Origin of the sequence: Amycolatopsis sp. w19 (genome assembly GCF_051373225.1) — a bacterium.
GTDB lineage: Bacteria > Actinomycetota > Actinomycetes > Mycobacteriales > Pseudonocardiaceae > Amycolatopsis > Amycolatopsis japonica.
On record NZ_JBPQFM010000005.1, the window covers coordinates 169,447 to 224,660 of the forward strand.

General features: G+C 68.9%; 57 protein-coding genes (2 of these 57 only partly in view). 40 read left to right on the forward strand and 17 right to left on the reverse strand.

Annotated elements, in window-relative coordinates:
• From ACSMFO_RS13570 to ACSMFO_RS13595, 6 genes are all read left to right on the forward strand, one after another.
• Window positions 1-407: the 3' end of a glycosyltransferase family 4 protein gene (locus ACSMFO_RS13570; protein ID WP_436458877.1), read on the forward strand. Its footprint begins 790 nt before the window's first position; 407 of the gene's 1,197 nt are visible here — the last part of the coding sequence; its start codon lies beyond the left edge, outside the window; the stop codon is at window positions 405-407.
• Window positions 394-1,020, forward strand: coding sequence for an acyltransferase (locus ACSMFO_RS13575; RefSeq protein ID WP_038507474.1), 627 nt, complete (start codon window positions 394-396; stop codon window positions 1,018-1,020). The genes ACSMFO_RS13570 and ACSMFO_RS13575 overlap by 14 nt, the downstream gene beginning before the upstream one ends.
• Before the next feature lie 330 nt (window positions 1,021-1,350).
• Window positions 1,351-1,767: a Uma2 family endonuclease gene (locus ACSMFO_RS13580; RefSeq protein WP_436458878.1), complete on the forward strand. Its 417-nt coding sequence runs from the start codon at window positions 1,351-1,353 to the stop codon at window positions 1,765-1,767.
• 159 nt (window positions 1,768-1,926) lie between these two features.
• Complete coding sequence (locus tag ACSMFO_RS13585) at window positions 1,927-2,487, forward strand: copper resistance CopC family protein (RefSeq protein WP_436458879.1); 561 nt, start codon at window positions 1,927-1,929, stop codon at window positions 2,485-2,487.
• A gap of 46 nt (window positions 2,488-2,533) precedes the next feature.
• Window positions 2,534-3,043 carry a SigE family RNA polymerase sigma factor gene (locus ACSMFO_RS13590; RefSeq protein WP_037333490.1) on the forward strand — a complete coding sequence of 170 codons (510 nt, stop codon included), beginning with the start codon at window positions 2,534-2,536 and terminating at the stop codon, window positions 3,041-3,043.
• Window positions 3,040-3,777 (forward strand): hypothetical protein, encoded by a 738-nt coding sequence (locus tag ACSMFO_RS13595; RefSeq protein ID WP_436458880.1) that lies wholly within the window; start codon window positions 3,040-3,042, stop codon window positions 3,775-3,777. The genes ACSMFO_RS13590 and ACSMFO_RS13595 overlap by 4 nt, the downstream gene beginning before the upstream one ends.
• On the opposite strand, the gene ACSMFO_RS13600 is transcribed toward ACSMFO_RS13595, so the two are convergent.
• From ACSMFO_RS13600 to ACSMFO_RS13610, 3 genes are read right to left on the reverse strand one after another with little or no spacing between them, the layout of a single operon-like run.
• Entirely contained in the window at window positions 3,767-4,261 is a 495-nt protein-coding gene (locus tag ACSMFO_RS13600) for a hypothetical protein (RefSeq protein ID WP_436458881.1), read from the reverse strand. The two genes, ACSMFO_RS13595 and ACSMFO_RS13600, sit on opposite strands and share 11 nt — an antisense overlap.
• A 31-nt stretch (window positions 4,262-4,292) precedes the next feature.
• Complete coding sequence (locus ACSMFO_RS13605) at window positions 4,293-5,252, reverse strand: Gfo/Idh/MocA family protein (protein WP_038507488.1); 960 nt, start codon at window positions 5,250-5,252, stop codon at window positions 4,293-4,295.
• Entirely contained in the window at window positions 5,249-6,355 is a 1,107-nt protein-coding gene (locus tag ACSMFO_RS13610) for a DegT/DnrJ/EryC1/StrS family aminotransferase (protein WP_038507491.1), read from the reverse strand. Before ACSMFO_RS13610 ends, ACSMFO_RS13605 begins: the two co-directional genes overlap by 4 nt.
• Before the next feature lie 158 nt (window positions 6,356-6,513).
• On the opposite strand from ACSMFO_RS13610, the gene ACSMFO_RS13615 reads away from it, so the two are divergent.
• From ACSMFO_RS13615 to ACSMFO_RS13645, 7 genes are read left to right on the forward strand one after another with little or no spacing between them, the layout of a single operon-like run.
• Window positions 6,514-7,245 carry a UDP-N-acetylglucosamine acyltransferase gene (locus ACSMFO_RS13615; protein ID WP_436458882.1) on the forward strand — a complete coding sequence of 244 codons (732 nt, stop codon included), beginning with the start codon at window positions 6,514-6,516 and terminating at the stop codon, window positions 7,243-7,245.
• 10 nt (window positions 7,246-7,255) lie between these two features.
• Entirely contained in the window at window positions 7,256-7,495 is a 240-nt protein-coding gene (locus tag ACSMFO_RS13620) for an acyl carrier protein (RefSeq protein ID WP_037333479.1), read from the forward strand.
• Window positions 7,495-8,220: an SDR family NAD(P)-dependent oxidoreductase gene (locus tag ACSMFO_RS13625; protein ID WP_436458883.1), complete on the forward strand. Its 726-nt coding sequence runs from the start codon at window positions 7,495-7,497 to the stop codon at window positions 8,218-8,220. The genes ACSMFO_RS13620 and ACSMFO_RS13625 overlap by 1 nt, the downstream gene beginning before the upstream one ends.
• Entirely contained in the window at window positions 8,220-9,629 is a 1,410-nt protein-coding gene (locus tag ACSMFO_RS13630; protein ID WP_436458884.1) for an AMP-binding protein, read from the forward strand. Before ACSMFO_RS13625 ends, ACSMFO_RS13630 begins: the two co-directional genes overlap by 1 nt.
• A complete protein-coding gene (locus ACSMFO_RS13635) occupies window positions 9,626-10,678 on the forward strand; it encodes an acyl-protein synthetase (protein WP_436458885.1) in 1,053 nt (350 codons plus the stop codon). Before ACSMFO_RS13630 ends, ACSMFO_RS13635 begins: the two co-directional genes overlap by 4 nt.
• Window positions 10,675-11,919 carry an acyl-CoA reductase gene (locus ACSMFO_RS13640; protein WP_436458886.1) on the forward strand — a complete coding sequence of 415 codons (1,245 nt, stop codon included), beginning with the start codon at window positions 10,675-10,677 and terminating at the stop codon, window positions 11,917-11,919. The genes ACSMFO_RS13635 and ACSMFO_RS13640 overlap by 4 nt, the downstream gene beginning before the upstream one ends.
• A gap of 34 nt (window positions 11,920-11,953) precedes the next feature.
• Window positions 11,954-12,925 carry a lysylphosphatidylglycerol synthase transmembrane domain-containing protein gene (locus ACSMFO_RS13645; protein ID WP_436458887.1) on the forward strand — a complete coding sequence of 324 codons (972 nt, stop codon included), beginning with the start codon at window positions 11,954-11,956 and terminating at the stop codon, window positions 12,923-12,925.
• Between the two features lie 277 nt (window positions 12,926-13,202).
• On the opposite strand, the gene ACSMFO_RS13650 is transcribed toward ACSMFO_RS13645, so the two are convergent.
• Window positions 13,203-15,140 (reverse strand): DUF6541 family protein, encoded by a 1,938-nt coding sequence (locus tag ACSMFO_RS13650; protein WP_436458888.1) that lies wholly within the window; start codon window positions 15,138-15,140, stop codon window positions 13,203-13,205.
• 260 nt (window positions 15,141-15,400) lie between these two features.
• Here ACSMFO_RS13650 and ACSMFO_RS13655 point away from each other — a divergent pair, with 260 nt between their 5' ends.
• Genes ACSMFO_RS13655 through ACSMFO_RS13665 form a run of 3 tightly spaced genes read left to right on the forward strand, consistent with a single transcriptional unit; the run spans window position 15,401 to window position 19,232 of the window.
• Window positions 15,401-17,011 carry a hypothetical protein gene (locus ACSMFO_RS13655; RefSeq protein WP_436458889.1) on the forward strand — a complete coding sequence of 537 codons (1,611 nt, stop codon included), beginning with the start codon at window positions 15,401-15,403 and terminating at the stop codon, window positions 17,009-17,011.
• Entirely contained in the window at window positions 17,008-18,444 is a 1,437-nt protein-coding gene (gene wsfD, locus ACSMFO_RS13660) for a glycan biosynthesis hexose transferase WsfD (protein WP_436458890.1), read from the forward strand. The genes ACSMFO_RS13655 and wsfD overlap by 4 nt, the downstream gene beginning before the upstream one ends.
• A 53-nt stretch (window positions 18,445-18,497) precedes the next feature.
• Window positions 18,498-19,232: a lysophospholipid acyltransferase family protein gene (locus ACSMFO_RS13665; protein WP_038507515.1), complete on the forward strand. Its 735-nt coding sequence runs from the start codon at window positions 18,498-18,500 to the stop codon at window positions 19,230-19,232.
• 192 nt (window positions 19,233-19,424) lie between these two features.
• Here ACSMFO_RS13665 and ACSMFO_RS13670 read toward each other — a convergent pair whose 3' ends face one another.
• A complete protein-coding gene (locus ACSMFO_RS13670; RefSeq protein WP_228694834.1) occupies window positions 19,425-20,240 on the reverse strand; it encodes an HAD family hydrolase in 816 nt (271 codons plus the stop codon).
• 66 nt (window positions 20,241-20,306) lie between these two features.
• On the opposite strand from ACSMFO_RS13670, the gene ACSMFO_RS13675 reads away from it, so the two are divergent.
• Window positions 20,307-21,200 carry an LLM class flavin-dependent oxidoreductase gene (locus tag ACSMFO_RS13675; protein WP_436458891.1) on the forward strand — a complete coding sequence of 298 codons (894 nt, stop codon included), beginning with the start codon at window positions 20,307-20,309 and terminating at the stop codon, window positions 21,198-21,200.
• 280 nt (window positions 21,201-21,480) lie between these two features.
• Here ACSMFO_RS13675 and ACSMFO_RS13680 read toward each other — a convergent pair whose 3' ends face one another.
• Window positions 21,481-23,490, reverse strand: coding sequence for a DUF6541 family protein (locus tag ACSMFO_RS13680; RefSeq protein ID WP_436458892.1), 2,010 nt, complete (start codon window positions 23,488-23,490; stop codon window positions 21,481-21,483).
• 82 nt (window positions 23,491-23,572) lie between these two features.
• Here ACSMFO_RS13680 and glf point away from each other — a divergent pair, with 82 nt between their 5' ends.
• The 5 genes from glf (at window position 23,573) to ACSMFO_RS13705 (ending at window position 28,274) form a co-directional block, all read left to right on the forward strand.
• Window positions 23,573-24,799 (forward strand): UDP-galactopyranose mutase, encoded by a 1,227-nt coding sequence (gene glf, locus ACSMFO_RS13685; protein ID WP_436458893.1) that lies wholly within the window; start codon window positions 23,573-23,575, stop codon window positions 24,797-24,799.
• A complete protein-coding gene (locus ACSMFO_RS13690) occupies window positions 24,792-25,307 on the forward strand; it encodes a phosphatase PAP2 family protein (RefSeq protein ID WP_037333445.1) in 516 nt (171 codons plus the stop codon). Before glf ends, ACSMFO_RS13690 begins: the two co-directional genes overlap by 8 nt.
• Window positions 25,304-26,263, forward strand: coding sequence for a decaprenyl-phosphate phosphoribosyltransferase (locus ACSMFO_RS13695; protein ID WP_360134627.1), 960 nt, complete (start codon window positions 25,304-25,306; stop codon window positions 26,261-26,263). Before ACSMFO_RS13690 ends, ACSMFO_RS13695 begins: the two co-directional genes overlap by 4 nt.
• Window positions 26,264-26,361: 98 nt before the next feature.
• Window positions 26,362-26,730, forward strand: a complete 369-nt coding sequence (locus ACSMFO_RS13700) for a hypothetical protein (protein ID WP_073846051.1) — start codon at window positions 26,362-26,364, stop codon at window positions 26,728-26,730.
• A gap of 38 nt (window positions 26,731-26,768) precedes the next feature.
• Entirely contained in the window at window positions 26,769-28,274 is a 1,506-nt protein-coding gene (locus tag ACSMFO_RS13705) for a hypothetical protein (protein ID WP_436458894.1), read from the forward strand.
• Window positions 28,275-28,369: 95 nt separating this feature from the next.
• Here ACSMFO_RS13705 and ACSMFO_RS13710 read toward each other — a convergent pair whose 3' ends face one another.
• Window positions 28,370-29,125, reverse strand: a complete 756-nt coding sequence (locus ACSMFO_RS13710) for a decaprenylphospho-beta-D-erythro-pentofuranosid-2-ulose 2-reductase (RefSeq protein ID WP_436458895.1) — start codon at window positions 29,123-29,125, stop codon at window positions 28,370-28,372.
• Window positions 29,122-30,492 carry an FAD-binding protein gene (locus ACSMFO_RS13715; RefSeq protein WP_436458896.1) on the reverse strand — a complete coding sequence of 457 codons (1,371 nt, stop codon included), beginning with the start codon at window positions 30,490-30,492 and terminating at the stop codon, window positions 29,122-29,124. Before ACSMFO_RS13715 ends, ACSMFO_RS13710 begins: the two co-directional genes overlap by 4 nt.
• A gap of 101 nt (window positions 30,493-30,593) precedes the next feature.
• Here ACSMFO_RS13715 and ACSMFO_RS13720 point away from each other — a divergent pair, with 101 nt between their 5' ends.
• The 3 genes from ACSMFO_RS13720 (at window position 30,594) to ACSMFO_RS13730 (ending at window position 34,143) form a co-directional block, all read left to right on the forward strand.
• Window positions 30,594-31,076 carry a GtrA family protein gene (locus ACSMFO_RS13720; protein WP_038507536.1) on the forward strand — a complete coding sequence of 161 codons (483 nt, stop codon included), beginning with the start codon at window positions 30,594-30,596 and terminating at the stop codon, window positions 31,074-31,076.
• Between the two features lie 6 nt (window positions 31,077-31,082).
• Window positions 31,083-33,008: a glycosyltransferase gene (locus ACSMFO_RS13725; RefSeq protein WP_436458897.1), complete on the forward strand. Its 1,926-nt coding sequence runs from the start codon at window positions 31,083-31,085 to the stop codon at window positions 33,006-33,008.
• A 121-nt stretch (window positions 33,009-33,129) separates the two neighbouring features.
• Window positions 33,130-34,143: an acyl-CoA dehydrogenase family protein gene (locus tag ACSMFO_RS13730; RefSeq protein ID WP_436458898.1), complete on the forward strand. Its 1,014-nt coding sequence runs from the start codon at window positions 33,130-33,132 to the stop codon at window positions 34,141-34,143.
• Here ACSMFO_RS13730 and ACSMFO_RS13735 read toward each other — a convergent pair.
• Complete coding sequence (locus tag ACSMFO_RS13735; RefSeq protein WP_016330689.1) at window positions 34,140-34,382, reverse strand: hypothetical protein; 243 nt, start codon at window positions 34,380-34,382, stop codon at window positions 34,140-34,142. The two genes, ACSMFO_RS13730 and ACSMFO_RS13735, sit on opposite strands and share 4 nt — an antisense overlap.
• Before the next feature lie 114 nt (window positions 34,383-34,496).
• On the opposite strand from ACSMFO_RS13735, the gene ACSMFO_RS13740 reads away from it, so the two are divergent.
• From ACSMFO_RS13740 to ACSMFO_RS13755, 4 genes are all read left to right on the forward strand, one after another.
• A complete protein-coding gene (locus tag ACSMFO_RS13740) occupies window positions 34,497-35,261 on the forward strand; it encodes an ESX secretion-associated protein EspG (RefSeq protein ID WP_038522168.1) in 765 nt (254 codons plus the stop codon).
• 143 nt (window positions 35,262-35,404) lie between these two features.
• Window positions 35,405-35,881 (forward strand): hypothetical protein, encoded by a 477-nt coding sequence (locus ACSMFO_RS13745; RefSeq protein ID WP_436458899.1) that lies wholly within the window; start codon window positions 35,405-35,407, stop codon window positions 35,879-35,881.
• A 6-nt stretch (window positions 35,882-35,887) separates the two neighbouring features.
• A complete protein-coding gene (locus ACSMFO_RS13750) occupies window positions 35,888-36,439 on the forward strand; it encodes a DUF3558 domain-containing protein (RefSeq protein ID WP_360125813.1) in 552 nt (183 codons plus the stop codon).
• Window positions 36,440-36,449: 10 nt separating this feature from the next.
• Window positions 36,450-37,907, forward strand: coding sequence for a hypothetical protein (locus ACSMFO_RS13755; RefSeq protein ID WP_073846056.1), 1,458 nt, complete (start codon window positions 36,450-36,452; stop codon window positions 37,905-37,907).
• Between the two features lie 52 nt (window positions 37,908-37,959).
• Here ACSMFO_RS13755 and glfT1 read toward each other — a convergent pair whose 3' ends face one another.
• From glfT1 to wzm, 3 genes are read right to left on the reverse strand one after another with little or no spacing between them, the layout of a single operon-like run.
• On the reverse strand, window positions 37,960-38,868 hold the full coding sequence (glfT1, locus tag ACSMFO_RS13760; protein WP_038507551.1) for a galactofuranosyltransferase GlfT1: 909 nt from the start codon (window positions 38,866-38,868) through the stop codon (window positions 37,960-37,962).
• Window positions 38,865-39,689: a galactan export ABC transporter ATP-binding subunit Wzt/RfbE gene (gene wzt, locus ACSMFO_RS13765; RefSeq protein ID WP_073846057.1), complete on the reverse strand. Its 825-nt coding sequence runs from the start codon at window positions 39,687-39,689 to the stop codon at window positions 38,865-38,867. The genes glfT1 and wzt overlap by 4 nt, the downstream gene beginning before the upstream one ends.
• A 3-nt stretch (window positions 39,690-39,692) precedes the next feature.
• Window positions 39,693-40,637 (reverse strand): galactan export ABC transporter permease subunit Wzm/RfbD, encoded by a 945-nt coding sequence (gene wzm / locus ACSMFO_RS13770; protein WP_360125817.1) that lies wholly within the window; start codon window positions 40,635-40,637, stop codon window positions 39,693-39,695.
• A gap of 145 nt (window positions 40,638-40,782) precedes the next feature.
• On the opposite strand from wzm, the gene ACSMFO_RS13775 reads away from it, so the two are divergent.
• Genes ACSMFO_RS13775 through pseI form a run of 4 tightly spaced genes read left to right on the forward strand, consistent with a single transcriptional unit; the run spans window position 40,783 to window position 43,430 of the window.
• On the forward strand, window positions 40,783-41,412 hold the full coding sequence (locus tag ACSMFO_RS13775; protein WP_436459020.1) for a hypothetical protein: 630 nt from the start codon (window positions 40,783-40,785) through the stop codon (window positions 41,410-41,412).
• Window positions 41,413-41,447: 35 nt separating this feature from the next.
• Complete coding sequence (locus tag ACSMFO_RS13780; protein WP_038507561.1) at window positions 41,448-41,888, forward strand: hypothetical protein; 441 nt, start codon at window positions 41,448-41,450, stop codon at window positions 41,886-41,888.
• A gap of 3 nt (window positions 41,889-41,891) precedes the next feature.
• On the forward strand, window positions 41,892-42,344 hold the full coding sequence (locus tag ACSMFO_RS13785) for an N-acetyltransferase family protein (RefSeq protein WP_436458900.1): 453 nt from the start codon (window positions 41,892-41,894) through the stop codon (window positions 42,342-42,344).
• Between the two features lie 30 nt (window positions 42,345-42,374).
• Window positions 42,375-43,430, forward strand: a complete 1,056-nt coding sequence (gene pseI, locus ACSMFO_RS13790) for a pseudaminic acid synthase (protein WP_436458901.1) — start codon at window positions 42,375-42,377, stop codon at window positions 43,428-43,430.
• 117 nt (window positions 43,431-43,547) lie between these two features.
• Here the strand turns inward: pseI and ACSMFO_RS13795 are convergent, their stop codons facing one another.
• Window positions 43,548-44,681 carry a DegT/DnrJ/EryC1/StrS family aminotransferase gene (locus tag ACSMFO_RS13795; protein WP_436458902.1) on the reverse strand — a complete coding sequence of 378 codons (1,134 nt, stop codon included), beginning with the start codon at window positions 44,679-44,681 and terminating at the stop codon, window positions 43,548-43,550.
• Window positions 44,674-45,657 carry a UDP-N-acetylglucosamine 4,6-dehydratase (inverting) gene (pseB, locus tag ACSMFO_RS13800; RefSeq protein ID WP_038507572.1) on the reverse strand — a complete coding sequence of 328 codons (984 nt, stop codon included), beginning with the start codon at window positions 45,655-45,657 and terminating at the stop codon, window positions 44,674-44,676. Before pseB ends, ACSMFO_RS13795 begins: the two co-directional genes overlap by 8 nt.
• 49 nt (window positions 45,658-45,706) lie before the next feature.
• Here pseB and ACSMFO_RS13805 point away from each other — a divergent pair, with 49 nt between their 5' ends.
• The 5 genes from ACSMFO_RS13805 to ACSMFO_RS13825 all read left to right on the forward strand — a co-directional run bounded on the left by ACSMFO_RS13805 (window position 45,707) and on the right by ACSMFO_RS13825 (window position 50,511).
• Window positions 45,707-46,453 carry a cytidylyltransferase domain-containing protein gene (locus ACSMFO_RS13805; protein WP_436458903.1) on the forward strand — a complete coding sequence of 249 codons (747 nt, stop codon included), beginning with the start codon at window positions 45,707-45,709 and terminating at the stop codon, window positions 46,451-46,453.
• On the forward strand, window positions 46,450-47,418 hold the full coding sequence (locus ACSMFO_RS13810) for a spore coat protein (RefSeq protein WP_436458904.1): 969 nt from the start codon (window positions 46,450-46,452) through the stop codon (window positions 47,416-47,418). Before ACSMFO_RS13805 ends, ACSMFO_RS13810 begins: the two co-directional genes overlap by 4 nt.
• The gene (locus ACSMFO_RS13815; protein ID WP_436458905.1) at window positions 47,415-48,992 is read left to right on the forward strand and encodes a hypothetical protein; all 1,578 of its coding nucleotides are present in this window, start codon (window positions 47,415-47,417) and stop codon (window positions 48,990-48,992) included. The genes ACSMFO_RS13810 and ACSMFO_RS13815 overlap by 4 nt, the downstream gene beginning before the upstream one ends.
• Window positions 48,993-48,996: 4 nt before the next feature.
• A complete protein-coding gene (locus ACSMFO_RS13820) occupies window positions 48,997-49,242 on the forward strand; it encodes a hypothetical protein (protein ID WP_016330706.1) in 246 nt (81 codons plus the stop codon).
• A 114-nt stretch (window positions 49,243-49,356) separates the two neighbouring features.
• Window positions 49,357-50,511, forward strand: coding sequence for an epoxide hydrolase family protein (locus ACSMFO_RS13825; protein WP_436458906.1), 1,155 nt, complete (start codon window positions 49,357-49,359; stop codon window positions 50,509-50,511).
• Window positions 50,512-50,578: 67 nt separating this feature from the next.
• On the opposite strand, the gene ACSMFO_RS13830 is transcribed toward ACSMFO_RS13825, so the two are convergent.
• On the reverse strand, window positions 50,579-51,187 hold the full coding sequence (locus ACSMFO_RS13830) for a bacterial proteasome activator family protein (RefSeq protein WP_038507584.1): 609 nt from the start codon (window positions 51,185-51,187) through the stop codon (window positions 50,579-50,581).
• Window positions 51,188-51,321: 134 nt separating this feature from the next.
• On the opposite strand from ACSMFO_RS13830, the gene ACSMFO_RS13835 reads away from it, so the two are divergent.
• Window positions 51,322-52,521, forward strand: coding sequence for a cysteine desulfurase-like protein (locus tag ACSMFO_RS13835; RefSeq protein ID WP_016330709.1), 1,200 nt, complete (start codon window positions 51,322-51,324; stop codon window positions 52,519-52,521).
• On the opposite strand, the gene ACSMFO_RS13840 is transcribed toward ACSMFO_RS13835, so the two are convergent.
• Entirely contained in the window at window positions 52,518-53,495 is a 978-nt protein-coding gene (locus tag ACSMFO_RS13840; protein ID WP_436458907.1) for an NAD(P)H-quinone oxidoreductase, read from the reverse strand. The genes ACSMFO_RS13835 and ACSMFO_RS13840 overlap by 4 nt on opposite strands.
• Before the next feature lie 80 nt (window positions 53,496-53,575).
• Between ACSMFO_RS13840 and ACSMFO_RS13845 the strand changes: the two genes are divergently transcribed.
• A complete protein-coding gene (locus ACSMFO_RS13845) occupies window positions 53,576-55,117 on the forward strand; it encodes a M28 family metallopeptidase (protein ID WP_193786322.1) in 1,542 nt (513 codons plus the stop codon).
• A gap of 92 nt (window positions 55,118-55,209) precedes the next feature.
• Here the strand turns inward: ACSMFO_RS13845 and ypfJ are convergent, their stop codons facing one another.
• Window positions 55,210-55,214, reverse strand: the 3' portion of a protein-coding gene (ypfJ, locus tag ACSMFO_RS13850) for a KPN_02809 family neutral zinc metallopeptidase (protein WP_360096743.1). Its footprint extends 913 nt past the window's final position; 5 of the gene's 918 nt are visible here — the last part of the coding sequence; its start codon lies beyond the right edge, outside the window; the stop codon is at window positions 55,210-55,212.

Sequence of the window (55,214 nt, forward strand, 5' to 3'; positions counted from 1 at the left end):
AACTCGGGGTCGCGGACGCCATCATCGTCACCGGCGCCGTGCCGAAGGCCGACGTGCCCGCGTACTTCGCCGCCGCCGACATCGTCACGCACGACCTCAACGGCGGCTGCGGCACCGCGTCGCTGGAGGCGATGCTCTCGGGCACCGCGACCATCGCTTCGGTCACCGAGGACAACTACCCGGGCATCGAACTGCGCAACGGCGAGAACATCCTGCTGGTGCGCCCGGACGACAGCGAGGCGGTGGCGGACACCGTCATCGAACTGCTCGACGATCCGGAGAAGCGGGCTTTGGTGGCACAGCGGGAAAGCGCGATGGTGCGGGCCAACTTCGGCCTCGACGTCGTCGCCGAAGAACACCTGCGTACTTTCGAGAAACTGGTGACCGAGGCCGATGTTCTTCGATGACGAGCGCAGCAACCGGCTGCGCCCGCAGATCCTGACCGAACTCGTTTCGCAGTACATGAACGACGCCGAGCGCGCTCGTTTCTACGGGCTGCCGGAGTCGACCCGGGTCCGCGAACGCGTGAAGATCATCAGCCCGGAGAACCTGAAGATCGGCGAACACTGCTGGATCGGCGAAGGCGCGGCGCTCGACGCGAGCGGCGGGCTGGAGATCGGCGAGCACACCAGCATCGGCCTCAACACGCTGATCTTCACGCATTCCAGCTGGCTCGCGAACATGACGCTGCAGAACCACTCGGGCAGCGACCTCATCGAACGCAAACCCGTGAAAATCGGCAAAGGCTGCTTCATCGGCGGCCTCGTGGTGATCATGGCCGGGGTCACGATCGGCGATTTCGCCACCGTGCAGCCGAATTCCGTGGTCGCCAAGGACGTCCCGCCGCGCAGCCTGGTGGCGGGCAACCCGGCGCGCGTCTTCCAGAAGTACGACGACGAGTACATCCAGTCCGAAGTGGAGCGTGTGCGCGCCGAAAACGCGCGGCGGCGGGCGCTGGCCGAGGAACGCGGGGACGCCGCCGGTTCCTGGGGCGCCCCGGCAGGCGATTTCACGGAATAGCTCCGGGGCCGCCGTCACGTGATCAGGCACGTAACTCGCGTGATTGGATGCCGCACTCGGTGTTCCGCCTCTGGTCACGCGAGTTCCGGCTTCGATCACGCGAGTGCGGTCTTACGACCCACTGCACAGGCTGCCCGCTGGCGCTTCGACGATTGTGCGCGTTCGACCGGACGGTGCGTGTGGCGTGGGGCGAAGGCTCCCTTCGCCGCATGAGACACGACGAAGGGAGCCTTCAGCCCAGGCTGCGTGTGCGGCTCCGCAAGAGCGCGATCGTCCACCACTGTGTCGAGTGATGAATTCCGGCTCGATTCCGCAGTACGTTCGATGCCGATGCCTCAAGTGACTCTCGACGACTGGGCGGCCATGCCGCGGAACCGGGCCGAAGTACGGCGCGGCGTCCTGGTCGCTGCTCCGTTCCTGGACACCCGGCACCAACTCGCGGTCACGCGACTGGCGTACTTCCTGGACGTGCGCGTTCCGGATCTGGTCGCCCTCGCCGGAGTGCTCTCCGAGGGAACCGTCCGCACCGACCGGGTCACCAAGTTCTCCGAATACGCCGAAGTCGGCATCGAGCACTACTGGATCGTCGACCTCGAAGAACCGGCGAGCATGACCACGTACCGCCTGATCGACGGCGAGTACGAGAACTTCGGCGAGCACACCGGAAAGGTGAGCCTCGACTTCGACGGCATTCCGCTGACGCTCGATCTCGACGCGCTGACCACCCGCCACGCGCAGCGCCCCTAGATGTCATGAACGACCCTTTCCTGACGAAAAACGTCAGGAAAGGGTCGTTCATGACATTCGACAAAGCTGCAGCGCCCCTGATCACGAGCCGGAACCAACGCCCTTCCCGGCCCGACTACTAGGCTCGGCGGGGGAGTTCCCCGGTGAGAAGGGTGTCTGATGAGGTTCAAGCGGTTCGGTGCGTCGTTGCTGGTCACCGGGTTGGCCCTGCTGGGCACCGCGTCCCCGGCGCTGGCCCATTCGGAACTGAAGAGCAGTGACCCGGCGAGGGGCGCTTCGCTGGCGACGCCCCCGACGCAGATCAAGCTGACCTTCTCGGGCCCGGTCACCCTCGCCGACCAGAATCCGATCCAGATCACCGGCCCCGAGAACGCGTCGTGGACGGTCGGCCGCGCGGAGGTCGCCGGAACGGTCGTCACGGCGCCGGTCCAGGCCGTCGGCCCCGCGGGCGAGTACACGCTCCGCTACAAGGTCACCTTCGAGGACACGCACGCCACGAGCGGCTCGGTGAAGTTCAACCTCAGCGCGCCGGCACCGGGCCCGACGAGCCAGGCCCCGACGAGCAGCCCGGCTCCGGCCAGTAGCGCGGCCCCGGCACCGCAGGCCGGCGAGACCACTCCCGAAGACCTGGTGCCCACCTGGGTGTGGATCGTCCTCGCGGTGGCCGTGGTCGTGGCGGGGATCGTCGTCGCGCTCCGGTTCACTCGCCGGAAGGACTAAAGCAACCTTTCAGGTGGTCAACCGTCGAACGGAGATGAGGACCAGGGTGGCTCGCGGCGATGACGAGTTCGTCGAGTTCGTGCGGAACTCGGCGACCCGTCTTCAGCATGCGGCCTTCCTGCTCACCAGCGACCGTCATCAAGCGGAGGACGCCACCCAGACGGCGCTCGCCAAGACGTACGCGGCCTGGTCGCGGGTACGCCGCAAGGACGCCTACGCGTACGCGCGGCAGGTGCTCGTCAACCACGTCATCGACGGCTGGCGGCGCCCGATCCGCGAGAACGCCACGGAGGACATCCCCGAGCAGCCGAGCGGCATGGATGTCGCCGGTGCCGTTGTCCAGCGGAAATGGCTGCTTGACGCGTTGCGTACGCTCACAGACCGGGAGAGAGCCGTCGTGGTGCTCAGGCACTTCTTCGACTTGAAGGAATCCGACGTGGCGGGCGAATTGGGTGTCTCGGTCGGCACCGTGAAGAGCACCAATTCCCGCGCCCTGACCAAACTGCGGATCACCGCGGAGGACGGAACGGAACTGATCGGGGGGCTGGGACGATGACCGACCTCGAGACGCTGCGTTCGGCTTTGCGGGAACCGCCCGCCGAAGGGTTCGCCGAACCCGACCTCGGCGCGATCATGACCAAGGGCAGGCGTATCCGCCGTCGCCGCCGTCTCGCGACCGGCGCGGGCGGGGTCGCCGCCGCCGTGGTGACGGTGCTGGTCATCGTCGGCGCGGTCGCGCTGCGGGAGCCCGCTCAGCAGCCGCTTCCGCCCGCCGCGAGCGCGCCCGTCGCGTCCGCCCCGGCTCCGGCACCGGCGAGCCCGTCGATCACGGCGGCACCCTCGGACGCTCCGTTCGGGGAGGTGATTCCGCTCGGGTACAAGGGCGAAGGTGGCCGTGAGCTGGTGATCTACGCGTCCGAGATCGACGAGCCGTCGATGCCGGACGTCCGGTTCGGTCTTCAGGTCGCGTACCGGACCGGCGCGGGCGAGTACGAGGCGCTCCTGGCCGCCAACGAATTCAAGGGATCCGACCGATCGTTCGGCTTCCACGCCGTGGACGGCGGCGACGTGATCCGGGGGACGTTCGTACCGGTGTTCGGCTACTTCTCCGGTCCGGCGGTGCGGGTCACCAGCACCGTCCGCGGGAAACCGGTCGAGGCCAAGGTGATCCCGTGGAGTGAGGACCCGTCGGTCGTCATCTTCTGGTTCAGCCCCGGCCAGGTGGAGTCGCCGTACGTGCTGACCCCGCTCGTCGCGTACGACGCGAAGGGCCAGCGGCTCACGAAGTGAGCGACTCAGGGCGCTGTCGCCGGATTTCGGCGAAATAGGCGTTGACCGAGGGCCGGTACAACCCGACGAGTCCGAGCACCGTTCCCGTGAGGGCGAACGCGTCGATCACGACGAGCACGATCCCCGGGACCGGCAGTTGCCGGCCCTCGCCCGCCGCAGTCGCGTCCAGGATGGTCACCGCCGCGTGGACCACGGTGATCAGCAACATGAGGCTCACGAGGGCCGCCGAGCAGGTGAGGAGCACTCGTGCCCAGCTCCGGCCCGAGCGCGTCAGCAGGCACAGCGCCATCTGGACGACGCCGATCACGAGGATCCAGACGATGACCGGCGGGTCCGTGTCCTCCGAGCGGAGGCGGATGCCCTCCGCGGCTTCGGCGTCCGCGGTCAACGCGGCGTCGATGAGCGAAAGCAGCCCTGACGTGATCATCCACGTCAGGGCCGCCAGCGCGAGTACGGTCGTCGCGCGCTTCAGGGTCTTGGGCACCAGCGCAAGATAGCGCCCCCGCCGCGAAAGGTCAGGCCGCGGCCTGCGTCAGCACCTGGTCGACGACGGCGTGCGACGGCAGGATCAGGTCCCGCTCGACGTCCACGTCGACCTTGCCTTCGAGCAGGTCGACGAACCGGTCCAGCTGCGTCGCGAGCGGCTCGCGCGCGGTGACCAGTTCCGGGATCTCGATGACGGTCTGCTGCCGGTAGCCGAGGCCGTCCTCGGTGACCGAGTCGTGCGAGACGTGCCGGTAGATGGTGACGTCGCGGCGGAGCAGGTCGATCTCGATCATGCGGTCCAGCTCGGATACCCACAGCGAGCGGACCTTGCGCTGGCCGAGCCGGGACGCCGAGACCGTGGCGAGGCCGGACTCGAACGACAGCACCGTCTCGATGGTGTCCTCGGCGCCTTCGACGGAGCTCGGGTGGAAGTAGCCGGCACCGGAGGCGACCCGCTGCGGGGTCGCGCCGCCGAAGAACTGGATCGCCAGGTCGACGTCGTGCACCAGGAGGTCCCACGCGACACCGGTCTTGATCCGCGGCGCGTACGGGCCGTGGCGGCGGGCCATCAGGTGGATCGGCTCGTTGACCAGCGCCCTCGCGGTCATCACGGCCGGGTTGTAGCGCTCCAGGAGCCCGCACATCAGCGGGATGCCCTTCTTCGCCGAGAGCCCGACGATCTCCTGGGAGAACTCGAGGCTGTTGCACACCGGCTTCTCGACCAGCATCGGCTTGCCCTGGCCCAGGATCTCCTGCGCCAGCTCGTAATGCGCCTCGGTGGCCGAAGCGAGCACGACGGCGTCCACATCGGACAGCGAGCCGATCTCGGGCGTCCACTGGGTTTCGTAGCGATCGGCGACCTTGCGGCCGGCCTCTTCGCGCGGGTCGATCACGCGGACGAGGTCCACGCGCTCGTTCGCGGCGAGGACACGGGCGTGCAGCGAGCCCATGTTCCCGGTGCCGATGAGGGCGATCTTGTGGGTGGTCATGCGCCGAGTACCTCGCGAACCGTTTCGATGATGGTGTCCAGGTCGGACTCGGAAAGGTGCGGGTGCACCGGCAGGGAAAGCGCCTGCGCGGCGACGGAAGCGGCCACCGGGAAGTCCTCGACCTTCGCGTCGGGGATCAGCGGGTTGTTCCGGTAGCAGTCGTAGTCGAAGACGATCTTCGGGTAGTAGATCCCGTTGCCGATGCCCCGCTCGGTGAGCGCGGCGGCGAGCTCGTCACGCGAGAGGAAGGCGTGCGGGCCGACCAGCACGGTGTACTGGTGCCACACGTGTTCGCGGCCGGGCAGGACCTGCGGGATGTCGAGACCCGGGGTGCCGGCGAGACCTTCGGAAAGGCGCTTCGCGTTGGCCTGGCGGGCGGCGGTGAGCTGGTCCAGCTTCTCCAGCTGCGGGATTCCGACGGCGGCGTGCAGGTCGGTCATCCGGTAGTTGTGCCCGGCGACCTCGTACTGGTACCGGGCGCGCATGCCCTGGTTGCGCAGCACCCGCAGGCTGTCGGCCAGCTTGTCGTCGTCCGTGGTGATCACGCCGCCCTCGGCGGTGGTCACGTTCTTGGTGGCGTACAAGGAGAAGCAGCCGATCCCGAAGGAACCCGACGGCTTGCCCTGGAACGACGCGCCGACGGCCTGCGCGGAGTCCTCGATGATCTTGAGACCGTGCTCGGCGGCCAGCGGCGCGAGCTTGCCCATGTCGGCCGTCTGTCCGTAGAGGTGCACGGGCATGAGGACCTTGGTGCGGTCGGTGATCGCGGCGGCGACGGCGTCCGGGTCGATCGCGAAGTCGTCGCGCCGGATGTCGGCGAAGCGGACGGTCGCGCCGGCTTCCAGGATCGCGTTCAGCGTCGCCACGAAGGTGAACGGCGAGGTGACGACCTCGTCGCCCGGCTTCAGGTCGAGCGCCTGGATGGCGGCGACCAGCGCGGTGGTGCCGTTGTTGACGGCGATCGCGTGCTTCGTGCCGGAAACGCTCGCGAACGCGTCCTCGAAGCGCTTGACCATCGGTCCCTGTGCGATGGCGCCGGATCGCAGCACCTCGACGACGAGGTCCTCCGCGTCACGGACGTCGACCACGGTAATGGGGATCATCTGCAAGTCTCTCTCGACTGGGCGTTCTGGTGCGTCCGGTACAGTGAGCCGCCGGTTCTGCGCCCGGCCGCCCCCTCTGGCGCGGGCCACACGTTACCGGGACCGCCGAAGCGCCCATTACCCCAGGCTGCCTCCAGCCACAACGAACGGATCTTCACGTGGTGAACCGCATCCACCCGACAGCAGTCATCGGCGAGGGTGTCGAGCTCGGCGACGACAACGTCATCGGACCGTTCACGGTCATCGTGGGCCCCACCCGGATCGGGGACGGTAACTGGATCGGCCCGCACGTGACCATCGGGACCCCCGGCGAGGACCGCGGCCGCGAACACCCCGCGGCCTGGGAAGGCGCGCCGAACGGTGATCCCGATCACGACGGCCACGGTGTCGTCATCGGCAGCCGGAACCGGATCCGCGAGTACGTCAGCGTCCACCAGGGCACCTGGCGCACCACCACCGTCGGCGACGGCGGCTATTTCCTCCGCGGCTCGCATATCGCCCACGACTGCCTGGTCGAGGACGCCGTCACGGTCGCGTCGAACGTCATCACCGGCGGCCACTGCCACATCTGGTCCGGGGCGAACCTGGGCATGGGCGCGATCCTGCACCAGCGGGTCGTCATCGGCCCCGGCGCGATGGTCGGGATGAGCTCCGCGGTCCGCAAGGAGGTGGGCGCGTTCACCATCGCCGTGGGCAACCCCGCGCGGGTGACCGGCGTCAACACGGTGGGCCTGTCCCGCCGCGGCCTGGACGAGGCCGCCATCGAGGCGCTGGGACCGTGGCTGAAGGGTAAGGCCGGTCTCCCTGAGGACGGGCTGGCCGACCGGCTGCCCGGCGACCTCTCTACCTTGGTGAAGGCGTGGGACGCCCGTCCACGCGACGAGCATTAGGAGTACGGACATGGCGGAAGTCGCCGGCAAGCTGCGTGAGGTCTTCGTCGAGGCGCTGGACCTCGACGGCGAGGTCGATGTCGAGAACCTGAAGTACCGCGACATCGAGGCCTGGGACTCGGTCGGTCACATGGCGCTGGTCGCGGCCATCGAGGACGAGTTCGATGTGGAATTCGACACCGACCAGGTGATCGACATGTCCAGCTTCAAGGTCGCCGTCGACATGGTGACCGACCTCCAGAACAAGTGATGCTGGACGGCAGGGTCGCCCTGGTCACCGGGGGCACCCGGGGCATCGGGCTGGCCACCGCGCGGGCGCTCGCCGACGCGGGCGCCACCGTCGTGCTGACCGGCCGTGACGAGGCGAAGGCCAAGGAAGCGGCGGCCGCGGCGGGGGCCGCGAGCGGACTCGCCCTGGACGTCACCGACGCCAAGGCCGTGTCGACGCTGGTGCGCGGTGTGGCCAAGGAGCACGGCAAGCTCGACATCGTGGTCGCCAACGCCGGGATCATGGAGGACGCGCTCCTCGGCATGATCCGCGAGGAACTGGTCGACACCACGCTGAGCACGAACGTCGCCGGCACGCTGCACACCGTCCAGGCCGCGGCCAGGGCGATGATGCGCAAGAAGACCGGCGCCATCGTGGTGCTGGCTTCGATCGTCGGCGAGCACGGAAGCGCCGGTCAGACGGTGTACGCGGCCTCGAAGGCGGCGGTGGCGAACATCGCGCGTTCGGCCGCGAAGGAACTCGGCCGGTCCGGGATCCGGGTCAACGCGGTGGCGCCCGGCGTCATCGACACCGACCTGACCTCCGGCCTGACCGAGGACGCCAAGGCCGAGAACATCGGCAAGACGCCGCTCGGACGGCTCGGGACGCCCGAAGACGTGGCGAACGCGATCCGGTTCCTCGTCAGTGATGACGCTTCGTTCATCACCGGGCAGGTGCTGGGCATCGACGGAGGATTAGTTCTCTGATGACCCTTTTGGGTGTGGGCGCACGACTGATCGACGTCACGAGCAGCAAGACGCTCGCGGGCGAGGAACTCGACACCGAGGTCACCCGCGTAGGGGCCGCGTTGTCGCTGCTGCCGCCCGGTGCGCTGTTCGCGCGGATGTCGGTGGACCTGCCCAGCGTGCTGAACTACCTCGGCGCGTTCGAGGCCGGTCGCGCGATCGCGCTGATCGACCCGGCGCTGGACGCCGACGTCCTGGCGGGGCTCATCGAGCGTTTCCGCCCGGCCGCCGTGTTGTCCGCACCGGACGCGCCCGCCCCCGAGGGGTACGGCGTCTCCGACGGCCACTGGGTCAGGGAGTCCGCCGAAGGGGTCGAGCCGCATCCGCATCTCGCGGTCCTGTTGCCGACCAGCGGTTCCACCGGGAATCCGAAGCTGGTCCGGCTCTCCCGCGGCGCGGTGTACGCCAACGCCGACGCGATCGCCGAGGTGCTCGGTATCGACCGCCACGAGATCGCGCCGACCAGCCTCCCGCTGCACTACAGCTACGGCCTGTCCGTGCTGAACTCGCATCTCGTCCGCGGCGCGACCGTGGTCATCGAGCCCTCCGGCGTGCTGGGGCGCGGGTTCTGGGACGCGGTCAACGAACACAAGGTCACCTCGCTCGCCGGGGTTCCGTACCACTACGAGATGTTGCGGCGCCTCAAGTTCGACCCGGCGAAGTACCCGACGTTGCGCACGCTCACCCAGGCGGGCGGCAAGCTGCGCGACGATCTCGTCGCCCAGTTCAACGACAAGATCCGCGAGGTCGGCGGCCGGATGTTCGTGATGTACGGGCAGACCGAGGCCGCGCCGCGGATGACCACCGTCCCCGCGGAACGGCTCGCGGAGAAGCTCGGTTCGGCCGGGCCCGCGCTGCCCGGCGGTTCGTTCGCCATCCGGCGTGAGGACGGTTCCGAGACCACGCATCCGAAGATCGTCGGCGAGGTCGTCTACCGCGGGCCCAACGTGATGATGGGGTACGCCGAGGACGAGGCCGGGCTGGCCGCGGGCGACGAATACGGCGGCGTGCTGGCCACCGGCGACCTCGGCTACCTCGACGAGGACGGGTTCCTCTACATCACCGGACGCCTCAAGCGGATCGGCAAGGTCTTCGGCAACCGCGTCAGCCTGGATGATCTCGAGCACGCCGTGCGTTCGGCTTCGGTGGGGATCGACGTCGTGGCCGCCGTCCCGGCCGGGGACAAGGTCGTCCTGTTCGCCGAGTTGCCTGAGGGCGACGGAGCCAAGGCCATCTGCAAGGACGCCGCGAAGGCGCTGTCCGAGCGGCTGCACCTGCACACGAGCGGTTTCGACGTCCGCCCCATCGACACCGTGCCGCTGCTCGCCAGCGGCAAGATCGACTACCGGTCGCTGGAGGCCCAGGTATGAGCGTCTTTACGTTGTCCCAGGCCGAGCGCGAGAAGCATCTGCTTCCGCAGCTCGCCGAACTGACCGCGCACCACCGTGAAAACTCCGAAGGCTACGAGCGCATCCTGTCGTCGCTCGGTATCGCGCGGGACGCGTCGTTCGCGTCCATCGCGGATCTGCCGTGGCTGCCGGTGCGGATGTTCAAGACGCACGACCTGCGCAGCATCCCCGAGTCCGAGATCTTCAAGACGCTGACCTCCTCGGGCACCACCGGCGCGGGCGCGTCCCGGATCTACCTGGACAAGGACGCCGCCGGCGCGCAGACCAAGCAGCTCGGCGCCACTCTTCAGGAGGTCCTCGGCGGCGAGCGCCTGCCGATGCTGATGGTCGACACCATCGGCATCATCAAGAACCGCCGCTCGTTCTCCGCGCGCGGCGCGGGCGTGCTGGGCATGGCGAACTTCGGCCGCAAGCACACCTACGTGCTCGACGAGAACGATCAGCCGGACGTCGAGGCGGTCAAGACGTTCCTGGCGACCTACGGCGACAAGCCGTTCCTGATCTTCGGCTTCACCTTCATGGTGTGGCAGTACCTCTACGAGGTCGCCCGCGAGCACAAGCTGGATCTCTCCAATGGGATCCTGATCCACTCCGGCGGCTGGAAGAAGCTGATCGACCGCGCGGTGGACAACACCGAGTTCCGCCGTCGCTTCAAGGAGGACACCGGACTCACCCGGATCCACAACTACTACGGGATGATCGAGCAGATCGGCACCGTGTTCCTCGAAGGACCGTCCGGGAACTCGTTGTACTGCCCCGATTTCGCCGATGTGGTGATCCGGAACCCGGAGACCTGGGAAGAGCAGCCGGTCGGCGAGCCCGGGGTGATCGAGGTCGTCAGCACGCTGCCGCGTTCGTATCCCGGCCACGTCCTGCTCACCGAAGACCTCGGTGTCTACAACGGGATCGACGACGGCGACTGGCCGGGCAAGCACTTCTCGGTCATGGGCAGGCTGCCCAAGGCCGAGGCCCGCGGTTGCTCGGACACCTTCCAGGGAGCGGCGGCATGAGCACGGTCAACCAGCGTTTCCCGCTCGGCGACGCGATCGAGGTCGACAAGCTGGTCGAAGAGCTGCGGGCCGAACCCGTCGGCGGACGGCTTCGCGTCGGCGACCCGCGTGTCGTCGAGTTCCTGACGAAGTTCGCGCGCAAGCTGCTCGCGCCCGCGACGGCCCGCCGCTTCCCGGAGCTGGCGTCTCTCGGTTTCTTCCTGCGCAAGGGAGAGATCGCCAAAGCACTGTCCACTTTGGAGACTTCCGGCGACGCGCTGCGCTTCCCGCGCGGGCTGGTCTTCCACGTGCCGCCCGCCAACGTCGACACGATCTTCGTGTACTCGTGGGCGCTTTCGGCTTTGGCGGGCAACCACAACGTCGTCCGCGTCTCCTCGCGTTCGGCCGGTGCCGCCGAGACCGTGCTGGAGGCGCTGAACGCCGCACTGTCCGAAGTGGACGCCGGCACCGCCGCCGCGATCACCGCGACGCAGCGCATGGTCACCTACGACCGCAGCGACACGATCAGCGGCGCGCTGTCGGTGGCCGCGGATCTGCGGGTGATCTGGGGCGGCGACGCCTCGGTCGCCGCGCTGCGCAAGTACCCGCTCGCGCCGCACGCCCGCGACCTGACCTTCCCGGACCGGTCGTCGTTCGCGGTCGCGTCGGTACGCGGCTGGCAGAACGCCTCCGAGGCCGAGCGCCGCGGTGCCGCCGAGGGCTTCTACAACGACTCGTACTGGTTCGACCAGGCCGCCTGCTCGTCGCCGCGCGCGGTGTTCTGGGTCGGTGAGGAAGACGGCGCCCGCGAAGCAGGGCAGGAGTTCCGGAAGCTGCTCGCCGAGGTGCTGGCGACGAAACAGCACGTCACCGAGCCCGCCATGGCCGTGCAGAAGCGGGTTTCGGCGTACGGCGCGGCCGTCGACGGGCTCGTCAACGGCATCGAGTTCCAGGGCAACGGCATCGCGACACTGGAGCTGGCCGACCCCGCCGTCCTGCCGCGCGAATGGCTCGGCGCGGGCACTTTCGCCAACGCGCGGGTCGACACGCTTTCCGACCTCGTTCCGATCGTGCTCCGCAAAGATCAAACCGTCGGTCAATTCGGCTTCACCAAAGAAGAATTGACGGAATTCGTGACGGAATTGGCAGGCCGCGGCGTGGACCGGGTCGTTCCCTTCGGTTCGGCCCTGACGTTCTCCGCGATTTGGGACGGCTACGATCTGCTGACCGAGTTCAGCCGCTTGGTGACCGTACAGGCCTGACCTGCGGTGACGAGGTAGCAGCAGAGGAGGTTCAGTGACGACGGTCGAAACGCCCGAAGAGGACACTTCGGTTGCGGTAAAACAACCGAAATCCACGAAGGCGAAGATCCTCGACGTCGTCCGCTGGGTCGCCATCCTGCTGGTCGTCGGTTTCGCGGCGAAGACACTCGTCACCAATTGGGGTGAATTCTGGCGGACCTTGTCCGAGGTCGCCTGGGAATCCTCCACGTTGAGCCTGCTCGCGCTCATCGCCGCGATCATGGTGTCGACCTACGGCTGGCAGGTCATGGTCGACGACCTCGGCAAGCCGATCGGCTACGCCCGCGGCGCGCAGATCTGCCTCGTCGGCTCGCTCGGCAAGTACGTGCCGGGTTCGGTGTGGGCGTACCTGCTGCAGATGGAGCTGGGCCGCAAGGCCGGGCTCGCCAGGGCCCGGATCTTCACCGGCTCGCTGATCCAGCTCGGCGTCGGCGTGGTGTCCGCGCTGGTCGTCTCGCTGCTCGCGGCCCCCGCGGTGTTCAGCAACAGCCCGCGGGCGATGTGGCTGTTCGTGCTCATCCCCGTCGGGCTCGCGATGCTGCACCCGCGCGTGCTCACCTGGGGCACGTCGCTGGTGCTGCGGATCCTGCGCCGCCCGCCGCTGGACCACCGGCTGAGCTGGTCGGTCGTCGGGAAGGTCTTCGGCTCGTCGACGGCCGCCTGGGCGCTGCAGGGTGTGCACCTGTGGCTGCTGGCGAACTCCGTCGGCACGCCGGGATTCAGCGGTTTCGTGCTGTGCGTCGGCGCGATGGCGGTCGCGATGACCGTCGGGACGTTCGCGTTCATCCTGCCCAGCGGGGTCGGCGTCCGCGAGGTCGCGCAGGTCGCCGTGCTGACCGCCTCGGGCCTCACCGTCGTCCAGGCGACGGCCTTCGCCATCGCGTCGCGGGTGATGTTCACCGTCGCCGACCTGATCACCGCCGGCGGTGCCGCCCTCTCGGCCCGCCTCGTCACCTCCCGCAATTAGTCCTCTGAATGCGGTCGGTGTAGCTGGTCGTCACTCACGTGACGTGCCCCATCGCTTCGGCGGTTGTTCGTGTCTTAGGGGACGGCGCGTGTGACCAGGTGGACGACACGTGTGACTGGATGGACGACACGCCTGTCGCCGGGGCCTGACCCCGAGTCGTCCGCTTATCCGGCCGGGGCTGAAGGCTCCCTTCGTCGCATCAGACGCGGTGAAGGGAGCCTTCAGCCCATGCACGCCGACTGCCCACGCGACTAACGCATTCAGAGTACGAAATGGGTCAGGGGTTCAGGCGGTAGATCACCGCGTCCGCGTTCCGGTACACCTCGGTCACGAAGTTCAGCCCGTCCAGGTCGCGCAGGCCCGCCTGGCGCGGGGCACCGGTCGGGTAGCCGTACTGCCCGAGGATCACCCACCGCACGTTCAGCCGCGCCACCGCCGCCCGCACCTGGGCGTTCGACGGGTACTCGCGGAAGTGCCACTCCAGCAGCCGCGCGTCCGACGGCGACAGCGTCTCGTCGAAATGCCCGGAAGTCGTGCGGACGCCGGAGAGCGCGTAGGTCCACACCGTCCCGTCCAGCCGGTCGTTCATCGCGCGCTCGCCGGGCTTCGCGAACTCGGCGAGCTTCTCCATCGCGACGACCTCGTCCGGGCTCACCGGCAGTTTGTGCGGGTCGATGCCGGGGGTGTTCGCGTAACCGGGCGCGACCTTCGCCGCGTTGGACGGCGCGTAGAAACCGTTGCTGAGGAAGGCGAACGCGCCGAACACCACCACCGCGACGGCGAACGCGGGCACCTTGCGGTGCGCGACGTTGTCCCGCAGCCACGCCTGCGTCTCGGCGAGGCCGTGCGCCGCGATGATCGACAGCGGGATCGCCGCCATCGACATGAACCGGTACGGGTCGTTCCACCACGGCCGGGACAGCGCCAGCACGAGCGGCTGCTCGGACGACGTCACCGCGATGTAGGCGAGCCCGGTGATCAGCGCCGTGACCCCGATCCAGCGCAGCGCGCCCGCGCGCGAGAAGAAGATGAAGCCCAGCAACAACGCCACGGAAAGCCAGATCTGCGGATACGGCTCGTGGTGCTGGAAGCCGAGCAGCGCGCCGAGCGCCGTCGTCGCCCGCCATTCGACCGGCCAGCTGCGGTAGGGCACCTCGCCGCTCGCGAGCCCGATCGCGCCGAACAGCTGCAGCCACGCCACGAGGATCGCGACGACACCGACGATCGCCAGCGCGCGCAGGTCACGCCCGATCCGCCGCCACCGTTCCCCGGGTGCGAGCCAGCGCTGCAGCAGGAGCGGGCCGGCGAACAGGATCGCGCCGAACAACGCCGACGAGTGCACGCACAGCAGTCCGACGGCGCCCGCCAGCAGCACGAATCCGGTGCCGGGTGCGGGACGGTCGAGGTATCGCTTCACCGCGACGGCGGCCAGCGGCGTCAGCGCGAGGCCGAGCAGGAACGGGAGCAAAGGTCCCCTGCTCATCGATTCGTACAGGCCCATCACCGGCGCGATCGAGACCAGGGCGACGGCGCCCGCGAACACCGCGCGCCCCCGGAACACGCGCACCATCGTGACCAGCGACAACGCCAGCAACGCGGGCAGCAGCGCGGTGTTCACGTCCAGGGCCAGCGGGATGGTCGCCGGGCTCAGCAGATACACCACGGACGCGAGCAGGTGGTACGCGTTGGGGTAGAACACCGGCGCCGCGTCGCCGTACCAGTTCACCTCGCCGGTGCCGAACAGGCTGCCGTCCCCGGTTTCGGCGATCTGCCGGACGCCGTTCGCGTGATACACCGCGTCGAACCCCTGCGGGATGGCGTCCAGCCTGCCCATCCCGCGCACCACCGCGTACATCCCGACGGCGGCCGCGAGCAGCAGGCACGCCCCGACGGCGAGGTGCCCGGAGCGTCCCCACAGCGGTTCTTCCGGCGCTGGGGGCCACCGGCGCAGCGTGAGCCGCCGCAGTCCGAACGCGACACCGGCGAACAGCGCCGTCGCGACCGCGTACGTCACGGGAGTGAACGGCAGCCCGAGCGTGGCCGCCCACGGTCCCGCGAGCCCGCCGATGGCGTAACTCAGCAACGGCGTCATCCCCGCGAGCACCCAGCCGCGCAGGCCGGCGGCGAGACCGGTGAGCAGACCGGGAAGGCCGATGACGAGCAGCGCGACGACCACGGTGAGGACATCGGCCGACAGGGAGGTGTGGGTGGGCACGGGCTACCTCGGATGGGGAATCCGCACAGAACCCCCGAGGTGCGGAACGGAATGGGAAGCCAGATTAACCACCGGGGACCGATACCCGAAGGAGTCACATCCCGACGGGGAAAACCTCGCGACTCCGTTTACTCGGCGCACACATCGCTCGCCCATTCGTGTCAATTGACTGCGCCGAAAGAAACACCTTGGCGCGGTGATCGATACTTGACCGTAGTCTTTCGTCAGGGGAGTGGCACGGCCCGGGAGGGTGGGATCAGGTGGTGGTCGCGCTTGTCGTCGCCTGGTCCGCGGTCGCGATCTTCGTGCTGGTGGCCTGGCCCAAGATCGGCGTGGACAAGGGCTGGCGCGCCGCCGCGCTGGTGCTGACCCTCGGTTTCTCGCTGGTGCACCAGCTGGTGTTTTCGACCATCGCGGAAGACGCCTACATCACCTTCCGATACGCCCAGAACATCGCCGACGGCAATGGGCCGGTGTTCAACACGGGTGAGCGGATCGAGGGGTACACGAATTTCCTCTGGATGATCGTGATCGCGTTGCCGAAAGCCGCTTTCGGGGCCGATATCGAGACCTCCGCGGTCGTACTCGGCATTCTCGCCACGCTCGGTGCAGTCCTGCTCGCGTACGTGACGGTGAACCGGGTGGTCGCGCGGGCAGCGGGTGAGCCGCGGCCCGCCTACGGAGTGGCCGCCGCGGTGCTCGTCGCCGGAGCCGGGGGCCTCGCCGCGTACGGCGGCTCCGGTACCGAGACGCCCTTGTTCGTGCTGCTCCTGTTCGGCGTCTTCGCCGCGCTCGCCGCCCGGCGGCCGGTGGTCGCGGGGGTGCTCGTGGCCTTCGCGATGATGACGCGTCCGGCGGGGATCCTGCTCGCGGTGCTGGTGGGCTGCTGGCTCGTCGTCGCCGCCCTGCGCCGCCGGTACACCTGGTGGTCGCCGGTGGGCTGGCTGCTCGGCGGGCTCGTGTTCGCCGCGCCCTGGACGGCCTGGCGGGTGACCTACTACGACCATGTCCTGCCGACCTCGGTCGTCATCCCCTTCGACCTCGGCATCCAGTCCCGGATCGACCGCGGGTGGCAGTACCTGTCGGGGTTCTCCGTGGTCCACCAAGGATTCCTGTTGCTCGGCCTGATCTCGGTGGTGGCGCTGTCGCTGCGCCGCACCGGCCGGGCCCCGCACGAGGCCGAAGCCCGGTCGCTGACCTGGCTGATGCTCGCCACCGCCGTCGCGCTCACCGGATTCGTGGTCTTCTTCGGCGGCGACGCCGCGCCGGCCTGGCGTTTGCTGGCGCCGATCCCGCCGCTGCTGTCGGTGGCGGCGGTGTCGGTCTACGGCGTGCTGATGGTGACAGCGAAGCCGAGCCCCCGGCCTCGGCCGCCGAGCATGCGGCTGATGCCCGCCGCCGCGGTGACGTTGTCCGGGCTCGCCGTGCTGGTGTCGGTGTTCAGTCCGGAGATGCTGGGCCGGGTGCGCGCCTGGCACGACCACGGCGCGCAGATGGAGGAGATCGGCCGCTGGCTCGACGCCTACCTGCCGCCCGGTTCGGTCGTGAGCACGTCGGCGCCCGGGGTGCTGTCGTATCACGCCGGGACGCAGCTGCAGATCGTCGGCGTCCGCGGTCAGACGGAGGAAGTGGGTGAGGCCGTCGTCTCCCGGCGCCATCCGACGATCGCCGTCATCACCGACAGCGGCTATGCGGCGAAGCAGTCCTGCGTGATCGACCCGGCGTACGCGGCGAGGTACCGCGTCGCGACCTTCGCGCGTGAAGGAAGCTCGTCGTGGATCACCGTGTTCCTGCGGGCGGACGTGGAGCGGGTGGTCAGGTCGGCCCTCGACCGCTCACCCGATTTCCGCCACGTACCGTGCCCTGCGTGAGTGTCGTTTCCCCCAGCAGACCGGCAGCGCTCGAAGCATCGTCGCGCCTGTTCGGCGTCGGCGTGTTCGCCGCCGCGCTCACCGTGCTGCTGGTGCGTTTCCTCGTGCCGAGGCCGGTCGCGATGGCCGACAACGGTGACGGTTTCCGCGTGCTGTGCGGCGCGGGCATCCCGTGGAAGGGCAAACCGGAGGGCTTCGTCCACCTCGCCTACACCGTCCCGGCAGGCGAATGCGACGCCACCTATCTCCTGACCCAGAGCTGGTTCGCGCGGATCGCGCGGTCGATCGGCGGAGTGCTCGGCCTCGAATCGACGCTCAGCCTGGTGGTTCTCGGCGTGCTCACCAGCGTCCTCGCCGCCGCGGCGGTCGCGCTGATCGTCGTCGGGCTGCCGTACTCGCGCCGCGTCCGCGGCTTCGCGGCTGTCGGGCTGCTGCTCGTCGTCGCGGACTCCGCGTTCTTCGGCTACTTCGCGTCCGTGCTCGGCGAAGGCGCCGCGTTCCTCGGTCTCCTGCTCGCCGTCGGCGGTCTCCTGGTGTCCGCGAGGCCGGGCTGGTGGCGCTACGCGGGCTTGGCCGTGCTGCTTTTCGGTGGCGTGATCGCGGTCAACGCCAAGGTCCAGACGCTGATGATCCTGCCGTTGCTCGCGCTCGCCGCGCTGCTCGTCCGCCCGGCGGGCGTCCACGGCCTGAAGCGCTGGCTCCCCGTGGTGTTCGTCATCGGCGCGCTCGCCGGGGGAACGGCCTACGCGCAGCAGACCGTCGAGCCCGCGAAACTGCCCGACGGCTCTCTCGCTGCGCGTCCGGGCGACGATTCGCGGGAGATCAACATGTTCAACACGATCTTCTTGACCATTGTGGACGGTCGGCACGACACCGAAGCCGACCTCGCCGCCTTGGGACTGCCCGCCTCGTTCGGCCAGTACGCGGGCAACGGCTGGTGGCACCCGAAACCCGCGACACTCGACCCCGAGTACCCGAAGTACCGCGAGCAGATCAGCAGGCGCAACGTCGTCGAGTACTTCGCGACGCATCCCTTCCGCACCGTCGAGATCCTGGACCGCGCGGCGGGCGATCTGCTCACCGCGCGGCCGCCCTACCTCGGCAGCTTCGACCAGTCGGCCGGCTTCGCCCCGGAAGCGCAGGAGTATCGCGTCCCGATCGTCTCGACCGCGACGAAACTGCTGGCGCCACTGGGTTTCTTCGCCCTGCTGCCGATATGGGCCCTGATCGCCTGGCGTGGCTGGAAGACCCGGCGCACCGCGCTGGGTGTCGTGCTGGGCTTCCTGCTCGCCGTGGCCGCCGGGCAGTTCGTGCTGGCGGCCCTGGGCGACGGGCTGGAGAACGTCAAACACCAGGTGATCGCGCTGTACTGCACGCTGCTCGGCGTCGTCCTGGCGGTGGTGACCTTCGCGCGTCAGGAGCGCTCGGAGTGATGTGACCTACGCGACCGTAGGTTGGTTACCCTACGGTAGCGTAACCTGAACGAATGGCTGAGCTCGTTTACCCGCCCGTCATCATGGCGGCGAAGTTGATGTTCCGGGTGCTGGACAACCGCATCCGGGTGGAGGGGACCGAGCACATCCCGTCGACGGGCGGGGCGGTCATCGCCTGCAACCACGTGAGCTATCTCGACTTCATCTTCTGCGGGCTCGGCGCGCAGCCGGCGAAACGCCTGGTCCGGTTCATGGCGAAGAAGGAGATCTTCGGCAACCGCGTCGCCGGACCGCTCATGCGCGGCATGCACCACATCTCCGTCGACCGCGGCGCGGGTCTCGCCTCGTACCGGGAAGCCGTCGAGCGCCTGAAGGCAGGCGAGGTCGTCGGCGTGTTCCCCGAAGCCACGATCAGCCGGTCGTTCACCGTGAAGGACATCAAATCCGGCGCCGTCCGGATGGCCGCCGAGGCGGGCGTCCCGGTCGTGCCGATGGCGCTGTGGGGCACGCAGCGGTTGTGGACCAAGGGCCGCCCGAAGGACCTCACCAAACGCCACGTCCCGATCTCGATCCTCGTCGGCGAGCCGATGCACCCGAAGGCCGACGAAGACGCCGAAGTCCTTTCGAAGGACCTTCGCGTGCGGATGTCGGCGCTCGTGGACCGCGTCCAGGCCGGCTACCCGGAGAAGCCCGCCTCCGACGACGAGCGCTGGTGGCTGCCCGCGCACCTCGGCGGCACCGCGCCGACGCCGGAAGAGGCCGCGAAACTCGACCGCGAAGGCCGCTAGCCCGCCTGTGCCGTCCGTCTGATCACGCGCGTCGTCCGTCCAGTCACGCGAACCGTCCATCCCGTCACGCGTGTCCGCCTCGACCTATGTCGCGTCATCTTTGCCGCACCCCTCATCGGTGGGTTCGCGTGATCAGCCGGACGACACGCGTGTCCGGATGGACGACACGCGTGATCTGATGGACGTCGCGCCTCAGAACCAGCGCTCCAGCACCTGCGCGACGCCGTCTTCGGAGTTCGGCCCCGTCACCTCGTCGGCGACGTCGAACACGTAGCGGTGCCCGTTGGCCATCGCGACGCCGTGGCCGGCCCAGCCGAGCATCTCGACGTCGTTGGGCATGTCCCCGAACGCGATCACCCGCTCGGCGGGCACGTCCAGCCGCTCGCAGACCTCGGCCAGCCCGGTCGCCTTCGTGATGCCGTGCGCGGCGACCTCGATCAGGCCGGTGTCGGTCGAGTAGGTGATGTCGACGGAGCCGTCGAGCACCTCACGCGCCGCCCGCGCCATCTCGTCGGAGCTCATCCCGCGCCTGCTGATCAGCAGCTTGATCGCCGGATGCCCGAGCACCTCGGCCCGCGGCGCCTCCGCGCCCTCGTGGTTGCCCCACGGATTGTGGTAGTCGGGCTCGATCACGAAGCTGCGGACGCGCGGGTCCTGCGCGGACTCGCCGACCCGTTCCGCGGCGAACCGGCAGCCGGGCAGGGCGTGATCAAGAGCACTCACGGTGTCGTGCAGCAGCGCCGGTTCGAGCAGGCCGTGGACCGCCACGATCCGGTCCGTCCCGATCTCGTAGAGCACCGCGCCGTTCGCGCAGACCGCGTAGCCGGTGAGGCCCAGCGGGTTCGCGATCGGGGCGATCCAGCGCGGCGGACGGCCGCTGGCCAGCACGAAGGGGACTCCGTCCTCGGTGACCCGCCGGACGATGTCGATCGTGCGTTCGGACAGGACCTCCAAAGGGGCGAGCAGGGTGCCGTCGACGTCGGAGGCGATCAAGAGGGGCTTTTCCACCGGCACATTGTCCCCGAAGATCCGCCCATCGGGCGAAGTGTCGGCGGGCACCGCTACCTTGCCGGTGTGCGCGTAGGCATCGTGATCCTTCCGGAAGATCGTTGGTGGGCGGCCGAGCCGAAATGGCGGGCCGCCGAGGAATACGGCTTCGACCACGCTTGGACGTACGACCACCTCGGCTGGCGGACTCTCGTCGACGGCCCGTGGTTCAGTGCGATGCCAACGTTGACGGCGGCCGCGATGGTGACGTCGCGGATCAGACTGGGCACCTTCGTGGCATCGCCGGTCGCCCGGCATCCCGTGCCGTTCACCCGTGAGCTGACCACCCTCGACGACATCTCCGACGGCCGCTTCATCCTCGGCGTCGGCGCGGGCGTCCCGAACACCAACTACGACGCCACCGTGCTCGACGGTCCCGAACTGTCGGTCAAGCAGCGCACGGACCGTTTCGCCGAGTTCGTCGAAGCACTCGACGGGCTCTTGATGACCGACGGCTTCGACTTCGAGGGCGAGTACTACCGGGCCAAGGGTGCGCGGAACCTGCCGGGCTGTGTGCAACGGCCGCGGCTGCCGTTCCTCGTGGCCGCGAACGGCCCCCGCACGATGACGCTCGCCGCGCGGTTCGGCGCGGGCTGGGCCACCACCGGCGTCAAGGCGGAAACCCAGGACGAGTGGTGGAAGGGGGTCGCGGAGCTCGTGAAGACCTTCGACGAGCGGCTCGACGCCGTGGGCCGGGACAAGGCGAGCGTGCAGCGGTTCCTGAGCCTCGACGCGGCGCCGGTCTTCTCGCTCGAGAGCGTGGGCGCGTTCACCGACGCCGCCGGGCGGGCCGGTGAACTCGGGTTCACCGACATCGTCACGCATTGGCCGAGGTCCGGCGACTACTACGTCGGCCGCGAGTCGACGCTCGAAGAGGTCGTGAACGACGTACTCCCGGTACTCCAGGGAAGAAGCTCTTAGGCCGATCGGGTGACGTTGGCCAGCCGGGTAAACCGGTTCCGCCCAGTAGTCGTCTGAAGAACAAGTACAGCGAGTGGGTGTGGCCGACGACGGCTACCCCTCATGGGTCACCCCGGGGGTGAATGGGGGACGAAAGGCTCGCGTGGTCGCGGCAGGGGCAGTCCGCGACCACGCGAGCCTTTTATCTGTGGACCCGGCCGATGCTAGGAACGGTCCTTTCCTCGCAAAATTTGCAAGGAAAGGACCTTTCATTGCACGCGCCGGCCGCGCGAAGCAGCCGTCAGCGCGTCAACGTGTAGATCGAAGCGCCCGCGTTGGAGAAGTCCTTCCGCAGGAAGTTCAGCCCGTCCAGATCCCGCAGCCCGGGCGCCGGCGGCTCGCCGATCTTGATCGGGGTGCTCCCGATCAGCACGTGCTTGATGTTCAGCCGCTTCACCGCGGCCTGCACCTCGGGGTCGGTGTCGTAGTCACGGAAGTGCAGCGCCAGGTACTTCGCGTCCGGCGGCGGCACACCCGGGTCGTAGTGCCCGGCGACCGGGTGGATACCGGTGATCGCGTACAGCCACGCCGTCCCGTCGAAGCGCTCGTTGAGCACCTTCTCGTCCGGTCCGATGTTCATCTTGGTCAGCTCGTTCATCGCGGCCAGCTCGTCGGCGCTGACCGGCGGCGTGACCTCGCCCTCGGGACCGTTGTAGTACAGGAACGACACCGCGTGCGCGTTCGACTCGGTGTAGAAACCCTTGGTCAGCACGGCCGACGCGGCCACGACGAACACTGCGGTCGCCAGCCCCAGCCTCGCGGGCAACGCGGGACGGCTCTTCACCCAGGACCGGCCGCTCGCCCACTTGGCGAACCAGCGCTGCAGCTCCGCCATCCCGTGCCCGGCGAGCAGGCACAGCGGGATCGCGGCGAGCGCCATCAGCCGGTACCGGTCGTTCCACCACGGCCGCGACAGCGAGATCACCCACGGTTCGGCGCCGTACGAGGCGACCAGCACGAACAGCGCCGAGAAGCCGATCGCCGAAAGCCCCACCCAGCGCATCCGCCCGAGCCGGAACAGGCTCAGCGCGCCGATCGCCAGCAGCACCGTCAGCCACACCTGCGGGGCGCTCAGCACCTGCCGGAAGGTCACCAGCAGCCCCAGCGACTTCAGCACCGGCAGGTCGGAGCCCCACGCGTAATAAGGGTATGAACCCGAAGTGAATTTCAGGGCGCCGAGGATGTGCGGCGCCGCGAGCAGCGCGCTCCCCACCATCACCGGCACCATCTTGACGACGTCGCCGCCGATGACCCGCCAGCCGCCGCGGCCCTCGGGCACGCCGTCGAGCGGCTTGTGCCGCAGCGCGCGGTACCAGCGCTGCACCACCAGCGGGAAGGCGAACAGCAGCGCGCCGAACAGGGCCGACGAATGCGCCGCCAGCAGGCCGACCGCGGTCAGCGCGAGCACGTAGCCGGTGTCGAGGCCGGGCCGCGCGAGGAAGCGGGCCAGCGCGACCACGGCCAGCGGCGTCAGCACGATCCCCAGCGCGAACGGCAGCAGCCCGCTCGACACCGACTCGTACGCGCCGGTGGTGGCCGCCGCGGCCACCAGCGCCGTGCAGCCCGCGAACACCGCCCGCCCGCCGAGCTGGCGGATCAGGGCGACCATCGACAGCGCGAAGATCCCGGCGACCGGCATGGTGATGGCGTTCAGCGTGACCGGGATGGTCGTGCCCGAGATCGAGTACACGAGCGAGCCGACCAGGTGATACGCGTTCGGGTAGAACGAGCCGTCCGGGTACCAGTTGATGGTGCCCATCCCGGTCAGCGAGCCGTCGCCGGTCTCGGCGATGTAGCGGATGCCGTTCGCGTGGAACACGGTGTCCCAGCGCTGGAACACCGCCGTCGTGCCGCCGCGGGCCGAGAGCACCACGAGGATCGAGATGCCGACGGCCAGGGCGACGCAGGCCGCGACGGCGTAGTGGGCACGCGGGTGCCACCTCGTCGGCGGCTCCTCGGCGCCCGGCTTGATCCAGCCGCGTGCCTGGCCCAGCTTCCGAAGGCCGAAGCCCAGTCCGGCGAGCACGGCCGTGACGGCCGCCACGGTCAGGGGGTTGTACGACACGCCCGCGAGTGCCAGCCACGGACCGGCCAGTCCGGTTACCGTGTAGGACAGCAGCGGGGCCAGCCCCGCCAGGGCCCAGCCGCGCAGGCCCGCGGCGCGGCCGACGAGCCCGCCGGGGACCGCGAGGACGGCCAGGTAGGTGAGGGTCGCACCGAAGTACGACCAGAAGGTGTCCGGAGTAGGCACTGCTTCCTAAAATGTGTCTGTCGAAGGTGAAAACCGGTGCTCGCTGCAGGGCACGGAGTCGACGTGCGTACCCTCGACGCCCGTGAGCGCGCACACGAACCCCGACAAGATTACTGAAGCCGATTTCACCGGCTACGACCTCATCGTGGTCGGCTCCGGATTCTTCGGGCTGACCGTCGCCGAACGGGCCGCGGCCGAGCTCGGCAAGAAGGTCCTCGTGCTGGAGCGGCGTCACCACATCGGTGGCAACGCCTACTCCGAGGCCGAGCCCGAGACCGGGATCGAGGTGCACCGCTACGGTGCGCACCTGTTCCACACCTCCAACAAGCGTGTGTGGGAGTACGTCAACCGCTTCACCGACTTCACGAACTACCAGCACCGGGTGTTCGGCAAGTACCAGGGTCAGGTGTACCCGCTGCCGATGAACCTGGCGCTGATCAACCAGTTCTTCGGCAAGTCGCACACGCCGGACGAGGCCCGCGAGCTGATCGCCAAGCAGGCGTCGGAGTTCGAGACCGCGAACGCGCAGAACCTCGAGGAAAAGGCCATCTCGCTGATCGGCCGCCCGCTCTACGAGGCGTTCATCCGCGGCTACACGGCCAAGCAGTGGGAGAACGACCCGAAGAACCTCGGCGCCGACATCATCACCCGGCTCCCGGTCCGCTACACCTTCGACAACCGCTACTTCAACGACACCTACGAGGGTCTGCCGGTCGACGGCTACACCGCGTGGCTCGAGAAGATGGCGGAGCACGAGAACATCGAGGTGCGGCTGAACGTCGACTACTTCGACGTCCGAAAGCACATCCCCGCCGGCACCCCGACCGTCTACACCGGGCCGCTGGACCGCTACTTCGACTACTCCGCGGGCCGCTTCACCTGGCGCACGGTGGACTTCGAATCCGAGGTCGTCGAGACGGGTGACTTCCAGGGAGCTTCGGTCGTCAACTACAACGACGAAGAGGTGCCCTACACCCGGATCATCGAGTTCCGGCACTTCCACCCGGAGCGCAAGCACTACCCGAACGACAAGACGGTCGTGTTCCGCGAGTACTCCCGCTTCGCCGGCGAGGCCGACGAGCCGTACTACCCGATCAACACCCCGGAGAACCGCGAGAAGCTCGAGGCCTACCGCGAGCTGGCGAAGGCCGAGGCCAAGGCCAAGAACGTGCTGTTCGGCGGCCGTCTCGGTACCTATAAGTACCTCGACATGCACATGGCCATCGGTTCGGCGCTGTCCGCGTTCGACAACAAGATCGCGCCGCACCTCACCGATGGCGCGCCTCTCGATGGGTCCCTCGATGCTTGAGAAGGGCGCCCCCACCGGCGAGGTGGCTGTACTCGCGAAGGCTCAGGGCGTCCTGAAGAGCGACGTCACCGTTAAGGCGGCACGCGGTCTTTCGCACTTCGGCGAGCACAGCGCGGGCTGGTTCGCGCTGGGGCTCGTCGGGGCCGCGGTCGACAAGAAGCGCCGCAAGGACTGGCTGGTCGCGGCGGCGGGCGTCGTCGGCGCGCACGCCGCGTCCATCGCGGTGAAACGCGTGGTCAGGCGGCCGCGACCGGACCACCCGAGCGTCGAGGTCCTGGTCTCCACGCCGAGCAAGCTGAGCTTCCCGTCCTCGCACGCGACCTCGACTACGGCGGCGGCGGTGCTCTACTCCGGATTGACCGGGCGTAACCTGGTCCCGGCCCTGGTACCGCCGATGCTGGCCTCCCGGCTCGTGCTCGGCGTCCACTACCCGACCGACGTTCTGGCCGGAGCGGCCCTTGGGGGCGTAGTCGGCGGCCTGATACGTAGGAAGCTGAAGCGACGATGAGTGAAACGACCGAGAAGGCCGATTCCAAGCCTGACGACGTAGAACCCGTGGCCGAGGCCGCCGAGCCGAAGAAGGTCGCCGGCGGTCTCGTCGGCGGCATCATCAAAACGGCACGCCCGCGCCAGTGGGTGAAGAACGTGCTGGTGTTCGCCGCACCGTTCTTCGCCTTTTCGAAGTCGACGGACCGGACCGGCCTGCTGATCGCCGCGCTGATCGCCTTCGCGGCGTTCTCGCTGGTGGCCTCCTCGGTCTATCTCATCAACGACGCGATCGACGTCGAGGCTGACCGCGCGCACCCGACCAAGCGGAACCGGCCGATCGCGGCCGGGATCGTGCCGGTGCCGGTGGCGTTCGTCGCGGCGGCCGTGTTCTTCGCCGCCGGTCTCGGCATCTCGTTCTTCGCCAGCTGGCAGCTCGCGGTCGTGCTGGCGGTCTACGAGGCCGTCCAGCTCGGCTACTGCTTCGGGCTCAAGCACCAGCCGGTGGTCGACTTGGCCATCGTCGGCTCGGGCTTCCTGATGCGGTCGATCGCCGGTGGTGTGGCCGCGGGTATCGCGCTTTCGCAGTGGTTCCTGCTGGTCACCGCGTTCGGCTCGCTGTTCATGGTGGCGGGCAAGCGCTACGCCGAGATCATGCTCTTCGAGCGCACCGGGGCGAAGATCCGGTCTTCGCTCAAGAAGTACTCGGCGAGCTACCTGCGGTTCGTCTGGGCGACGTCCGCGGCGATCCTGATCATGTCCTACTGCCTGTGGGCGTTCGAGATCCGCCAGGTCGAGCACGACTCGGTCTGGGCGGTCGTCTCGATGGTCCCCTTCGTGGTGGCCGTCCTGCGCTACGCCGTCGACGTCGACGGCGGCAACGCGGGCGAGCCGGAGGAGATCGCGCTCAAGGACCGCGTGCTCCAGGTGCTCGGCGCGAGCTGGGTGGTCACGCTGTTCCTGTCGTTCTATCTCTGATTCGACAGCTCACACACAGCGCATCCATAGGAAGCGCACGCATCCTCGGTGATGGGGGCGGGCACACAGCCCGCCCCCATCAGCCTGAGGAGCGAAAGATGACTGACCAGCAGCGGCCGTCCGAAGACGAGGACAAGACGGTCGAGCAGCCCGCCGCCGAGAAACCCGCCGAGACCCCGGCCGCCGCGCCCGCGGGCCCGCCGCCGGGCTGGGTTCCGGCGCAGCAGGCTCCGCCCGCGAAGGGCGGTTTCCGCCGCTTCGCCGGGCACCGCGCGACGCAGTTGGTCGCGGTCGGCGTACTCGGCTTCGTCCTCGGTGGCGGCATCATCGGCACCGCCGTCGGACTGGCCTCCCGCGACGGCGACCGGCCCGGTTTCTCCCGTGAACACCGTGGCCCCGGCGGCCACGGCATGGATCGCGACTTCCGTGACGGCCCCGGCTGGCGTGACCAGCGCCACGGCGGGTAGATAACGGAATCATCACGGCACCGTGTACGGTGTTCGTGATGCGAAGCGCCTCCGCTGATCTGCCCCAGGCTTCCGGTGCGCTGCCGGGAGCCGCCGTCCTTACCCGACCCTGGGTGCTCCCGGCCGGGGCGGCGGTGGCGTCGGCCCTGGTGTTCGTGCTGGTCAGCGGGCATTTGATCGACGACACGTACATCACGCTCTCGTACGCGAAGAACCTCGCCTTCCACGGCCACTGGGGCCTGATCGAAGAAGGCACCGCCAACACCGCGACGTCGCCGCTGAACGTCCTCGTGCTGGCGCTCGTCACCTTCATCGTGCGAGACGCCGTGTTCGCCGCCGGGATCGTCTACGTCGCGAGCCAGGTGGCGCTCGTCCTCGGCCTCCGCCGGATCGGCGCCGCGACCGGCCTCTCGGGCTGGTTCGCCCCGCTCGCGCTGGGGCTGCTGCTGGTGAACCCGCTGCTGCTGTCGTCGATCGGCCTCGAAGTCGCCATGGGCGCGACGGCTGTCGTCTGGACGATGGTGTTCCTGCACGAACGACGGCCCGCCGCCGCGGGCGCGATGATCGGCCTGATCGCGCTGATCCGGATCGATCTGCTGCTGATCGCGTTCGTGCTGTTCCTCGGGCGCCGCGAATTCTGGGTGGGCATCTGGCGGATGACGTTCGCCGCGCTCGCGGTGATGCTGCCGTGGTTCGGGTTCAGCTGGCTGGTGCTGGGTTCGGCGGTGCCGGACACCCTGGTCATCAAGATCATGCAGCGGTCGTGGGGACCGTTCAGCTTCACCAACGGCCCGCTGCTGTATTGGCGCAATTTCCCGGTGGCGGCGACACTTTCCTTCCTGCCGCTCGTGATCGGCGCGCTCGCCGGTCTACTGTGGACGTTCCACTTCCGGCGCGGCTCGGAGCGGGCGAAGCGTCTGCTGCCGTTCGCGACCCTCGCCATCGCCGGCGCGGCGCATTATCTGGCCTATTGCTGGCTGAACGTCCCGCCGTACCACTGGTACTACGCGCCCAGCATCGTCGGCGCGACGGTCTTCCTCGCCGCCGCGGCCTGCGCGGTACCCCGCCGGGCCCGGCTTGGGACGGGGATCCTCGCGGGTGCGTTCCTGCTGACGAGCGCCGTCGCCTACGCCGCTCCCGAACTGCCGCGCCGGTTCGCGCCGATCACCAGCAATCACGCCGCGTCGGACGAATACCGCGCGATCGGCTCGCAACTGGGCGAACTGACGAAGGGGCGCAAGGTGGAGAGCGCGGGGGAGGTCGGCGCGCTCGCGTACTCGTGCGATTGCGACATCGTCGACCAGTTCTCCGACCGCGGCTCCGTCGATCCGGCGATCATCGAGACGAAGAACCGCAGCAGTGAACTGGGGAAGGCGCTGCTGGCGGCGAACTTCCGGTTCTTCGACCACAGCGTCCCGCCCGCGACGCCGGATCTGGTGCTGGCCACCACCAGCAAGGCCCCGCCCGCGAACGCCCTGGCGACCTGGACCATCCACTCGCCGTGGATGGGCACGCAAAGCCTGTACCTCCTCCCGGCCCGCTGACCCCGCATTTCGTCCTCTGAATGCGGTAGTTCGCGATGCCAACTACCGCATCCAGAGGACGAAACGCGAGGGTGGGAGCGGGTCCGGGGTCGGCCTTAGATCGGCAGCTTCCGGAAGATCGGCCGGGGGATGTGCCGCAGCGCCGACATGACCAGCCGGAACGGCGCGGGCGACCACACCAGTTCCTTACCGGCGCGCGAGGCGGCGACGGCGGTCTCGGCGACCTGCTCGACGTCCACCGTCAGCGGGGCGTCCTTGAGGCCTTCGGTCATCTTGGTCCGGACCTGGCCGGACCGGACGACGGTGATCTGCACGCCGAACTCCGCCAGCGCCTCGCCGAGGCCCAGGTAGAAGCCGTCGAAACCGGCCTTGGAGGAGCCGTAGACGAAGTTCGACCGGCGGACCCGCTCACCGGCGACCGAGGACAGCGCGATGACCTTGCCGTGTCCCTGCGTCTTGAGCTTGTTCGACAGCGCGACCCCGACGGACACCGCGGACGTGTAGTTCACGGTCGCCGCCTCGACGGCCTTCGCGTGGTCCTGCCACAGCTCTTCCTGGTCGCCGAGCAGGCCGAACGCCACGACGGTGACGTCGATGTCGCCACCCTCGAAGGCCTTGTCCAGCACGGCGGGGTGGGTGTCCAGTGCCTTCGCGTCGAAGTCCACGGTGGACACTTCGGCGCCCTTGTCCTTCAGGCGCTGCGCGGCCGCGTCGAGCCGCGGCGACTGGCGTCCGGCCAGCACGACCCGGAGGGGCTTCTCGGCCAGGTACTTCTCCGCGATCGCGAGCGCGATGTCGGAGGTGCCGCCGAGCAGCAGCAGGGACTGGGGGTTGCCCACAGCGTCGATCACAGTTCCAACCTTCGGGACATGTCAGAGGCGAAAACGCCTTCGGGGTCAACGGAAGCGCGGACCTTGCGCCATTCCTCGAGCCGCGGGTACATCTTCGCGAAGTTCTCCGCGGAGGTGCGCGAGTCCTTCGCCGTGTACAAGCGGCCGCCGAGCGCGAGCACGTCGTCGTCGAGTGCCTGGCAGAACCGGCTCAGCCCGTCCTTGATCGGGAAGTCGAGGCAGACCATCCAGCCGGGGTGCGGGAACGACAGCGGCGCCGCGTTGCCCTCGCCCATCTGCTTGAACACGTTGAGGAACGACACGTGCCCGGAATCCGCGACCTTCTGGATGATCCGGCGCAGCGGCTCGTGCGCGTTCAGCGGCGTGCTGAACTGGTACTGCAGGAAACCCTTGGAGCCGTACGCCCGGTTCCACTCGCCGAACAGGTCGAGCGGGTGGTAGAAGGCGGTCAGGCTCTGAATCTGGTCGCGCGCGTTCTTCGCGGTCTTGCGGTAGTACAGCTCGCCGATCGCGGAGAACGACAGCTTGTTCGCCAGCCCGTTCGGGAACACGTCCGGCAGGGTCGCCAGGGTGCCCGGGTTGAACTTGAGCGGGTCGGCCCGCAGCTTGGGCGGCAGCTCGTCCAGCTTCGCGAGCGAGCCGCGCTGGAAGGCGGCGCGGCCGAGCTTCGCGCCCCTGGAGATCGAGTCGAACCAGCCCGAGGAGTACGTGTAGTTGTCCTCGGAACCGTCGGTGACCAGCGCCAGCGTCTCGTCGAGGTTCGCGGTGCGCTGGATGTCGGCCTTGAAGTAGGCCGTCTCCGTCTTCGTCATCCGGATCTTGGCGCGGACGACGATGCCGGTCAGGCCGATGCCGGCCACGGTCGCCCAGAACAGCTCCGCGTCGGGGCCGTCCGGCGTGATCGTGCGCACCTGCCCGTCGGCGGTGACCAGGTCCATCGACACCACGTGGTTGCCGAAGCTGCCCGCCGAGTGGTGGTTCTTGCCGTGGATGTCGTTGGCGATCGCCCCGCCGATGGTCACCTGGCGCGTGCCCGGCAGCACCGGGACCCACAGGCCGTACGGGAGGCCCTCGCGCATCAGCTTGTCGAGGCTGACCCCGGCGTCGAGGTCGACGATGCCCGAATCCGGGTCGATCGAGTGGATGCGGTCCAGCGCGGTCATGTCCACGACCAGGCCGCCCGCGTTCTGCGCCGGGTCGCCGTAGGAGCGGCCGAGACCACGCGCGATGACCCCGCGTTCCCCGGCCCGCGTCACCGCGCGGGCGATGGCTTCCACGTCGGGGGTGCTCAGGACGTTCGCGATACTCGGCGACGTCCTTGCCCAGCCCATGAGCGACTGCCGCTGTGTCTTGGGTGCTTGGGTCACGCCGACCAGGGTAACCACGCCGAACACTGCCCGGAACGTGACCCTGAAGTGCTCGCTTCTACACTTTGCGCATCAGCCCCAGCAGTTTATGAGGTAGAGCAGTGGTGGCGACCGACCCGAAAGCCGGCGTGACGGCAGCAGCGCCGTCCTCCCCTGGGCTGCTCGGGCAGCTCATCCGCTTCGGCCTCATCGGCGGTTTCTGCGCCCTGGTCGATTTCGGCGTCTACCAGGGGCTTCGTGCCCTCGGAATGGACGTGACGCCGTGGGTGGACATCGCCCGCGCGCTCAGCTTCATCGTGGGCACCACCACCGCCTTCTTCCTGAACCGCAAGTTCACCTTCGCCGGTGGACGTCAGGAGGGCGCGCGTCAGATCGGTGGCTTCGTGCTCTTGTACGCCGTGACGTTCCTCGTGGCCGTCGGCGTCAACCGCACGATGCTGCACGTCCTGCCGGAGTCGGCCTGGAAGGCCACCTTCGGCTGGGTCGTCTCGCAGGCAACCGCGACCGTGATCAACTTCGTCATGCTCAAGTGGGTCGTCTTCCGTGAGCCCCGCGCCACCGCCACCAGCACAGAGGAGAACTGAGGATTCATGCCCGGTAAAGCCGCCGTCACCGGAGAGGCCCCGAGCGCCATGGTGAGCACTGTCGACGACACCCGCTTCGCGGAACGCACCCCGCAGGGCCGTCTCACCGCGCAGCGCGGGCTCTACGCCGGCCCGGCCCCCATCGTCAGCAAGGACCTCTACGCCGAACTCGAATGGGGTACCGCCGTGCGCGAGCGCGGGGGCATCTCCATCGAGCCCGCGTCGAAGGTGTCCGGCAACACGTACTTCGGCCGGTTCCCCGCCAGCTACTGGCAGCGCTGGACCGACGTGACCGAGGTCCAGGTCGAGGCCGTCGTCACCGGTGACGGCCAGCTGTCCGTCGGCGCCTCCGACATCGAGGGCGACTCGCGAGTCGTCGCCGCCGAGGTCGTCGCGGGTGCGAAGCAGCAGAAGATGACACTCACCGCGAAGCTCGACAAGTTCTACGACGGCGGCGCGCTCTGGCTCGACATCGAGACCGAGGGCGGCCAGTCGCTGCGTGTCGAGAAGGTCCGCTGGACGGTCGAAGCGCCGGAGAAGATCCGCCCGACCGCGGTGACCATCTGCACGATGAACCGCGCCGACGACTGCCTGTCGAACCTGCAGGCGCTCGCCGCCGACGTCTCCTCGCTGGAGACGCTCGACGCGATCTACGTCGCCGACCAGGGCACCGACCTCGTCGAATCGCGCGACGGCTTCGAGCAGGTCGCCAAGGACCTCGGCGACAAGCTGCACTACATCAAGCAGCCGAACCTCGGCGGTGCCGGCGGGTTCACCCGCGGCCTCTACGAGGTCGCCGGGCACACCGAGACCGAGCACGCGAACGTCCTGTTCATGGACGACGACGTGCTGCTGGAGCCGGATCTGGTGATCCGGATGACCGCGTTCTCCAACCGCACGGTCAACCCGGTCATCGTCGGCGGGCAGATGCTGAACCTGCTGCACCCGAACCAGCTGCACGTCGGCGCCGAGTACGCCCGGCTGAACACGCTGGAGCCCGGCCAGCCTGTGCCGCACTCGCTCTCGACCGCCGACCTGCTCGGCGTCGACGAGGAGACCCTCAAGCCGAACCGCCAGGAACGCCGCCTCGACGCCGGGTACAACGGCTGGTGGTCGTGCCTGATCCCGTACGAGGTCGTCAAGGCCACGGGCTACCCGCTGCCGTTCTTCTTCCAGTGGGACGACGCGGAGTACAGCTACCGCGCCCGCGCGCACGGCTTCCCCACGGTCACCCTTCCGGGCGCCGGCGTCTGGCACGCCGACTTCCACTGGAAGGACTGGGACGAGTGGCACCGCTACTTCAACCTGCGGAACTCGATCATCACCGCCGCGCTGCACTCGCCGTTCAACCTGAACCTGCTCTCGCGCGTGCTCATCGCGCAGCTGGTCCGGTACCTGCTCGGCATGCAGTACGGCCTGTCCGCCACGCTGATCAAGGCCGTCGAGGACTTCCTCGAGGGACCGGAGGTCCTGCGTGACGGCGGCGTCGCCGCGATGAAGGAGATCCGCCGGATCCGCGACGAGTACCCCGAGACCAAACGGCACAAGGCCACCGACGTCCCGGGTATCGCGTCGAACGACATCGGCATCATCAACAGCGCGCCGCGGCCCAGCATGCAGCGCCTGGTGCTGATCAAGCGGATCCTCGACCGGGTGCTCGGCCGCAGCCGCCACTCGCTCGGCGCGATCCCGATCGACGAGGCCCACTGGTGGCACGTCGCGACCTTCGACACCGCCGTCGTCACCGACGCTTCGCAGGAAGGCGTGCGAGTCCGCTCGTACGACCGCGCGAAGATGTTCGACCTGGCGCGCCGGGGCGCGAAGGTGATCCAGCGGCTCCGCAAGGAAGGCGCGGCGGTGCAGGAGCAGTACAAGCGCTCCATGCCCGAGCTGACCTCGCGGGACAACTGGAAGCGGCTTTACGAGCTGTAAGCGCGCTTCGCGTCACTCGCGTGCTAGGAAAGGCTCTTTCCTTGCAAATTTTGCAAGGAAAGAGCCTTTCCTTGCGTTCGGGGACGGGCGACAAGAGGTCAAGTAAGGGTAGCCTTACCGTATGACGGATCTGGTCACCCGCGCCCAAGCCCTCGCCGATGATCTCCTCTTCCCCGCGGCCACCGAAGTCGACCTCAAGGGCGAAGTGCCCTCAAGCCACTTCGACGCTCTCGCCGCCGAAGGCTTCTACGGTCTCGCGGCGCCCAAGGAAGCCGGCGGTCCGGGCGCCGACCTCCCGACGATCGTCCAGGTCCTGGAGACACTGGCGGGCGGCTGCCTCAGCACGATGTTCACCTGGATCCAGCACCACGGCCTGGTCGCGGCGCTCACGACGGCCGGCAACGCGGAACTGCGCGACCGCTATCTCCCGCGGCTGGTCAGCGGGGAACTCAAGGCGGGCGCCGCGTTCGCCGCGGTGATCCCGACCCCGCCCAGGTTGCGCGCGGAACGCGTCGAGGGCGGCTACCTGCTCGACGGCGAGGCCCCGTTCGTCAGCGGCTGGGGCGTCATCGACCTGCTCCAGCTCTGCGCCCGCGACGGCGACACCGTCGTGAGCGCGATCATCGACCCGGTGGCGGGGGAGCGGCTGGAGGCCCGGCCGCTCGACCTCGTCGCGGCGCAGGGCACGGCCACCGTGCACCTCGTCTTCACCCGCTACTTCCTGCCCGAGGACCGCGTCTACGGGAAGATCCCGCACGCCGATTTCGTCGCGGGCAACACTTTCGCCTCCCGGCTCAACGGCTGCGCGCCCCTCGGCCTCGCCGCCCGCGCCGCGCGGCTCATCGAGGAACTCGGGAAGGCCGACGTCGCCGCCGGGATCCGGGCCGAGATCGACGCCGCCCGGCTGCGGCTCGACGCGGCACTCGCCGATCCGCCGTCGCTGCCCGCGGCCAGGGCGGCGGGCGCGGAGCTCGCCTTCCGGGCCGCGGGCGTGCTGGTCGCGGCCAACGGCAGCACGTCGGTACTCGCCGGACGACACCCCCAGCGGCTCGTCCGGGAAGCCACCTTCCTGCTGGTCGCCGCCAGCCGTCCGGAGATCAAATCGGGACTGCTGGAGCTTTTCTCCCGGAACTAGTGGAGCCCGAACACTCTCGTCTTGCGGTTCAGATCGTCGATGTAGGCGGCGGCGACGTGGGAGAAGTTGATCGCCACCTCGGAGTCGTCCCTCGTCTGGATCGTCTGCACCGAACCGGTGCGGACGAAATGCGAGAGATCCTTGGTCAGCCGTTCGGTTTCTTCCGTCGTGAGCGCGAAGAGCAGCGGCTCCCCGCCGGTGGCGAGATGGAGGACGAGCGCGGGTTTCTGGTCTGCCATGGATCCATGGCACCAGCCGTGATCACGGCCGGGCAAGCGGGTTCGCTGCGGGCGTATCGGGCGCGTGGACTACGTTCATCCCGACGGACAAGACACCCGCGGGGGGAAATGGCGATGCCGCATTCGTTCTCGTTGTCGCTGGCGGCGGTGGACATCCTGCTCGAACACGGCCGGTTCGGGCCGGCGCCCGTCCCGTTCGAGATCCCGCACATCGGCACGACGACCGATCAGCGCGCGATGGTGCGCGAGGCCGTCTTCCGCGACCTCGAAGGCCGCGGCCTGATGCGCGGCGGCAGGCTCGACGCCGACGTCGAACTCGCGATCGCGACCTTCGCCGACCCGCAGCTCGCCGTCTGGGCGGTCGCGCAGATGGACAAGGACAAGCAGCTGCTCGCGAGGGCGGCGACGAACGGGCAGTTCGCGGTCGTCGTGCGCCAGGACGAGAACCTGCTCGTGTTCGAGGAGACCAGGCCGACCGCGATCGTCGCGTCGATCGTCGACCTGCTGCCGCTCACCCCGGCCGGCCCCGGTCAGTCGGTCACCATCGCGAAGCCGGCGAGCGCGCCGAAGCGCCCTCGAAACGACGACACGTACGACCCCTTCGCCAAGGTCAGCGGGCCGCGGTCGCACGGGTCGAACCCGCAGCTGCGGCACGTGGAGCGGATCTTCGAGAAGCCGAAGACGCGAGTGGGCCAGTTCAGCGTGTTCATCCGCGGTGGCCAGGTCTTCCCGCCGCTGGCGTGGTTCGACACCGAAGCGGGCCGCTTCATGATGACTTCGCGCCAGGCGGCCGACGGGCAAAGCTGGCTGACCTACGCTCCCGCCGACAACGCGAGGATCGCTCAGCAGCTGTATGCCCAGCTCGAAGGGCAGTTCTGAACCACGGGGAACCGGGGTGACGCCCGATTCGTCACAGTCACGGAGATCTTCGGCGATCGGTGAATCACCGTCGCGCTGAGTGCCCGGCTAGTAGACTGCCGGGCGATACGCACGGGCGAGCAGACGAGGCAGTGGGGCGGGCGATGGCTTTCGAAGCGGACGGCGGACAGGCGGCACCGGACTTCTCGATCGGCGCGGCCATGGGCGCGGCAGCCGGTTACGTGGCGGCGGGCGGCCTGAACGCGGCCGCGATCGCCAAGGTGAGCGCGGAGACCCAGAAGCTGGTCTCGGCCGCCAAGAGCGGCGGCTTCAAGATCACCTCCGAAGGCGTCAAGCCGCTGCTCAAAGCGGTGCGCGACATGACGCGAGAGCTCAACAGGCTGGAAAGCAAGACGGTCTACCTTTCTGAAGCACCGCAGCTCGGAGACCACCCGTACGGCAGGGCCGTCGCGGCACACGACCAGAAGGGCGCCGCCCAGTCGGCCAATTCGGCGAGTGCGGTGATCGGTCAGTTCCGACAGGTGGTCCTGGATACCGAAGAAGCGCTGTTGCGCGCCTCGGGCCAGTACGAGAAGAAGGAACACGAAACGGTCGAGGCGCTCGACCGGCTCAAGAACTGAGGCGGAATGAAGAAGCTGCTCCTCGTACCGCTGACCGCGGCCGCGTTCGTGCTCGCGGCCTGTTCCACCGAAAAGCCGGGCACCCCCTCCGCGGCGCCGTCGTCACCCGCGCAAGGCGGTGAGTCCACCGCCCCGACGACGGCCACCGGTGGTGCCGACTCCGCGTCGATCGATCCGTGTTCGCTCCTCGGCGCCGCCGATCTCGCGTCGTTCGGCACTTTCGAGCCACCCGTCCCCGGGAACGTGGGCGGTGCCCGCGTCTGCGAGTTCACCAAGGACTCCCAGACGGCGGCCGACAGCGTCACCCTCAGCGTCGGGGTTCGAGACAAGCAGGGTGTCGACAGTGTCGTCGACGGCGGGAACGGCAAGACCACCGGCAACGTCAACGGACGCAAGGCCGTGCTCGCCCCGAAACCACCCGGCAGCTGTCTGATGGCGCTCGAAATCAGCGCTTCGGCGCGGGCCGACGTCGTGGTCGTCAGCACGGATCCGGAGAAGTCGTGCGGGATGGCGGAAAAGATCGCCGACATCGTCGAACCGAAACTTCCGAAGGGCTAGGGGGACCAGGATGACCACCAACAAGGCTCAGATGACCGAGCAGGAGTACGTCGCCGGTCTCTCGCCCCAAGCCCGGGACCAGTACTACCGGGACAAGGCGAGCGGCGAGGGCGACGACGGGCCGTTCGGCATCTTCCAGCGGTTGATCGCCCAGGGCAGGGCTCAGCAGCAGTCCGAAGACGTCGGCGACAAGACCGTCGACGAGCTGACCAAGAACAAGGACGTCAAGTACGTCGAGGGGCTCGAGCCGCCGAACGGCGACTACCTCGGCTACGACCACGAGAAGCTCGAACAGTTCGTCAACAGCAACCTGAACGTCGAGCAGGTCTCCGAGGTCTCGACCGCGTACCACGAGATCCACAAGGCCTTCGACACCTTCTCGAGGACGATGGACCAGGCCGTCACCGCTTCGCAGGGCACCTGGGAAGGTGACGCGGCGGGCAACGCGCAGGGCTACTTCAAGAGCCTCAGCAAATGGTCCGAGGCGAACTCCCAGAACGCCAAGCTCGCCTCCGAGACGATCTACGACCAGGGCACCGCGGCCTCCACCGTGAAGAACACGATGCCCAAGCCGATCCCCTTCAGCTGGAAGGAAGAGGTCGGGGGGTGGATGACGTCGAACCCGTTCAACATGGGCGAGAACATCGACAAGTCCATCCAGAAGCAGAAGGACAGCCAGGAGGCCCACACCCAGGCGGCCTCCGCCATGAACAGCTACGACAAGTCCTTGTACGAGGCCGCGTCGAAGCAGCCGGTGTTCGCCGAGCCGCCGAAGTTCGGCGAAGGCGGCGGAGGCGGTATCGACGATCCGGGCAAGCCGCAGCCGTACCAGGTGCCGCCCGGTTCGAACACGCCCGGCTCCAACAACCCCGGCAACACCTACATCCCGCCCGGCAGCGGTGGCGGGGGTAGCGGCGGTGGTGGAGGCGGTGGCGGCGGCTACGGCTCCAACCTGCCCGGTCCGGGCAGCACCACGGGATCCGGCAGCCTTCCGTCGGGTACGACGCCGTCCGGCTTCCAGAACGGGCCGGCGCCGATCACCACGCCCGGCCCCAACAACAACACCGCGATGCCGATCAGCCCCATGCCGATGGCGCCGCCCATGATGGGTGGCGGCATGGGCGACTCGGACTACAACAGCCGAACCGGCCGCGGTGGCGGCGGAAGCGGGTTCGGCCCCGGCAGCGGCGGCGGTTCCACGCCCGGTTCGGGTTCCGCGTCCGGCGCGGCCCGCCCGGGTGGTATCGGTGCCGCCGAAGCGGCCGCCGGCCGCGGTATGGGCGGTCTCGGCGGTGGCGCGGCCGGTCGCGGCGGACCGGGGATGGGCGGCGGCATGGGTGGCCGCGGCCAGCAGTCGGACGGGGACGAGGACACCGAGCACCAGCGTCCGACGTACCTCGTCGAGGGCGACCCCGACGAGGTCTTCGGGACCGACATGCGCACCGCGCCGCCGGTCATCGGCGAGTAGACGCACGGAAAGGGCCCCTCGCGCGAGCGAGGGGCCCTTTTTCTCGTGGATCTCAGTAGCGGTAGAACTTCTCCTTGCGACCCTGGCGGACCAGCTTGAGCCACTGCAGGAAGGCCTTCGGGTCCCGCTTCACACCGACGAAGTACAGGCCGAACCGCACCACTTCGAGCGCGCCGATCTTGCGCATACCCGGCTGGGACAGCAGGTATCCACGGTTTCGGTAGGTGTAGTAGCGCTTGACCTCGTTCTCCGGATCCTGCGCGTGGAACCGGCCGCCCAGCATCGGCTTGAACTCGTCCGAGCCGTCCGGGTGCAGGTACGCGGTCTTGAGCGAGGTGCCGAACGGCAGCCCGGAACGCACCAGGCGCCGGTGCAGTTCGACCTCGTCACCGCGGAAGAACAGCCGCAGATCCGGCACGCCGACGACGTCCAAAGTGGACGCGCGGAACAACGCGCCGTTCATCAGCGAGGCGATCCCCGGCAGGAAGTCGACGCCCAGTTCCGACGACGAGCGCTTCCAGGTCAGCCCGCGCCGCAACGGGAACGCGAGTTTGTCCGGAGCGTCGATGTTGGACACCACCGGGGAGATCTCGGCCAGGTCCCGCTTCTCGGCCTCCTCCAGCAGGATCGCGAGGACGTTCTCGTCGGCGGGGCGGCCGTCGTCGTCGGCCAGCCAGATCCAGTCCGCGCCAAGGGAAAGCGCGTGCAGCATGCCGAGCGCGAACCCGCCCGCACCGCCGAGGTTGCGGTGCGAAGGCAGGTACGTGAAGGGAAGCGGGTAGTCCTCGACGATGTCCCGCGCCGACTTGTCCGGCCCGTTGTCGACCACGACGAGGTGGTCGACCGGCCGGGTCTGCGCGGCGATCACCTTGAGCGAGTCCGCGAGCAGTTCCCGTCGATGGCGCGTGACGACCACGCCGACGACGGCGCCTTCGGGTAACTGCCGGGTCTCGCTGGTCATCCTTGGCCGCCGTTCGTCGTCGCCACCGGCTCGGGTTCGATACCGAACCGCTCCAGCGTCTCCTGGCTCATGTTCTCGAACGGGTCGCGCCCCTTGTAGCCGGTGAGCACGTCGCGCAGCGAACCGCGCTGCTTGACGTGCCCCTCGTCCATCCAGATGGCGGAGTCGCAGAGCTCGAAGAGGAACTCGTCCGAGTGGCTGGCGAACACCAGGATCCCCGAGCGCTTCACGAGGTCCTTGAGCCGGTCCTTCGCCTTGTTGAGGAACGCCGCGTCGACCGCGCCGATACCCTCGTCGAGGATCAGGATCTCCGGGTCGATCGAGGTGACCACGCCCAGCGCCAGGCGCACCCGCATACCGGTCGAGTACGTCCGCAGCGGCATCTGCAGGTAGTCGCCGAGTTCGGTGAACTCCGCGATGTCGTCGACCCGGGCTTCCATCTGCTTCGCGGTCATCCCGAGGAACAGGCCGCGGATGATGATGTTCTCCATCCCGGAGATCTCCGGGTCCATGCCGATGCCGAGGTCGAAGACCGGGGCGATCTTGCCGGTGATCCGCGCCGAACCACGGGTGGGTTCGTAGATGCCGGACAGCAGCCGCAGCAGCGTCGACTTCCCGGCGCCGTTGTGGCCGACGAGGCCGACCCGGTCGCCTTCGCGGAGCTGAAGGCTCACGTCGTGCAGGGCTTCGATGATCGGCACCTTGCTCTCGGTGCCGATCTTGCCGCCGACCTTGCCCAGCACCTTCTTCTTCATGGAGCGGGTCTTCGCGTCGAAAATGGGGAAGTCGACGTAGGCGTTGTGCACATCAATGCTGACCATCTGTCACACCCAATAAGAGACGCGGGAACGGTAATTGCGCATCGCGACCAGGGCGAGGCCCCAGCCGACGACGGTGATGCCGAGCACCACGAACCAGCTGTTGATGCTGACCGCCTGGCCGATGAGCGGCGCGCGGACGATCTGGATGAAGTGGAAGAGCGGGTTGGCGTAGACGAACGGCAGGGCACCCGAAATGCCGTCGCGGGCCCCACCCGCCATCAGCTGGTCGATCGGCCAGACGATCGGCGTCATGTAGAAGAGCAGCTGGATGAGCGAGTTGATCACCTGCGGGATGTCGCGGTACCGGGTCGAGATGATGCCCAGCAGCAGGGTGACCCAGCCGGCGTTCAGCGCGAGCACCAGAATGCCGGGAATCGCGCTCAGCGAGTACCAGCCGAGCCCGGGGTGGCACAGGACCTGGCCGACGCACTCGCCGCTCATCGCATACGGCTGGTCCAGGCTGGTGAAGAAGATCGCGACCACGATCACGTAGACGATCAGGTTGTGCGCCAGCATCAGCGTCTGGCGCCAGACCGTCCGCAGCACGTACACCGAAAGCGGCGCCGGGAGCTGTTTGATCAGCCCCTCGTTGGAGATGAAGGTCTCCATGCCCTCGGACAGGCAGCCACTGATGAAGCCCCAGATGATGAAGCCGGTGCTGATGTAGGGAAGGAACGTCGCCGTCGGCAGGTTGAACAACTGTGAGTACAGAAGCCCCAGGCCGAGTGCGATGACGCCCTGGCTGATGGTGATCCAGAACGGGCCGATCACCGAGCGGCGGTAGCGCTGCTTGATGTCCTGCCAGCCGAGGTGTCCCCACAGCTCTTTGGCGGCGAAACCGGTCTTGATGTCGGCGAACGCGCGCGAAAAGGTCTTGCTGTCCGAAATCGGCGGAACCGAGGTCGGAGCAGCACCGTCGGCGGCGTGAACCGTGCTGGTGGCATGCACGGGAACGAGGGTACCGATGGGGCCGATGATGCCTGGGGCGCCCCGTCCCGACCACGGAACGCTACCGTCGGATTCGCACCCGAACGCGGTGCGTGTGCTGGTACTTTCTGCCCTCATGACTGCTGCACTCGGCGACGCGAGCCTGATGGTCAATCTGCTCGCCGCATACGCCGACCGGCCGGAGCCCCGTTCGGTGGCCGTGGTCGGGAATCAGCCGCTTCCGCCGGACCCCCGGCGCGCGAAGGCCATCGACGCGTGTGACCTCGTGATCCGCGTCAACGGCTTCGTCGTCGACGAGCCGGGTGGCCCCGAAACGGTCGGCAGCCGGGTGCACGTCGTCGTGTTCAACCGCGCCGTCCGCGCCACCAAGCACGTCTTCCGTGACTACCGCAAACGGCTCTACCTGCTGGTCGAGCCGGGCCGGATGCACTGGGAGCCCGAAGACATCCCCGGCTGGTGGCCGGGTGACCTCGGTTACGTGCCGGTGCCGAACCGCGAGGTCGTCCTGCCGCTGTCCGACGCGCTCGGGCTGCCGAGCCGCGAAGAGGGCCTGTGGTCGACCACCGGGACGCTGGCCGCGTGGATCGCGCGCACGTCGTTCCCGCACGCCACGCTGGTCCTGTCCGGGTTCTCGTTCATCGACGACCCGGCCCAGACCCGCTGGGAGCACGCCGCGGGCGACTCCTGCATCGTCGGACCCGAGCACCGCATCGCCGCCGAAGGCAGGCTGCTGGACTCGTGGACGAAGACCGGCGAAACCGAACTCCTGCGCTGAACTCCCAGCCAGCCCATCCCGAGAAGGAACACCCCATGGCAGTGCAGAAACTCCGCAGCGGCGTGATCGGCCGGATCGCCCGGCTCATCGACTTCCGGATCGACGAGCGGCTTCGCGACCTCAACGGGCGCGTCAACGACCTCGAACACGCCACCGCGGACCACCGCCGACGGCTCGACGGCGCCGAGAGCGGCCTCGAGCACGCCCGCGGTGACTTGCGCTGGACCCGCGCCGAGCTGGACCGCCTGATCCCGAGCGTCGCGGCCCAGGAGGCCCAGCTGGAGGATCTGCGCGAGTCGCTGTCGCTGCCGGTGCACGCGGACAAGCCCGAGCTGGCCGAGGCGCGCAGCCTGATCCAGGAGATCCAGCGCCAGCACGCCCAGATCCGCGTCCGGCTCGCCGGGATCGCCCGGTACGAGGACCGGCTGCGCCGGATCGAAGACCGCCAGCGCGAAACCATCGAGCAGACGCAGTAATCCGTGCTGGCTCGCGAGGCCACGGAGGCCGACGCCGGATTGCTGCTCGCCTGGCGGAACGATCCTCGTACCCGGCAGGCGTCCCGTTCGACCGCGGTGATCACGCTCGACGAGCATTCCGCGTGGCTGCGTGGGGTGCTGGCGTCGCCGGACAGGGTGCTGTACGTCGTCGAACTCGACGGGATCCCGGTCGGCACCGTCCGGTTCGACCGCGAGGATGAAGGGGTCTGGGAGGTCAGCATCACCCTCGCGCCGGAAAGCCGGGGCCGCGGCTTGTCGGCTTCGGTTCTGGCGGAGGGCGAGCGGGCCTTCACCGCCGGTCATCGCGTGCGGGTGGTGACCGCGGCCGTGCACCGGGACAACGCGGCGTCGGCCGCGCTCTTCGACCGGGCCGGGTACGCCGAGACCGCGCCTGCCGTCGACGGTTTCCGGAAGCTGCGTAAGACTGTGTCCTGACCAGACCGTCGTCAGGGAGGCGTTTCGTCCATGTCAGCACAGGAAGTCCGGATCGGCGCGCACCGCATCGGGGCCGGGCATCCGCCGTTCGTCATCGCCGAAATGTCCGGTAACCACAACGGCGAGCTCGCCAGGGCGCTGGAGATCGTCGACGCGATCGCCGAAACCGGCGCGCAGGCGGTCAAACTGCAGACCTACCGGCCGGACACGATCACGATCGACGTCGACGCCCCCGCTTTCCGGGTGAGCGACTCGCATTCGCTGTGGGGCGGCGAGAACCTCTACAAGCTCTACGAGCGCGCCCACACGCCGTGGGAATGGCACGAGCCGCTGTTCGAACGCGCCCGCGCCCGCGGCCTGGAGATCTTCTCGAGCCCGTTCGACCCGACCGCCGTCGAACTGCTGGAGTCGCTGGACGCGCCCGCGTACAAGATCGCGTCGTCGGAGATCGTCGACCTGCCGCTGATCGAACTGTGCGCGAAAACCGGCAAGCCGCTGATCATCTCGACCGGGATGGCCAGCGTCGCCGAGATCGACGCGGCGGTCCGGACCGCGCGTGAGGTGGGCAACGACCGGCTGATCGTGCTCGGCTGCACCGCGAGCTACCCGGCGTCGCCGACCGAGAGCAACCTGCGCGGCCTGCCCGTCCTGGCGGGCGTGACCGGGACGCTCGTCGGCCTGTCCGACCACACACCCGGCATCGGCGCCCCGCTCGCGGCCGTCGCGCTCGGCGCCGTCGCCATCGAGAAGCACGTGACGCTGGCCAGGAGCGACGGCGGTGTCGACTCGGAGTTCTCCCTGGAGCCCGCCGAACTGGCCGCGCTGGTCACCGAATCGCACCGTGCGTGGGAGGCGCTGGGCGCCGCCGTGATCGGGCCGCGCGAGAGCGAGAAGGAAGGCCTGCGGCTGCGGCGTTCCCTGTACGTCGTCGAAGACGTGCGTGCCGGGGACACCGTGACGCGGGAGAACGTCCGCTCGATCCGGCCCGCCGGCGGGCTGGCCCCCGCCGAGATCGTGAACGTGCTCGGCCGCACCTTCTCGTCCGATGTCCCGAAGGGCACCGCGCTCACCTGGGGCCTGATCTAGCCTCGCGTGACCTGGTGGACGACACGTGTGATCCGACGGACGACACGCGTGTCGTCCGTCCAGTCACGCGAAACCGCTACCCGTGCACCGGTGGGACGTCCTAAGACGCGGTCGGCCTTAGCCGAAGAAGCCGTGGACCTCGTCGATGACGCGGTCCACGTCGGCGTCGGTCAACGCCGGGAACAGCGGCAGCGAAAGCTCCTGGCCGTAGTACAGCTCCGCGTTCGGGCACATCCCGCGCCGGTACCCGAGGTCCTCGAACACCGGGTGCCAGTAGGCGGGGATGTAGTTGACCTGCACGCCGATCCCCTTGGCGCGCAAGTGATCGAACAGCGCGCGGCGGCGTCCTTCGAGGACTCGCAGCGGGTACAGGTGCCACACCGGATCCGCGCCTTCGCGCACGGCAGGCGTCAGCACTCCGTCCAATGAGGACAGTGCGGCGGTGTAACGCGCGTGGATCTCCGCGCGCCGCTTCTTGAACTCCGCGAGCCTCCGCAGCTGGCTGCTTCCCAAGGCGCACAACACATCCGGCAAGCGGTAGTTGAGGCCGAACTCGTGCACCTCCTGGTGCCAAGCGCCTTCGTCCGGATACCGCTGCGCCGCCTTGTCGCGCACCAGCCCGTGGTTGCGGAAACCGCGGGCGCGTGCCAGCAGCTCGTCCGAACCGGCGACCACCGCGCCGCCTTCGGCCGTGGTGAGGTTCTTGGTGGGGAAGAAGGAGAACGTCGTGAGGTCGGCGAGCGAGCCGACCGGCCTGCCCTGCCAGCTTCCGCCGACGGAATGCGCCGCGTCCTCCAGCAGCAGCGCGCCGTTGTCGTGCGCGATCCGGCCGAGCTCGTCCAGCTCGGCCGGGTGGCCGGCGTAGTCCACGGCCGCGACGACCTTGGTGCGCGAGGTGACGGCAGCCGCGGCCGCCGCCGGGTCGAGGTTGCCCGTGTCCGCCTCGACATCGGCGAACACGACCTTGCCGCCGAGCAACGCGGCCGTCGCGGCGGTGGCGACGAACGTCATCGGCGAGGTGACGACCTCGTCGTCAGGGCCGATCCCCGCTGCCGCGTACGCGACGTGCAACGCGGCCGTGCCCGACGTGACGGCCACCGCGGGCGTGCCGCCGGTGTGCTCGGCGAGATCGGACTCGAAGCGCGTGACGGCGGGGCCGGTGGTCAGCCAGTCGCCGCGCAGCACCTCGGTGACGGCGGCGATGTCCTCGTCCGAAACGGACTGACGGCCGTAGGGCAGGAAGTCACCCATACTGCTCGACCAGGTCGCGCAGCTCGTCCGCGTCGAGCCACAGGTCGTTGGTGTCCGAGCGGTAGGCGAAGTTCTCCGGCACGGCCTCGCCGCCGGTCGGCGGTTCGTAGCCCCAGCCCGCGATATGCGGCTGGACGACGTACCGGTCGCTCAGCCGCACGGTGCGGCGGGCGTCGTCGGGGGCGATCATCTCTTCGTGCAGCTTCTCGCCGGGGCGGATGCCGACCTCGTGCATCGGCGAACCGGGCGCGATCGCCTGCGCGAGATCGACCAGCCGCATGCTCGGGATACGCGGCACGTACAGCTCGCCGCCGTTCATCTGGTCGAACGAATCGATCACGAACTGCACGGCCTGCGGGAGCGTGATCCAGAACCGGGTCATCTCCTTGTGCGTGATCGGGAGCGACTCGCCCTTGGCCGCGAGCGCGCGGAAGAACGGGATCACACTGCCGCGCGAGCCCATCACGTTGCCGTAGCGGACCACGGAGAACCTGGTCGGATGTGTCGCGGCGTAGTGGTTCGCGCTGATGAACATCCGGTCGGCGCACAGCTTCGTGGCGCCGTAGAGGTTGATCGGGCTGGACGCCTTGTCCGTCGACAGCGCGACGACCTTCTTCACCCCGGTGTCGATCGCGGCCTCGATGACGTGCTGCGAGCCGACGACGTTGGTCTGCACGAATTCGAACGGGTTGTACTCACCCGTGTCGACCTGCTTGAGCGCGGCGGCGTGCACCACGTAGTCGACGCCGTGCATCGCGCGCTCGAGGCGGCGGCGGTCCCGGATGTCGCCGATGAACCAGCGCAGCCGCGGGTCGTTGTCGAACTGCTGGCGCGCTTCGTACTGCTTGAGCTCGTCGCGGGAGAGCACGACCAGCCGTCGCGGGTTCAGCTCGGCCAGGGCGTAGGTGATGAACGCCTTGCCGAACGAACCGGTCCCGCCGGTGAGCAGGATGCTGGAGCCATCCAGCTCGGACATCGTTGACCTCCGCGTTTCGGTGCTACTGCCGCACGACATCATGTCACCCATGGATCCAGACCCCGGGGCCCACGTGGTCAACGCCGTCATCCAGGCACGCGCGTCGTCCACCCGGCTACCTGGCAAGGTGCTCCGCCCTCTGGCGGGCCGGAGCGTCCTCGGCTGGGTCATCCGTGCCGCCGCCGCTTCGCCGGGGATCGACGACGTCGTGGTCGCGACCTCGACGGAGGCCGACGACGACGCGGTGGCCGAGGAGGCCGCCCGGCACGGCGCCCTGGTCGCCAGAGGTCCGCTCGACGACGTCCTCGCGCGTTTCGCGGTCGCTATCGAGTCGTACCCGGCCGACGCGGTGGTGCGGCTCACGGCGGACTGTCCGTTGCTGGATCCCCACCTCATCGGCCAGCTCGTGGCGCAGTGGCGCGCGCAGCCGTCGCTGGACTACCTGAGCACCGTGCTGGTGCGCACCCTGCCGCGCGGTTTCGACGCCGAGCTCGTGCGCACCGGAGTGCTCGCCGAACAGATCGAGACGGCCCGGGGTGCCGACCGCGAGCACGTCACCTCCGGCGTCTACGCGCACCCGGAGCGGTACTCGTGCGCCGGGATCGTCGTCAGCCCGCCCGCCGACGACCTGCGCGTGACCTTGGACACCGTCGAGGACTGGTCGGTCATCGAAGGCATCGTCGCCGAACTGGGCGACCGCGTCGGCGACTGGCGCGAGGTGGTCGCGGTGCTGCGGTCCCGGCCCGAGCTGGCGAGGCTCAATGCGCACGTCGAGCAGAAGAAGGTGAGCAGGTGACCCGGCTGCTGCTTCGAGCCGACGCCTCGCCGTCGATCGGCGCCGGCCACGTCTCGCGCATGGTCGCCTATGCCGAACGCGCCGTCGCGCGCGGCTGGGAAGTCGTGTTCGCGGGGCGGGTGGACAACGCCGAATGGCTGGCCGCGCGATTCGCGGAGCTGTCGGTTCCGGTGGTGCCGACGGCGCCCTTCGAGGGCTTCGACGCGGTGGTCGTCGATCACTACGGTCTCGGCGAACTGCGTGAGGAGGTCAACGCCGCGGGCGCGCTGCTGGTGTCCATCGAGGACGACGTGTTCGGCAGGCGTGCGGCGGATCTCGTGGTCGACTGCGCCTTCGAGCCGAAGCCGCGTCCCGAGGACGGCTCGGGAGAGTTGCTGCGCGGCGCGCGCTACGCGCCGCTGAGGGAAGCCGTCGTGCGGGCGCGGGAAAAGCGGTCCCAGCGCCCCGATGGGGAACGGCCGCGGATCACCGTCGTGCTGGGAGGCGGCGCGGAATGGGCCGATACGGTCAGCGCGCTCTTACGTGCCCTTCGCGACACTCGCGCGCCCTTCGAAGCCGACGTGCTCGTACGCGGTGAGCCGACCGTGCCCGAACCGCTGCCCGGCCAGGAGTTCCGGATCGCACCGCCGGGGCCGGGGCTGCTCGACCTGCTGGTGGAAACGGACGTGGCGATCAGCGCGGCGGGGGTGACGCTGCTCGAACTGTGCTGCCTCGGCGTACCCACCGCCGTCGTCCGGCTCGTGGAGAACCAGGACGCGGGATATCGCGCGGCTTTGGATCTCGGGCTGGCGGCCGGGCTGGGCAGCGCGGACGCGCTCGACGGCCGAGCCACCGAGACGCTCGGAGAATTGCTTTCGGACTCGGCCGTGCGTAACGGTCTTTCCGCGACTTCGATGGCTCTTGTGGACGGGCGAGGAGTCGACCGCGTACTGGACCGGCTGGAGAAGACGAGGATGGCGGAATGACGACCACGGCGGAGCGAAGCGAGGCCGACGCCGTCCAGGAACCGAAACCGCGTCGAGGGCTTCTCGCCGTCTTGCTCGGTTTCGGAGCGCTCTTCCTCGCCGGGTGCTGGGCGGCGTGGTTCTTCACCGTCGACGACGCCTTCATCACCTTCCGGTACTCGGCGAACATGGCGAACGGCCACGGTCCGGTGTGGAACGTGGGAGAAGACCCGATCGAGGGCTTCACGAACTTCCTCTGGATGCTCTGGCACGTCCCGTTCGCCCTCGCGGGCCTGCCGTTGGAGACCGTCGCCAAGGTGACCTCCGTCGTACTGGGCGCCTTGATCCTGGTGATGCTGGTCCGCGCCGGGCATCGCGCGGCGGGTGTCCTCGGCGCGCTCGTGGCGGGCGGCGCGCTGCTGCTGTTCGTGCCGACCTACTTCCACGTCACCGCCGGCCTGGAGACCATCGCGTTCGCCGCCGTCGTGCTGCGCGCCGCCATCGTCGGCGTGGACCTCGTCCAGGGCCGCGCGGTACGCGACTGGGAACCGCCGCTCTTGCTGCTGCTCGCCGGGATGATCCGGCCCGAGGGTGTCCTCGCGACCTTCCCGGCGTTCCTGATCTGGCTGTGGCTCGGGCGCGGGCGACGGCGGACCTGGGTGCTGGTCGCCGCGGTCCTCGTCCTCGGCGGCGGGTATTTCGTCTGGCGGTGGACGTACTTCGGGCATCTGTTCCCGAACACCTTCTACGTCAAGTTCGGCAACCTCGACGCCGGCTCGGTCTGGCTGGAGACCACCGCCTGGCTCGTCCTCCCGCTGCTGGTGCTGACCGCCTTCCTGCTGTTCCGCAAAGCGAGCAGGGGAGCGGGCCTGGTGCTGTCCTCGGTCGTCCTCCTGACCGGCATGACCTACGCGGTTTCCGGGCCGACCATGGACTACATCCACCGCTTCGCCTTCCACGCCTTCCCCGTGCTCTGCCTCGGCGCGGGGCTGGCCATGGCGCACCTCGGCCGCCGGTGGATCGCTGCGGTGTCCGGCGCGGTGGCGGTCGGCTGGGTCGCCGTCACCGGTGCCCAGTCGACGGATCTGCCGGTGATCGCCAACTACGGCCCCGACCTGCAGCGCGCCCACGTCGCCATCGGCAAGGGCCTCGCGAACGCCCAGGTGCCGGAGGCGGCACGGAGCCTGGCGGTCTCCGACGCGGGGGCGATCCCGTACTACAGCGGCTGGAAGTCGATCGACTACATCGGACTGAACGACGAGGCCATCGCGCACGGCGCCTCGCCGACGGACGTCGTCAAGGCGGTCCGCCCGACGGTCATCGTCGTCACCGCTCGCGGCCGCGGGGCCACCCCCGGCTGGGCGTACGGCCTCGTCGTCCCCGACGCGGCGCGCGACTACCAGCTGGTCGCGGACGTGCAGATGCGCGAGGGCTACTTCCAGGAGGTCTTCGCCCTGCCCGAGCACGCCGCGCGGATCCGCGCGGCGCTCGACGAGTCCGTCGGCGAGGCACAGCGCCGGAACGACCCCGGCCGGTACGAGGACACCATCGACCGGTGGCTCGATCGTCTGCGTGCTCAGCTGCCGGGAGGCTGAGGGCATGGGGGTCAGTGCGGACTTCCGGACCCGTCTTCTTGAGCTCGTCGCCGCGGGTCTGACCATCTTCGAGATCCGGCCCCTGCTCGCCGCGGAGCTCGAGCGCGGTGTCTCGCGGGAGAAGCTGTATCAAGAACTGCTCGACACGATCCTGTTTCTCCGTGAGCAGGGCCGAGAGGCTGAAGAAGACCGTGTCGCGGATGTCGCCGACCTGATGTCGGACTGGGTTCCGCGGGAATATCGCTTGTAAGTGCGCGGACACTGGAATCATGAACCACGCCTTTCGCGAAAGACTGCCCGAGTACCGGGTTTGACCTTCGATCGAGGACCGCGGCTGTCCTCGATCCTCCCTACCGTCGTCCCCATGACCATCACGCCGTTCACGATCGACATCCCCCAGCGCGACCTCGACGACCTCGCCGCCCGCCTGGCGAACACCCGCTGGCCGGACGAGATCGACGGCGTCGGCTGGGGCCTCGGGACGCCGCTCGGCTACCTCCAGGAGCTCGCCGAATACTGGCGACTCCGCTACGACTGGCGCGCCCACGAGGAGCGGCTCAACGGTTTCCCCGGGTTCCTGACGAACATCGACGGCGCGAACGTCCATTTCCTGCACGCGCGGTCACCGGAGCCGGACGCGATCCCGCTGGTGCTCACGCACGGCTGGCCGGGGTCCATTGTGGAATTCCTCGACGTCGTCGGACCCCTTTCGGACCCGCGCGCGTACGGCGGTGACGCGGGGGACGCGTTCCACGTCGTCGTGCCGTCGCTGCCGGGGTTCGGTTTCTCCGGGCCGACGATCGACGTGGACTGGGGACCGGACCGGATCGCCGACGCCTGGGGAGTGCTGATGTCGCGCCTCGGGTACGAGCGGTTCGGGCTGCACGGGGGCGACTGGGGTGCGATCGTGTCGCGCGCGGTGGGCGTCCGGTGCCCGGAGCGGGTGATCGGCGCGCATCTGACGATGCTGCCGCACGCGGTGCCCCGAAGCGAGGCCGATCTCGAGGGACTGACCGGCGAAGAACTCGCGCGGGGCGAGGCGGCGCTGGCGCGCGGGCGGGAGTTCCAGAGCGGAGAGCTGGGCTACGCGATGATCCAGTCGACCAAGCCGCAAACGCTTGCCTACGGGCTCACCGACTCACCGGCCGGGCAGCTCGGCTGGCTGGTGGAGAAGTTCAAGTCCTATTCGGACTCGCGTGACGTCCCCGAGGACGCGATCGATCGCGACGATCTGCTCACCAGCGTGATGCTCTACTGGCTCACCGGCACGGCGAACTCGTCATCGCGGATCTACGCCACGCTGGGCCCGGCTTGGGGTACGCCACCGCCACAGTCCACAGTGCCCACTGGAGTGGCCGTGTTCCCGAAGGACACCGGCCTGCCGATCCGGCACCTCGCCGAGCGCACCGACAACGTCGTGCACTGGTCCACTCCGGACCGAGGGGGTCACTTCCCCGGGCTGGAGGTGCCGGATCTGCTCATCGACGACCTGCGGACGTTCTTCCGCCCGCTGCGCTGACTCCCGGCTGCAATGAAAGGACCTTTCCTTGCAAAATTTGCGAGGAAAGGACCTTTCATTGCGCGTGTCAGAGGTACTGGCCGGGCCCGTGCGACTCGCCGGCGGCGCCGTGCCCACCCAAAGCGGCACCGCCCGCGGACGGACCCGCCGGAAGCCCCCGCCGCATCTGTTCCAGCTGCACCCGCGCCGCCATCTGCTGTGCGAACAGCGCGGTCTGGATGCCGCTGAACAGCCCTTCCAGCCAGCCGACGAGCTGCGCCTGCGCGATCCGCAGTTCGGCATCGGACGGCGTCGAGTTCTCGGTGAACGGCCGCACGAGCCGCTCCAGCTCGTCCTGCAGCTCGGGCGCGAGCGCCTGCTCCAGCTCACGGATCGAGGTCTGGTGGATCTCGCGCACGCGGGTGCGGCTGGCGTCGTCCAGCGGCGCGGCGCGGACCTCCTCCAGCAGCTGTTTGATCATCGTGCCGATGCGCATCACCTTGGCGGGCTCTTCGACGAGGTCGCCGAGCGATTCCTCGTGCGCCTCCTCGCCGGAGTCGGAGCCGGGGGCGGCGATGCGTGCGGTGCCGACCGGGGTGCCGTCGGGACCGACGACCACCACATGGTGTTGGGAGTCTCCGCCGCCGTCACCGGGGGTGGTCGATTCGCGGGAAACTGGGTCGGTCATGTGCTCCATCCTGGCCTACGTCGGGCACGAAGCGCAGTGTGGTTTTCAGCGCCGTCTCCGAGCGTAGCGGGAATCGTCGCGCCCCGTGATCGGGCAGCCAACCCCGGGTAAAGCGCCAAACCGCACGTCCGTACGGTGTCCACATGGCGTTCGACGTCGCTCGTATCCGTGGGTTGTTTCCCGCGCTGGGTGACGGCTGGATTCACTTCGACGGCGCCGCCGGAATGCTCGTACCTGAACAGGTCGCTTCGGCCGTATCCACGGCCATGCGCGCTCCGGTGTCCGGGCCGGGGGGAGCGTTTCCGGCCTCCCAGCGCGCGGAAAGCATTGTCACGGCCGCTCGCCGGGCGGTCGCCGACCTGGTCGGCGCCGACCCGGCCGGAGTCGTGCTCGGACCCAACGCGCCCGATCTCATCCGCCGTCTCGTCGACGCGATGGCCGATCGCTGGACGATCGGCGACGAGGTCGTCGTCTCCCGGCTCGACGAGGAGGCCAACCTCGCGCCGTGGCGCCGCGCGGCGAAACGCGTCGGCGCGGTCGTGCGCTGGGGCGAGATCGACATCGAGACCTGCGAGCTGCCCGCCTGGCAGTACGAGAACCTCGTCTCCGCGCGCACCAAGGCCGTCGCGGTCACGCTGGCGTCCGGTTCGGTCGGCACCCGGCCCGACGTCCCGACGGTGATCGAGTTCGCCAAACGCGTCGGCGCGCTGGTCGTCGTCGACGCGACGTACGCGGCGCCGTTCGTGCCGCTGGACCTCAACGCGCTCGGCGCCGACGTGATGGTGGTTTCGGCGCAGGCCTGGGGCGGGCCGTCGGTGGGGGCGCTGGTCTTCCGCGACCCCGAACTGCTCGAACGCCTGCCGTCGGTCTCGCTCGACCCGGCCGCGCGCGGTCCGGCCCGGATGGAGCTGGGGCCGCACGCGTACCCGTTGCTGGCCGGGCTGATCGCGTCGATCGACTACCTGGCCGGTCTGGACGACGCCGCGCTGGGCTCCCGGCGCGAGAAGCTGGTGACGTCGCTGGGCTCGGCGAAGTCGTACCACGCGGGGCTTCTGGCGCAACTGTCCACAGAGCTGCGTTCGCTGCGGCACGTCATGGTCATCGGCGACGCCATGCGCAGGATCCCCGCGCTCGCGTTCGCCGTCGCGGGCAAGAAAGCGCCCGAAGTCGCCGAATACCTGGCGTCCCAGGGGCTCTGCGCCTTCGCCGACGACGGTACGAGTGGTGTCTTCGGCTCCCTCGGCGCCGCCGAAGTCGGCGGCGCCGTCCGCATCGGACTCGCGCATTACTCGAACGTCTTCGAGGTCAATCAGCTCGTCCGAGTGCTGGAAGAGATCCGCTAGGACTTCGCGGCGAGGAGAACCTTGCCGAAAACCGTGCCGTCCTCGAGAGCCCGGTGCGCGGACGCGGCTTCGGCCATCGGGACGACCTGACCGACGATCGGCTTCACCGAACCCTGCTCCACCAACGGCCACAGCCGCTCGCGGACGTCGGCGACGATCGCCGCCTTCTGCGCCAGCGGCCGCGAACGCAGGCCCGCCCCGAACACGCTCGCCCGTTTGCCCATCAGCTTGCCGATGTTCAGCTCGCCCTTGACGCCGCCCTGCATGCCGATGATCACCAGCCTGCCGTCCATGGCCAGCGCGTCGATGTTGCGGCCGAGGTACTTGGCGCCCATGTTGTCGAGGATGACGTTCGCGCCGCCGGTTTCGGCGCGCAGCACCGCGACGAAGTCCTGCTCCCGGTAGTTGATCGCGATGTCGGCGCCGAGCTGGCGGCAGCTCTCCAGCCGCTCGTCCGAGCCGGCGGTCACCGCGACCGTCGCGCCGAGCGCCTTGGCGACCTGGATCGCGTGCGTGCCGATCCCGCCCGCGCCGCCGTGGACGAGCAGGACGTCACCCTCGGACAAGCCGGCGTGCATCACCACATTCGCCCAAACCGTGCACGCGACTTCGGGCAGTCCGGCGGCCGCGAGCAATTCGACTTCGGCGGGAAGAGGAAGCAGTTGTCCGGCGGGTACGGCGACCTTTTCCCCGTAGCCACCACCGGCGAGCAAAGCACAAACTTCGTCGCCGATTCGCCATCCTTCGACGCCCTCGCCGATTTCGGCGATCGTGCCCGAACATTCGAGCCCGAGGATTTCGCTGGCACCCGGCGGCGGCGGATAATTTCCCTGACGTTGCAGCAGGTCAGCGCGGTTGACGGCGCTCGCGGCGACTTCGATGACGACTTCGCCTTCACCCGCCACGGGATCAGGGACCTCGGTCCATTCGAGAACATCGGGATCGCCGGGCTCACGGATGGTGATCGCGTACATACAAACGACCCTATCCCGGTGTCGTAAAGTCCGCCGAACGTCGGTTGACCTGTGGCGCAAACCACACAAAGGTGACGCTCATGTCATATTCGCGAAGAAGCATTGTTCCCTCGATCGTGGTGATGGCCACCGCCGCGCTCACGGTCGGAATGGCTCCCGCTGCGACGGCCACGACCGGAATCGACGGTCCCGCGCTGGCCAAGCAGCTCGTCAAGAAGGTCGACGTGAACAACGTCAACCGGCACCTGATCGCGCTGCAGCGGATCTCGGACGCGAACGGCGGCCGCCGTGCCGCCAGCACCGAAGGGCACAAGAAGTCCGCGGAGTACGTCGCCACGAAGCTGGAGCAGGCGGGCTTCACGGTGACGCGGCAGGAGTTCCCCTTCACATACGCGGAAACCCTCGCGGAGAAGCTGACGGTCGCGGGCGCCGACGTCCCGATCATCATCATGTCCTACAGCCCGTCGACGCCCGCCGGCGGAATCACCGCCCCGCTCGCGGTGGTCCCGGTCGACGACACCAGCGGCTGCGAAGCGACCGACTACGCCGGCGGCGTCACCGGCAAGATCGCGCTGATCCAGCGCGGTGGCTGCTCCTTCGCGCAGAAGCAGGCGACGGCCGCGGCGGCGGGCGCCGTCGGCGCGATCGTCTACAACAACGTCCCGGGCCCGGTCAACGGCACCCTGGGCGACCCGGCCGCGGGCAAGATCCCGACCGGCGGCATCACCCAGGCCGACGGACAGGCGCTCGCCGGCAAGGCCGGTGCCTCGGTCACCCTCGACCTGCGTGCCTTCCAGGAGGCGCGGACCAGCTACAACGTCCTCGCCGAGACCAAGACCGGTCGCAAGGACAACGTCGTGATGCTCGGCGCCCACCTCGACAGCGTCACCGAGGGCCCCGGCATCAACGACAACGGCACCGGCTCCGCCGCGCTGCTGGAGACCGCGCTGCAGCTGGGCAGCAAGCCCAAGGCCAACAACGCCGTCCGCTTCGGCTGGTGGAGCGCCGAGGAGTTCGGCCTCGTCGGTTCGACCTACTACGTCAACTCGCTGAGCTTCGAGCAGCAGCTCGACATCGCGCTCTACTACAACTACGACATGATCGGCTCGCCGAACGCGGCGTACTTCGCCTACGACGGCGACAACTCCGACGGTGTCGGCGCGGGTGCGGGCCCGTACGGTTCCGCGCAGCTCGAGAAGACGCTCGTGGACTACCTCCAGCTCGGCAAGGGTGTCCCGGTCGAGGGCACGGACTTCACCGGTCGCTCCGACTACGGCCAGTTCATCGCGGTCGGCATCCCGGCCGGCGGCCTGTTCACCGGTGCCGAAGGCGTGAAGACCGCGGCGCAGGCGGCCAAGTGGGGCGGCAGTGCCGACGTTCCTTACGACAAGTGCTACCACCAGGCGTGCGACAACCTCGGCAACGTCGATCGCGTCGCGCTCGAACGCAACTCCGACGCCGTCGCGTGGGCGCTGGGCGTGTACGCGACCAGCACCGCGGACATCAACGGTGTGTCGGGCAGTTCGGCCGCGAAGGCGAAGGCCCTTCGCGCGACCGAGCGGTCTCAGCAGCGGAGCATGACGGCTTCCGTCCAGGCCGACGACCACCACGTCGCCGCCTGATCTCTCACGAGACGCGCCCCTCGCAGTACGTGAAGGCCCCCTTCCTTGCGCTAGACGCAGTGAAGGGGGCCTTCACGTACTTGGGAACGCGCTCAGC

Bases quoted from the DNA above. Each gene is read 5' to 3' on its own strand.
- ACSMFO_RS13750 (WP_360125813.1), top strand. From the start codon at position 35,888: ATGAAGAAGCTGCTCCTCGTACCGCTGACCGCGGCCGCGTTCGTGCTC.
- glfT1 (WP_038507551.1), bottom strand. From the start codon at position 38,868: ATGACCAGCGAGACCCGGCAGTTACCCGAAGGCGCCGTCGTCGGCGTG.
- ACSMFO_RS13585 (WP_436458879.1), top strand. From the start codon at position 1,927: ATGAGGTTCAAGCGGTTCGGTGCGTCGTTGCTGGTCACCGGGTTGGCC.
- ACSMFO_RS13665 (WP_038507515.1), top strand. From the start codon at position 18,498: ATGGCTGAGCTCGTTTACCCGCCCGTCATCATGGCGGCGAAGTTGATG.
- ACSMFO_RS13735 (WP_016330689.1), bottom strand. From the start codon at position 34,382: ATGGCAGACCAGAAACCCGCGCTCGTCCTCCATCTCGCCACCGGCGGG.
- wzt (WP_073846057.1), bottom strand. From the start codon at position 39,689: ATGGTCAGCATTGATGTGCACAACGCCTACGTCGACTTCCCCATTTTC.
- ACSMFO_RS13815 (WP_436458905.1), top strand. From the start codon at position 47,415: ATGACGACCACGGCGGAGCGAAGCGAGGCCGACGCCGTCCAGGAACCG.
- ACSMFO_RS13695 (WP_360134627.1), top strand. From the start codon at position 25,304: ATGAGTGAAACGACCGAGAAGGCCGATTCCAAGCCTGACGACGTAGAA.
- ACSMFO_RS13580 (WP_436458878.1), top strand. From the start codon at position 1,351: ATGCCTCAAGTGACTCTCGACGACTGGGCGGCCATGCCGCGGAACCGG.
- ACSMFO_RS13705 (WP_436458894.1), top strand. From the start codon at position 26,769: ATGCGAAGCGCCTCCGCTGATCTGCCCCAGGCTTCCGGTGCGCTGCCG.
- pseI (WP_436458901.1), top strand. From the start codon at position 42,375: ATGTCAGCACAGGAAGTCCGGATCGGCGCGCACCGCATCGGGGCCGGG.
- ACSMFO_RS13845 (WP_193786322.1), top strand. From the start codon at position 53,576: ATGTCATATTCGCGAAGAAGCATTGTTCCCTCGATCGTGGTGATGGCC.
- ACSMFO_RS13730 (WP_436458898.1), top strand. From the start codon at position 33,130: ATGACGGATCTGGTCACCCGCGCCCAAGCCCTCGCCGATGATCTCCTC.
- ACSMFO_RS13780 (WP_038507561.1), top strand. From the start codon at position 41,448: ATGGCAGTGCAGAAACTCCGCAGCGGCGTGATCGGCCGGATCGCCCGG.
- ACSMFO_RS13630 (WP_436458884.1), top strand. From the start codon at position 8,220: ATGACCCTTTTGGGTGTGGGCGCACGACTGATCGACGTCACGAGCAGC.
- ACSMFO_RS13820 (WP_016330706.1), top strand. From the start codon at position 48,997: ATGGGGGTCAGTGCGGACTTCCGGACCCGTCTTCTTGAGCTCGTCGCC.
- pseB (WP_038507572.1), bottom strand. From the start codon at position 45,657: ATGTCCGAGCTGGATGGCTCCAGCATCCTGCTCACCGGCGGGACCGGT.
- ACSMFO_RS13625 (WP_436458883.1), top strand. From the start codon at position 7,495: ATGCTGGACGGCAGGGTCGCCCTGGTCACCGGGGGCACCCGGGGCATC.
- ACSMFO_RS13740 (WP_038522168.1), top strand. From the start codon at position 34,497: ATGCCGCATTCGTTCTCGTTGTCGCTGGCGGCGGTGGACATCCTGCTC.
- ACSMFO_RS13805 (WP_436458903.1), top strand. From the start codon at position 45,707: ATGGATCCAGACCCCGGGGCCCACGTGGTCAACGCCGTCATCCAGGCA.
- ACSMFO_RS13830 (WP_038507584.1), bottom strand. From the start codon at position 51,187: ATGGAGCACATGACCGACCCAGTTTCCCGCGAATCGACCACCCCCGGT.
- ACSMFO_RS13840 (WP_436458907.1), bottom strand. From the start codon at position 53,495: ATGTACGCGATCACCATCCGTGAGCCCGGCGATCCCGATGTTCTCGAA.
- ACSMFO_RS13835 (WP_016330709.1), top strand. From the start codon at position 51,322: ATGGCGTTCGACGTCGCTCGTATCCGTGGGTTGTTTCCCGCGCTGGGT.
- ACSMFO_RS13755 (WP_073846056.1), top strand. From the start codon at position 36,450: ATGACCACCAACAAGGCTCAGATGACCGAGCAGGAGTACGTCGCCGGT.
- ACSMFO_RS13690 (WP_037333445.1), top strand. From the start codon at position 24,792: ATGCTTGAGAAGGGCGCCCCCACCGGCGAGGTGGCTGTACTCGCGAAG.
- ACSMFO_RS13775 (WP_436459020.1), top strand. From the start codon at position 40,783: ATGGTCAATCTGCTCGCCGCATACGCCGACCGGCCGGAGCCCCGTTCG.
- ACSMFO_RS13595 (WP_436458880.1), top strand. From the start codon at position 3,040: ATGACCGACCTCGAGACGCTGCGTTCGGCTTTGCGGGAACCGCCCGCC.
- ACSMFO_RS13575 (WP_038507474.1), top strand. From the start codon at position 394: ATGTTCTTCGATGACGAGCGCAGCAACCGGCTGCGCCCGCAGATCCTG.
- ACSMFO_RS13610 (WP_038507491.1), bottom strand. From the start codon at position 6,355: ATGATCCCCATTACCGTGGTCGACGTCCGTGACGCGGAGGACCTCGTC.
- ACSMFO_RS13605 (WP_038507488.1), bottom strand. From the start codon at position 5,252: ATGACCACCCACAAGATCGCCCTCATCGGCACCGGGAACATGGGCTCG.
- ACSMFO_RS13795 (WP_436458902.1), bottom strand. From the start codon at position 44,681: ATGGGTGACTTCCTGCCCTACGGCCGTCAGTCCGTTTCGGACGAGGAC.
- ACSMFO_RS13825 (WP_436458906.1), top strand. From the start codon at position 49,357: ATGACCATCACGCCGTTCACGATCGACATCCCCCAGCGCGACCTCGAC.
- ACSMFO_RS13745 (WP_436458899.1), top strand. From the start codon at position 35,405: ATGGCTTTCGAAGCGGACGGCGGACAGGCGGCACCGGACTTCTCGATC.
- ACSMFO_RS13620 (WP_037333479.1), top strand. From the start codon at position 7,256: ATGGCGGAAGTCGCCGGCAAGCTGCGTGAGGTCTTCGTCGAGGCGCTG.
- ACSMFO_RS13700 (WP_073846051.1), top strand. From the start codon at position 26,362: ATGACTGACCAGCAGCGGCCGTCCGAAGACGAGGACAAGACGGTCGAG.
- ACSMFO_RS13725 (WP_436458897.1), top strand. From the start codon at position 31,083: ATGCCCGGTAAAGCCGCCGTCACCGGAGAGGCCCCGAGCGCCATGGTG.
- ACSMFO_RS13640 (WP_436458886.1), top strand. From the start codon at position 10,675: ATGAGCACGGTCAACCAGCGTTTCCCGCTCGGCGACGCGATCGAGGTC.
- ACSMFO_RS13635 (WP_436458885.1), top strand. From the start codon at position 9,626: ATGAGCGTCTTTACGTTGTCCCAGGCCGAGCGCGAGAAGCATCTGCTT.